We start from the raw sequence: 57671 nt of genomic DNA on the forward strand, positions 1-57671 counted from the left end.
AGGGGTTTATCGCATTTAAGATTAGGGCCTTTTTCACCTTTTCTTGTCCTACTATTGCCGTGAATGGGAAAATCAAATTCTTCACTATACTCACCACAAGGAAAAAGATATCCTACTATACTATTATTATCCTCTTTATAAAATAAGTTATTTCCCCCGGATCATACTCCAGGCTCATTTTTTAGGAATAGAAATAATTAATAAAATGAACATTATAAATATATGGTGAGGTGAGTTAAATTGTGTACTGTAGGGGGGCCGATGGCTGATATAAAAATGAGGAAACTTAAGACCAGACGCTGTAAGTGTCTTGATTGTGGTAACGAGTTCAAGGGCGTTGGGAAAAGGATCATATGCCCATCATGCCAATCAGATAATGTAGAATGCTCAGAATAGGGTGATTTTATGTGTAGTGTAGGAGGGCCCATGGTAGATATCGACCTTAAAAAGGTCACAAGCCGAAAATGTAAGTGTCTTGATTGTGGTAACGAGTTCAAGGGCGTTGGGAAAAAAGTCAAATGTCCATCATGTCAGTCAGAGAACGTAGAATGCTCAGAATAAAAAAAGACGAGATACTGTTCATCAGAGGATACAATGGTGTCATTGGCGTGGCCAAATCCGCAGAACCACGAAGCATATACATGGGCACGCCAGAAGGGGAGATAGTACTATCATTAGATGAGGATGACCTCATAGCCGTCTCAGCATTCGAAACAGGCCCAAGGATAGAAAAGGCCATAAAATGCATGATACACCTCCTAAGAGAAATTGGGGCTCCCCTCATCGTCCTAGAAGAGGGTCACCCGACATCAAAACGCCTTAAGATGGTGGTATCAGCTGGTGAAACCATAAAACTAGACTGCAACATAACCCCTGGAACCCACCCAGAACAGGAACTACTCTGCTCTACCCCAGAATTATCAGGTACAATGATAAAAGCCGCAAAGGATGGTATAATACTCCAAGGAAAAACCGAGAATATGAAAATAGAAAAGGTAAATCTCTAAAGAGGATCCCCCTTTAGCCTGCGCATAGAGCACACCTACAAAATCTTATCGTTTCCAGCCTATCACTTCCGATAATCAAGGTTTTGAATCTTGATCTGGGAGATAACCATTGGGATATCCTATACCCTCCTCTACAAAAATTATTATATACTGGGTTCTCACAATCTAGCCATGTTATGATGATAGACTTTTATCAATTATTTGGGCAACTCATCTCCCTACTGATAGTAGGCATTCTATTACTGTTATTGGTGAGCCTATTCCTTGGGAGGATGCTTCTAAGGAGTGATCGTCTAATATTCCCCAGACTACTCCTTGTAACAGTAAACCTATTCTATGGACCCTTTAAGCAGTTGGCGGGCATCCTAGGACTTGATGAGAGCATAGTGGATCAGATAGGGGTTGAAGTTAGGAACAAGATTAACAGGGAGAAATTTGATAATATAAAAGCAGAGGATAAGCTCCTGATACTCCCACACTGCCTAAGGCACCCAAAGTGTGAAGCGCCACTAGAACCTTCAGGTCTACAATGCAAAAATTGCAAAAAGTGCGTAATCGGCATACTAAAAAAGAAAGCAGAAGAAATAGGCTACCGAGTATTCATAATACCAGGTTCCACATTCCTCAAAAGGATAATTAAAGAGAACAAATTCAAGTCAGTCCTAGGAGTCGCCTGCTATCAGGATCTGAACATGGCCATGATGAAATTATCCAAATTCACACCCCAGGGCGTGCCCCTCCTCAAAGACGGATGCTACAAGACCAAAGTAGACGTCAGCATGGTACTAGAAAAGATGGGGATAAAAAAGCCTAGGAGAATCCGCCTAGAATGTGGAGCTGATCAGAGATGGACATCAAAATAACAGACAACCACATCCACGTAGATCACATAAATGGTGAAGGGCCAGTGAAAGTGGCTGAAAAGTTCCACCGGGCAGGTGGCAGGAGGATGATAATACCCAACAAGCCCACCTGGACCATCCAAAAACCATCACAGTTTAAAGAGGCCATGGACCTCGTTATAGAATATGCTAGGATGATAAACTCCCAGACTAAAGTGGAAGCATATCCCATAGTCGGGGTGCACCCTGCAGAACTTTCAAGGCTCATAGAATCTGGCGAATCCATCAATGAGGCCGAAAAGCTCGTTAAAGAGGGACTTGAGTATGCTCAGTGGCTGGTATTAGAGGGTGAGGCTATAGGTATCGGCGAGATCGGAAGACCACACTATCCAGTAGAGAAAAGTGAATGGGAAGCCCACAACAGGATACTATCCTATGCCCTAGAACTTGCAAAGGAAGCTGATTGTCCAGTGCAACTCCACACAGAAAGTTCAACCCCCAGACAATTCCAGGAATTCTCCAAGATGGCTGAAAAGGCAAGTATGAAAAAGTACAAGGTTATAAAACATTTCTCAGGCCCCTACGTCAGTGAAAGTGAGAATTATGGGCTCACACCATCCCTGATAGCATCACGTGATGTTATAAAAAAAGGCTTGGAAAAGGGTGGCAATTTCCTCATGGAAACAGACTACCTGGATGATCTTAGCAGACCCGGCGCAGTATTGGGTCCTAAGACTGTTCCAAGGCGTACAAGAGAGTTTATCCAGAAAGGTCTTATGAGCCTAGAAGATGCTTATAAAATCCATGAAGAGAACATAGAAAGAGTCTATAGCCTAGTGTGACCCGCCAAGGAATATGCTTATGAAGGTTATTAAAAGACCTATGGCCACGATCTCTATACTAGTTTTGAAAATGTTCTCCCTTGATATTATCCCAAGGTAGACCCCGAGTATGACCAATGCCATCATGGATAGTAGTATTGTGAGTATTGTGGCGGTTATCCTATCCTTTATCAGGAAAAATGGTATTGTGGGTACGAATGTGCCGAGGAAACTTGAGAATCCATGGGTGAACATGCTCATGTATATTCTTCTTTTAGCTTGTTGGTGTATTATCGTGTCGTTGAGGCTGCCCTTTTCCATTATCATCTTCTTTTCAAGTTCTCTCATTGTACGGGTTTCCTCAGCCCTTTCACCGATAAATGAACCAAAGGCGTTTGACAATGCAACGGCTATACCCCCACTTAATCCCGTAAGGCCGATAAGATAATTTTCTATTTCAACTCCACCTATACCTGCAACGCCACTGGCGGTTAGTGTAACACCCATAACCGCTAGTATGCCATCAAGGGTCCCCAGTGCAATGTATCGGCTCATGCTAAGATATTCGTGGATGAATTCCTTCAAGCCCATCTTAGGATCCTCTACCCAATCTTATATGCGCCCTTGCAAGATGTCCCGCTGCTAGGGCGCCCATAAGTGACAGTTCACCTGCTAAGACGGCGCCTGCAACTATCTCAGCGAACTTTTGAACCTTCCCCGATCCCTTAACGCCCATTATCTCAAGGCATTCTGATGCCGTTTCGAGTCTTGTGCCACCGCCCACTGTAGCCAATGGAACGTCTGGTAGTGTGACTGAAAAGTATAGGTCCCCGTTGATTTCTTCGGCTATTGTGATGCCCAGGCTTCCTTCGGTGATGTGCGCTTCGTCCTGTCCCGTGGCTAGGAATATGGCCCCTATTATATTCGCATAATGTGCGTTGAATCCCATGCTCCCGGATATGGCGGATCCTGCGAAGTTTTTCGCGAGGTTGACTTCTTGTATGGCCTTTGGTGTTGTTTTAAGTGTTCTTTCCACTATCTTGGCCGGGATTTTCACCTCAGCTGTTAAGCTTTTCCCTCTGCCTTCTATGAGGTTTAAGGCTGCCGGTTTTTTATCTACACAAGCGTTTCCACTTAGGGCGATTAGGTGGGCTCCTGTTTCTCTTGTTAGGAGTTTCATGGCTTTTTCTGTGGCTATTGTTACCATGTTCATTCCCATGCTGTCTCCTGTTGTGAAAACGAATCTTGGGTAAAGGTATGGGCCTACTATGAGTATTGGGTCTATTTCTATCAGTTTACCGTGGCGTGTTGTTGACTCAGCAGCCTCTTTTAACTTTTTGAAATTTTCCCTGATCCATTCTCTGACTTTTAATGCTTCTTCTATTGACTCTGTTCTGAGTACGGGTGCTCTCGTCATCTTGTCCCCTGTTATCCTTACTGTGGCGCCCCCAGCTTCTGTTATGGCTGAGCATCCCCTGTTTACTGATGCTACTAGGGCTCCTTCTGATGTTGCAAGTGGAATGTAAAATTTGCCCTTTGCATGTTCTCCTCTGATTTTTATGGGCCCTGCAACCCCTAGTGGTATTTGTATTGCGCCGATGGGGTTTTCTATGTTCTTTTTCTGGGCTTCTTCCATGTCTATGGAATATTTGGAGATGTGTTCTAGTTTTTTTCCTGTTATTCTTTCTATGAATAGTCTTCTTATCTCTACTGCTTCTTCTATGCTCGTATATTTTTCGATTTCGTGAAGTTTTATTTTTCCCTCTTTCAGTCCTTGTATTATCTCTTCTTGTATCATATGATCCCTTATAGTTTTTTTAGCATTTCTGGGACGTCCGATGGTTTTTCAGCTACTTGGACGTCCGCCTTTTCAAGGGCTCTTATTTTGCTTTCAGCTGTCCCGGCACCTCTCTCTATGATCGCTCCAGCATGTCCCATCCTTTTCCCAGGGGGTGCTGTTCTACCTGCTATGAATGCCATGACAGGCTTTGATATGTGTTCTTTTATATATTCTGCTGCTCTTTCCTCGGCGTCCCCTCCGATTTCCCCTATCATGAGTATTGCCCTGGTATCCTTGTCCTCTTCAAACTTTTTAAGGACATCGGCAAATGTTAGTCCTATTATCGGGTCGCCCCCTATACCTATACATGTACTCTGTCCCATGCCAGCGTTTGTGATCTGGTGGGCGAATTCATAGGTTAGTGTCCCGCTCCTTGAGACTATCCCAATGTCCCCTTCTCGGAATATGTGCCCTGGCATTATACCTAATTTTCCTATACCAGGTGTGATTATACCTGGCGTATTAGGGCCTATGATTGTTGTTTTCATTCTCTTGGCGTATTCCATGATCTGCATTGAGTCATGGACTGGTATGTGCTCTGTTATTATGACTACGAGGTCTAGGTGTTTTATGGCCTCATATGCCGCGTCCTTTGCGAATGGTGCTGGTACGAATATTATTGATGCGTTTACATCTGTTTCTTCCTTGGCTTCCTCTATCGAATTGTATATTTTAACTCCTAGGAGTTCTTGGCCTCCTTTGCCTGGTGTTACACCTGCCACGATCTTTGTACCATAATCTAGCATTTGGCGGGTGTGGAAGGATCCTTGTTTTCCGGTTATGCCCTGTACGAGGCATCTTGTATTCTCATCTAATATTATCATATTAACCCCTCCCAAAGGGATCTTTTTTTATACTTTTAGTATTCTTGTTCTTTCTTCGAAGGGTGCGGCCAGGTCTATTATGTTACCGTTTAGGAAGGCTGTTGCTGATACTATGACGCTTCCAGGTATTATGTGTGATGGTGCCCCTCTTCTTACGAGGTAGACGTTCTTGTTGCCTAGTGCAGCGCCTAGCATGGCCCCTGCGACGACGCCTATGCTTTCCATGTCTTCTATTGTGGCTGCTACAACCGGGTCGTCTGTCTTCTCTGACACGTAGCCTACCCCTGGTATTTTCCTGGTTCTTGGTTTTATCTCTTCGCTGACGTCTGTAACACCATCCATGCCCCTGGCGGCTTTGATGGTTGAATTGGCAACATCTGATACGAATTCTTCGCCACCGTATGTGTCGAAGGATAGTATGATGGCATCCGGGTATCTGTCCTGTCTTATTTTAGCCTCTGCATAGGATATGCCTTCACCGGCACCCTCCGGGGTGCCTGATATCCCCTTAAGGTCCCCCATATCCTCTGAATTTTCCCTTAGGATGTGGACTATGGCCCTGTTTATCTTCGCGGTTATCCCATCCTCTACAAAGGCGCTTATAACAACATCATCCCCTGTTATATTCGTTAAAGCCGCCTTGTAGGCTCCCAAATCCACCAATATTGGGATGTCAGCCTCTAGTTTCCTTATCAATTCCATGCTACAGCTTGTATCATTCCCTGATATGTCAGCTCCGATAGAAACTATCTTCAACAAGATCACCAAATACAATAATGTTATTGCTAAGGATAATTTTAGATTAAAATATAATATTATCCTTCCGGAGGATTAACATTGACCCTTATATGCGCACCAATAATGGAAAAAAACATAAAAGAAATACCTAAAATAGCCACAGAATATACACAAAGGGGCGCGGACATACTAGAAATTCGAATAGACGCCATAAAAAACCCATCAAAGGCCAAGATCAAGGAACTTGCAGGTAACATCCAATCACCCTTCATAGCCACCAACAGGTCATCAGAAGAAGGAGGATTATTTAAAGGCTCGGAGAAAGAGAGGATAGAACTACTAGCCGCGGCTGCAGAAGAAGCAGAATATGTTGACATAGAATTACGGACAAAAAAAGAAGAACTCAAAAAAATCATAGAACTTCCAGTAAAAAAGATCATATCCTATCACAATTTCCATGAAACCCCCACCCTAGAAAGATTATCAAGGATAGTGAAAGAGGAAAAAAGGATAGGGCACATAGCCAAGGTAGCTGTGATGCCCAACACCATAAAAGACACACTAACCATACTAGAACTATCATCCAAAGAGGATGATCTGATCGCAATATCAATGGGTGAACTCGGAAAATATACCAGGATCATCACACCATTATTCGGGTCACCCATAACATACGCAACAGGTGGAAAACCCTCAGCACCAGGCCAATTAGAGATCGAGAAAACCCGCCTAATACTCAAAGAACTAAAACCCAAGGAGAAAATAGTATGAGAAAATCATACATTCTAATACTATTATTGCTGGTTGTGGCCATTGCAACAGGCTTATACATCCACGAGAACAAAACACTTGACATAATCATAGAAACCGATGGTACTAGCGTCACCGTTAAAAGTTCCACACTATTTTTTAACCCAACACCACCTGGCATGGAAGAAGAGATTGCAGATTACATACAAACGGTCATAGATGATCCTGAAAGCACAGTTGATTCCATAAAAGCTGATGTGAAAAATATAGCCTCAAAGTATGGTTACAATAATGTTAACGTCCAGTTAAAATCACAGTTCGGTGTTGACCAACTCCCCATGCCCGCCATAGTCAAGGGAAACTCAATGTATCCAACCTTAAAGGATGGTCAGCGACTAATAGTCCTAAAGACGAAAAACTTCAAAGTAGGGGATATTGTTGTGGCGAAACATCCAGAATATGGTCTGATCGTGAAAAGGGTGGGGAAAATAGAAGGGGACAAGGTATATCTCATAAGCGACAATAAAAATGTTGAAAAAGTCTATACAGGGACTACCATGGTAATCAGGGTACCATTGAACACATGGGTCCACCGTTCAGATATCATAGGAGTTGTAAAAGAGGTTATGTGAGCTCTGAGAGCCTCTTTATCCTCTTTAACATGTTTGGGTGTGTTGAAAGCAATTCCATTATCCTCGCAGCAGCACCTATCTTCACATCCCTGTATTTTATCTGTTGTAGTTCCCCTTCACTTATGGTCCCATTCATGTCAAGATCCACCTGGCGCAGATCCTCTATCTCAGAGGTTGCACGAGAAACATCATTCACAAAAAAGGCCTTCAAACCTTCAACTTCCCTTATTTCATCCTCCTTTGAGGCTGCTGACCCATACACGAGCTTGTAGAGTGCACTTGCCAGTTTGTGTGGTTGGCCTCCTATCTCAACACTACCATAGTCTGCATAATATTCACGGACCCTTGAAATGAATAGGACTACCAGTTGTCCGATAAGGTAGGCTGCAAGGGCCAGCAATCCTATTAAGCCCATGTCCCTGTCTCTGCTGAATATTGAACTTATGTAAATGTAATAGCATATCAAGGGTATTGCGCTTATGAAGGTCATGACTATCATGTCATTGTGCCTTATATGGGATATCTCATGGCCTAGCACGGCCTTAAGCTCCTCTTCATCTAACAACCGTAATATTCCACTTGTTACGCAGACTCGCCCATCAGATTTCGTTCTCCCGAAGGCGAAGGCATTTGGTATCCCTATATCCGCTATTCCAACCCTTGGCTTGGGTATGCCGGCTTTTATCGCGAGTTCTTCCACCATAGCATGCAATCTTGGGGCTTCCTCGGGTGAAACATACTTTACGCGCATTGTGGCCTCAACTATGCTCGGTGATATAAGATATTGTAATAGTATAATGCCAAGGCCTAGTAACATGTAGAATAGTGGGCCTCCAAATCCCATAACGTGTCCTATCAGCATGAGTATGGCATAGATTATGGCGAATAGGAATATTGTTGCTAGGAACATTCTAATTTTCAGTTTCCAAGTGCCTATTCTTCTCATTTCGGGTTATACCTCCTCGTGGGTATTTATCTTTGATATAATTTATATGATGATTTTTAGTATTTATTACTTTCTGTAACTAAAATGGTTTAGATTTTTATCCCATTCCTTTCGAGTATCCTCCTAGGGTTATCCTCTAGGATTTTTTTAAGTTCCTTTTTTGGGATTCCAGCGCCAAGACCTATCTTGTATGCCATATGATAGTCTATGAGGTCCCCTGGGTGGTGGGTGTCAGTGTTTATCACAAGTGAAGCCCCCACCTCCACTGCGACGGTCGCAACATGACCATTAGAAAGACAATGTCCACTCCTCGAAGTTATCTCTAAGGTTATACCATTATCCTTCGCCATTTCAGCCTCTTCATAGCCTATAAGGCCTGGATGGGCTAATATGTCAACCTCGGGGGATTCCACTGCCGCCTGGTTAGTTCCTTCTATAACGGGTTCGACTAGTGTCTCACCGTGGACTACTATGATCTCGGCCCCCAAACGTCTAGCCTTTGATGCGAGCTTGTCTATTATTTCTATGGGTGCGTGTGTAATCTCGGCCCCTGGGACCACTTTAATATCCCAGTTCTCATTCACATCAGAAACCGCATCTATAAGATACTCTATAGTGTTTATGTTAGATGCGTCTATATGATCTGTTATGGCCACAGCCTCGTGTCCCAGTACGCAAGCGCGCCTTGCAATCTCTGATGGTAGAAGTTCACCATCACTCAGCAGACTATGAGTGTGCAAATCTATCCTCTTCATATTTAGCCCCCCAAAAGCTTATCCCCAGAGAATATGTGGGGTGCCGATACTAACCACTTTTATAGTATAAGACTATTTATAATTTATCAGCTCACGGCCTTGCACGGGGAGAGAATATGAAGACTATGATTTTTGTCCCATCACATATAACAGGCTTTTTTCAGATAGTGGAGCATAAGAATCCCCTTTATACAGGGTCGAGGGGTGCTGGGGTTGCAATAGACAAGGGCGTTATAACCACTGTCAGATCATCAAGAGCTGATAAAATCCAAGTAAAGGTTGATGGTAACTATGATCCCTCCAATATAACATTTAAGATAATAGAATTGCTCAGGGAGAAATCAGAGACCATAGAGGGGCTTAGGATCCATTATAGTCTTGATGTTCCCATGGGTTGCGGGTTCGGCGCATCAGCCGCCTGCGCACTTGGAACAGCCCTTGGCATAGCTAGGATATTAGAACTCCCCATAACCTTCAATGAAGCCGCTTCAATAGCCCACCAAGCAGAGGTGGAGCTTAAAACAGGATTAGGGGATGTTATAGGAGAATCGGTTGGTGGTATAGTCTTAAGGTTGAAGGAGGGTGCTCCAGGTTATGGTTTAACCGATAAGATAATCCATGAACCATTATATGTGATATGCAAAGCCTTCGGCGAACTTGACACAACCACGATACTCAAAGATCCCAAGAAAAAAAGGATGATAAACCTTATAGGTTCTGGGATGCTGCCAAGACTGATCGCGGATCCCCGGCCAGAAAATTTTATGCGACTCTCCCATGAATTCGCAGAGAAGACTAAACTTTTAACCTCAAATGTGAAAGAAAGCCTTGAAATAGTCAAAGACGAGGTTATAGGGGCTTCAATGGCAATGCTTGGGGACACAATATTCGCCCTCTCAGAGTATCCTGACACAAGCTTACCAGATCCCATCATAGCCAAAATAGACTCAAAAGGCGTCAAGTTCCTTAAATAACCAAAGGGTAAATTGGACGCTGCAAAAATGGTGAATATCAATAATGGATTAGAAAAACCCTCCTGTTATATGTGAAGTTCTTCCTCTGGGGAGATGTTAAAAAAATTATATATTGTTAATCAACCCACACTTATAGTATATAAAGGATCAATCCAAACCTTGGATTTTCCCCATTCTGTGGGGGGTCCCCCTAAAATGATAAAGATAGTATATGACATTAGAATTTATAGGAAAACCCTCAAGGATCTTATAAGGGAAGACGATACCGTAGTAGAACTAGGATCACATGTAGGCGGTTCAACGAAGATAATCGCAAGAAAAAACCCAAGGGGGAGGATTATAGCCGTTGACAAGAGCCCTCAAGCATATGAGGCCATGAAGAAGCTTGAAATGGAATACCCACACCTCAAGTTCATCATGGGGGATGTTAGACGCCATGAAACCCTCGAGAAAGTCCACAAGGAAATAAAATCATGTGACGTCCTAGTAGTGGACCTTGGGGGTGGCTATCACCCAGACACAACATTCAAAGTATACTTCATATGGTCCTCAACACTAAAACCAAGAGCATCCATCATAAGGAACAGGGGACTGCTAGATTTTGCAAACTCTTCAAAGATGGATGAGGACCTAGCATCAACCCAAGGTTGGCTCGAATCAAGTAGCCAAGGTGGTGTGCCTCCAAGATTAAAAGAACTCAAGCTCTGGTCTGAAAAATTATAAAGGTAAGATCGGGGAGGTAAATAATATGATAGGTAAAATAATTAGAATGGAAAGAATAATAAACCGTGAAACAGGCAGAACAGTCATAGTACCAATGGACCACGGGGTCTCAATAGGCCCAGTCCCCGGCCTACTGGACATGACACAGATAATAGACCAGGTAGCCACAGGCGGAGCCAACGCAGTCCTAATACATAAAGGGATAGTTGTAACAGGACATAGAGGATACGGGAGAGACATAGGCCTGATAGTCCACCTTTCAGCCAGCACAAGCCTAGGACCAGACCCAAACCATAAAGTCCTCGTAACCTCCGTAGAAAAGGCCCTGAAACTTGGAGCAGACGCGGTATCAGTACACGTCAACGTAGGATCCGAAAGAGAACCTGAAATGTTATTAAAACTTGGAACAGTAGCGGAAACCTGTGACGAGTGGGGGATGCCACTCATAGCAATGATGTACCCAAGAGGCAAAAAAATCAAAGACGAACACGACCCAGAAGTCGTTAAACTCGCAGCAAGAGCAGGGGCAGAACTCGGAGCAGATATCATAAAAACCAACTACACAGGAGACCCTGACACATTCAAAGAAGTTGTTGAAGGATGCCCAGTACCAGTAGTCATAGCAGGAGGACCCAAAGTCGAAACAGAAGAAGAACTACTACAGATGGTTAAAGATTCAGTGGAAGCTGGCGGGGCCGGAGTAGCCATTGGAAGGAACATATTCCAGGCAGAATCCCCAAAAAACATGACAAAGGCCATAGCAGCCATAGTACACGATGAAATAGAAGTCGATGAAGCACTCAAAATGCTATAATATGTAAACAACCCATTTAGGGGGGGCCTACAAGCGACCCTTAAATATTAGGATAACAAAGTATGCCAGTGGGGACACCACCACACAGTTTTCATTTTAGAATCCCACAATCACAACAGGAGGGATGGAGGCCACCAGGAGACCCTACGAGGGAAGGCTTTCATTTTAGAATCCCACAATCACAACCCTATGCTCCTGACACTGAAAATTTAGAACGCCTTCAACGGCAAGTACCCAAACATAGCTTTAAAATCATTTGGAGGTGAAAAGCCCCTCCGGATAAAGTCTCCAGTAGGGGCATGGAAGATGAAATTTGCTTGGATAAAAACGCCAGAAACCGAATGGGAAGAGAAAAAAACCTTCATAACCACCGCTCTCGAATCGGGCATAGACCATGTGCTAGACCGGGAAGACATTGAAAGGATACACAAACTTGGAAACATAAAAGTCATAGCCGATGACGAAGACGCCGACATCATACTAGTAGGGGTTAACGGTGAAGGAGACGGCACATTCCCACTACCCAGCAACCTAGAAGATTCAAAGGATATCATGGCCGCAAAGAGCCTTAAAAGGCAGGGAAAACCCATAGCAGCCTACGTGGAGATAAAGGGTAAAAGGTATGAGGAGCTTGCAAGGCTCCTTGGCAAGACAGTGGACTACCTCATCCTAGTAGGAAAAGACTGGAAGATAATACCCCTTGAAAATATAATAGCAGACCTCCAAGGTGAAGACGTTAAACTAGTAGCCGCGGTAGCGGATGAAAAAGAAGCTAAAACAGCCCTGGAGACACTGGAACATGGAACCGATGGGGTTCTCATAGAACCAGAGGACCCATCACAGATAAAAAAGATCGCGAAATTAATCGAAGATATAAAGATGGGCTACTATGAACTCAAATCAGCCACTATAACAAGGCTAGAACCGGTAGGATCAGGTGACAGAGTCTGCGTAGACACCTGTTCAATAATGGACATTGGAGAGGGAATGCTCATAGGCTCCTACTCCCAGGGACTATTCCTAGTCCACAGCGAATCCCTAGAAAGCGAATACGTAGAATCAAGACCATTCAGGGTTAACGCCGGCCCAGTACATGCGTATGTGATGACACCAGGCCATAAAACCAAATACCTTTCAGAGCTTGAAGCAGGAGATGAGGTTTTAGTTGTTGACAAGGATGGGAAGACAAGACCGGCCATAGTTGGCAGGGTTAAAATCGAAAAGAGGCCCCTACTCCTTGTAGAGGCGGAATATGAGGGCATGAAACTGAGAACATTACTACAGAACGCCGAGACCATACGCCTAGTCACCGAGAAAGGCGAGCCAGTGTCGGTCTCAGAGTTAAAAGAGGGTGATAAGATACTAGTATATGTTGAAGAAGCTGCAAGACACTTTGGAATGGCCATAAAAGAGGCTATAATCGAAAAGTAGGGTGGGGTAATCTACGTATAAGGTGGAGATTATAAGCCCCCAGGAAAAGGATAATAAGCTTGAGGAGCTTGCAGAGAAGGTATACTTCGAGAGGAAAGCTAACATTCATGGTGCCTGTGTCAAACTTTTAACAGATAATAAAAGTTTCAAGGAAGAGTGGGAGGACAATTTCAAGTTCATGAACGAGGATATAAGACCCCACGCTAAAGTATTCACAGTAGAAGATGGGGGACCCTTCAAGGTATTCTATGAGCCCCTCTCTAAGACTAGCATAATCCTCAACTGCGACTATTATGGTTGGGTTAAGAGCATAGCACTCGCCACCATCGCAGACTTCTTCGAAGACTACCATTCAGAGCATAGAAGATACTCTGTCCATGGTTCTGCTGTTGACTGTCGCGGGCAGGCCCTGGCGATCATAGGACCCCCTGGAACCGGGAAGACAACACTCACCTATGGTCTCTTGTTAGATCATAGGTATAGTTATGTTTCTGATGACTGGTTTTTCACCCGCATATTCGAGAATGGTATAATGGTATACTCCTCAGAGAAAAATTCTTATATACGTGATGATATAGCAGATTCCTGGGGGGAATACAAGGATCTTATAGCTGAGGTGAGCTTGGACAAGAAAAAGAGGGGGATAGCTGATGTTAACAGGTTATTCAATGGTAGGATCAGAGAATCATCCAACCTCGAGGCCATAGTACTCCTTAAGAGAGATGCTGAGGATGAACCATTCAATAGGCTTACAAGCAGAGAAGCCCTCAATTATATGAAAGAGAATGACTTCTGCAACCCCCACCAACTTATAAGGGATGAGAGGAAATATAAGCTCAGACTAAAATTTTTCAAGGAAATATTCCAAGAAATAGAAGTCTACCTACTCAACACTATCGAAACACCCCACAAGAGCCTGGAAAGGATAAAAAACATACTATGAGGTCAAAATTATGGGGAAAATAAGAAGTTTCCTTGCAATTGACGTGGACAACCCACTCAAGGACAAGATAATAGAAGTCCAAAGGATCCTAGAAGAGGCTGACGCCCAGCTAAAGTTTGTAGAACCAGAAAACCTACATTTCACCCTAAAATTCTTCGGCCAAATAAACAATAATATGATAGAAAAACTTTCAAGGACAATAAAGAAAAAAATAGGATCATACAAGCCATTTAAGCTTAAAATAGAAGGCGTGGGGGTCTTCCCAAATAAAAATTATATGAGGGTAATATGGCTAGGAGCCAAGAACCCCGAAGAATTCTCAGAAATCCAAAAAACACTCGACGAAGAATTCAAAAGACTAGGATTCAAGAAAGAAAAAAGCTACATACCACACCTTACCATAGCCAGAGTCAAAGGGGGAAAAAACAAAGACAGGCTACTGGAAAAGATAGAAGAACTTGAAAACGTCCAAATAGGGGAAATGCAAATAAAAGAATTAAAACTAAAAAAAAGCGAACTCAAACCAGAAGGACCCACATACACCACCATTAAAACATTCAAACTATGATAAAATGGACTACCAGAAAATACTCTCAAAGATAACACCAACAAGACAAGAAAAAGAAGCTATTAAAAGATTCACCAACAAACTAATCAAAACAATAAACCAGATAGCAGAAAAAAAGAATATAAAAGCCAAGGCCACCCTCGTAGGATCAGTCGCCAAGGGCACCTGGCTCAAAGGGGAAGCAGACATCGACATATTCATAAAATTCCCCCTCGAAACATCAGAGGAAAAACTCAAAAAAGATGGCCTACAACTCGGCTATGAATGCATAAAAGCCATGAATGGTAAAGCAGAGGAAAGATACGCCGCACACCCATACGTCACCGGGCACATAAAAGGATACGAAGTCGATCTTGTACCATGCTACGATATAAAGGACGCCTCACAACTCAAATCAGCAGTAGACCGGACAATACTACACACAAGATACATCAAAAAAAACCTAAAAAAAGAACAGATAAAAGAAGTATTATTACTCAAAAGGTTTATGAAGGCCCTGGGAGCATACGGATCAGAATTCAAAGTAGGGGGATTCGCAGGTTACCTCTGCGAACTACTCATAATAGTATACAGGAACTTCGAAAGAGTGTTGGAAGCCGCTGCACTGAAATGGAGAAAAGGCCAAATAATAGACATCGAAGACCACGGCACCGGCAAATACTTTAACGATCCCCTAATCGTCATAGACCCCATAGACAAGAACAGGAATGTTGCAGCAGCACTCACACAACAAAAACTTTCAGAATTCATAATAGTGGCGCGCAATTTCCTAGAAAACCCAAAAGAAGACTATTTCCAAGAAGTGGAATACTCACATGATAAGGAGAAAATCCAAACCAAATTCAAGGAAAGAAAGAGTAAATGCATCATCCTAGAATTTAACCCCCCCAATGTGCCAGCAGACACCCTATACCCCCAACTGAAAAAAACCATGGACACTCTAGTATCACACCTTTCAATGGAAGGATTCAAGGTGAACAGGAGCTCCTACTGGACTGACGAGGAAAAAAATAGCCTGATTATATTTGAATTTGAAACATGGAAGCTACCAGCCTACAGAAGACATATGGGGCCTAGGATCTGGTCAAGAAAACACACAAAGAGATTCCATAAAAAGTATGGTAACAGGATCTGGGTAGAAGGCGACCGCCTTTTCGTAGAGAGGAAAAGAAAAACAACTAAACCAGAAACATGCCTCAAAAGCCTCCTCAGGGGAGTGGAATACCTGGGAGTTGGGAAACACGTGAAAGAGGAGCTTAAGAAAGGTTACAGGATCCTTGACATAAATGAATACCTCAAGGGCGAACCTTCACAAGAAGTCCTAAGATTCCTAGATGCTTTCCTAGATCCCGGGAAGCACCTGTGGAGATCCTAGACTCTTTCCTTAACAAAATCCGGCACAGCATCCACTAGGGGGTCGAAACTTTCAAGATCCCTCACATAGGTGCAGATCATACTAACTTTAGAATGTAATGAACTGGGAAGCCTCAATATCCTCTTAAGGTCAACTGTCACCCTAGCATCTACCAGTTGAAGATTCAATTTCGCAACACCCCTTACGAGCTTATCATACACCCATTCAGGTCCTACGATACCCTTAAATTCACCCCACTTATCGGATTTTATAAGATCCCTATATTCCAGGATTTTATTCATCGTCTGACGTGTTATACCCTCGATTTTTTCATCTCCACTCAAGTGCAAGATAATATAACGGCTCCTCTCCGTGAAGACACTAGGATAACCCAACGGGACCATGAAATGATCCAGACCATGTATACTACCATCCAAGCCCGTGTATGACAAGTCCGGGACGTCTCCACCTATAACATATCTTAGTATCTGGCTTCGAACCTCAGAATCTAACTTAAGTACAACAGGATCTAGTACACGTATATGATAGCCCCTACCAGAGTATATAATATGGATTTCTTGTAGGCCGAGATCGTCCCTTAGGGTGTCTGTGATCATGGCCACTATCTCCTTAGCCTGGTCAAGACATTTTTCGCATATGTTATCACATTTACATGGCCTTACTGGGATGTCCTTGGCGTCAACATCAAAGACCAGTTCCGATGATATCCAACCTTCACGTTTCCATGGCCTATCATATAATGCTACGGAAGAGTAGGCGGCATATGGAGCCCTATACCTTAGGAATTTTGTGAAGAGTTTTTCGTCACGGAAGAACCTGTACCTGTCACTGGGGCCCTGGCCTGTATGGTCGAATCCGAATTCTCTAAGGTGGATATTTTCCCTTATAAAATCTGGTATCTTTTCTATTCTCCATTCCCTTGTATAATATTTTTTTCTATCTTCGGGTGTTGCCTCTTGGAATATCCCTATCACCCTCTTCTTTTCTTTTTTGCCATCTTCTCTTGTTGTAGTATGTGAGGGGGTTTTGTATTTTTTCGCATAAACTGTCGGGTTTACATAATATTGGTAGGTGTATTTTTATCTTTTCACAGCTCATTGGCGTGTACCATTTAGTCTCCCCCTCATTTTCTAGGCTTGGTGTTTCATGTAATCCGAAGCCTAGTTTTGCTGTGATGTTAAGTTTTTCCTGGGGGTCGTCCTGGAATAGTGGTGGTCTGCAATTATCAGCAGCCTCATATATTATTGGCAGTATTTCATTTAAGGTTATACTAAGGGTTGGGTCGAAGTCTGAAACCTTGTGGGGTTTCCTCTCCTTGAAGACGGCAGGGTATAATCTTGCATAGGATAAAAACCCGGTTAGTAATAATACTATGGCGTCGTTCCTGTTACCGGCTTGGACGCCCTTTATGGTATTCTTTATACATGGTGGGAAGGCGTCAAAGTCTAGTTTGGAGGCTTTTAACGTTCCCGGGCTGGTTTTCCTTGGGATGAAGAATTCTCGACTTATCCTCTCCCTGATTTTCTCGGCTAATTCGGCTAGTATGGGGTGTGGTTCTATCTTCGCGGCCATCTCATGGATTTTATAAATGTATTCTTGGGTTTCTTGCATTATAAGTGCTGGTATGATATTTTCCCTTATGGATTTGACTATTTGTTGGGTTCTCCCAGTAGCTGACTTGTCTAGGATGACTTTACCATCTTTGAGGATTAGCTCGGTTAATTTTATCCTCTTATTTTCTAGAAGTTTTTCTAGTTTGGTCCAGTGTGGTGTTTCACTATCTAACATTTCCCCTAGTATCCCGGATATTACTCTCTCCCTTTCCCGATTTTCCATCCTCGAGAGTCTTTCTTTCACGATCTCGGCCTCTAATTCTATGAATATGCGGCTTTCCCTGGAATTTGGGTTGAATTTCGCCCCTATGGCCTGTGCGAGTATATGGAATGCTATAACATCAAATTCTGCTATTTCGGGGTTGAAAAGGAACCTATAATATCCTGGCTGATACCTTCGACGGCCCCTCTTTTCCAAGTACCATTCAATCCTTTTAAGCGAAAGTTCCCAGAGGCTTCCCGGTATCCTAGAATCATCATCAAGTCTCTGACCACGGGTATATTCTATGATACTAATGAGCCTTGCATCCTCTTCTATGATCTTGTCAAGATCTCCACTATCCCTTACAAGCTCTTTTGCCTCTTGTGAGAATGGGTTTATGAAAAACATCATATTATTAGTCTCCCCTTACCTCATAAATTTAGGTGCATCCCCCATTGTTAAGGGGAGGACCCCAAAAAAATATTCGATGTGGGATTTTTTTTATTGTCTTGATCGGTTGGTCTCCTTGGTCTGGTTGGTCTCATTTTGTATTATCGTCGTATTGTTTGTTACGGGGATTGCACGTTTTTGCAACCATACTGGTTGGAATGTGGGATCTCCTATGATGTTCATTTTCTCTTCTGGTGTTTTTATGATTTGCGGCGCTTCTATCCTTGGAACTTCCGCAAATAATACTATGGCTGATGCTGATCCGTAGGCTATTAGCGCTATCATTAATATGATGAATATTCTCCCAAGTTTTCCCGGGTTCAAATTTATCAAACCCCCAATATCTTCTTTTTTTAATCTATAAAATAAAGATAATGGCCGAGTGGAGATCCCATGGGGTTTTGGATTTAGATGGAAGGGGTTATATGTGAATGATTATAAGATTATTTTTTATGGGTTCTCGGTCTTTGAAGAGGGGATTTTTGAAAAAATGTGAGGAGTTTGGGATTGGCTTTGTGGGTTTCGCGCCAGTTGAAAGGTGGGAGGATCCTCCAAGGGAGCTTCCTCACAAGTTTTCTAGGTGGATGCCTGAGGAGTTCTATCCCCGGTCGATATACCCAGAGGTTGCTACTGTTATTGTGATAGGGTTCCCCATCCAGTTGCCTATATTGGAGACCGCACCATCTATCTATTATCATGAGTTATATAAGACTGTGAATTCTCTTTTGGATCTGCGGGCTTATGAACTTTCGGTTTTTTTAAATGAGGAGGGTTATCCTTCTATTTATCTGCCGAGGGATGGGTATGCTACGGTGGAAGTGTTGCTTGAGAAGCCCTTTGCTTTTTTCTCCCATAAGCATGCTGCTTATCTTGCGGGTTTAGGCTCTTTTGGCTTGAGTAATCTTCTTTTGACTCCGGAGTATGGGCCGAGGGTTAGGTTCACTTCAATATTCACGGGTGCTTCTATAGATCCTGACCCTTTAAAGGTTGATGATTTATGTACAAGGTGTCTTAGGTGTGTGAGGAGTTGTCCTGTGGGCGCCATACAAGTGAAGGGTGAGTTTCCGCCGCCTATAGATAAAAAACTTTGTGCTATGAGGAGTGCGGAGCTTTGGAGTAAACATAAATCGCCTTGTGGCATTTGTATCAAAGTTTGTCCTGTGGGTGAGGATAGGAAATTATTTGATCGAATGGATATGTCAATATATGATGGTGAGGGTCCGGTTGAGTATAGGCGGGCTTGGGATCATGTAAGAAGGTATGGGACACTTTAGATTTTATTTTTTTGGCATGGTCCGTAAGGTTTATATATGGTGTGTTTTCTAAAACAATATTGTCGGAAGAAGGCTTCCGGTTTCCGATAAGTTTTGGAGGGAAAAAATATGAACACACCCATAAACCCCGGCGACACAGCCTGGATACTAATATCAACAGGCCTAGTACTACTCATGACAGTACCAGGAGTAGCCCTATTCTATGGCGGACTAACAAAAAAAGAAAACGTACTAAACACAATGTTCATGTCCATCATAGCATTCGCAATAACAAGCATAATCTGGGTACTCTACGGCTACCCGCTAGCATTCGGCGGAGACATACACGGCATAATAGGCAACCCAACAAACATCCTCATGAACAATATCAACATTAACACCCCCGCAACACTTGCACCAACCATACCAGCCCTAATCTACATAGGATTCCAATTAACCTTCGCAGCCATCACCATAGCCCTAATATCAGGTGCAGTAGTAGAAAGGATGAAATTCTCAGCATGGACAGCATTCGTCATACTCTGGGTAAGTTTAGTATATGTACCAGTGGCACATTGGATATGGGGTGGGGGCTTCCTCGGCCAACTTGGCGCACTCGACTTCGCAGGTGGCACAGTAGTACACATAAACTCTGGTATAGCAGCACTAGCCCTAGTATACCTACTCGGTAAAAGAAAAGACACAAGACTCCTACCACACCATCTTGGATACTCAGTGATAGGCGCATCACTCCTATGGTTCGGCTGGTTCGGCTTTAACGCTGGCTCAGCCCTAGCAGCCAACGGCCTCGCAGCATCAGCATTCCTCGCAACGAACACGGCAACAGCAGCAGCTATGATATCATGGATAATCCTAGATTGCATTAAAACAGGCAAACCCACACTACTAGGCGCAATATCCGGTGCAATAGCAGGTCTAGTGGCCATAACACCAGCAGCAGGTTACGTGACAATACCAGCAGCCATGATAATAGGCCTAATCACAAGCATATTCTCATACCTTGCAATATCCAACCTAAAGCCAAAGCTTGGATATGATGATGCACTGGACGTGTTCGGTATACATGGAGTCTCAGGCCTCTGGGGTTCAATAGCAACAGGCCTATTCGCAGCCCCATTCGTAAATGAACTTGGAAAAGGCCTATTCTATGGCAACCCTGGACAATTACTCGTGCAAGTACTAGCAGTGGTAGTTGTAATGGCCTATTCATTCATAGTGACATTAATCATAGGTAAACTATTGGATGTGACGATTGGATTACGAGTATCAGAAAAAGAAGAAATAGAAGGACTTGACACAAACCTACATGAAGAGACAGGATACAGATTATAAAGGGGGAAGCAAATTGAAAGCTATAACCGCGATAATAAGACCCGAAAAACTTGAAAAAGTTAAAAATAACCTTGTTGAGGTAGGATGTTATGGTATGACCGTGACCGAAGTAAAAGGGCGTGGCAGACAACTTGGCATAAGAGAAAGCTATCGTGGAAAAGAATACCATATCGACCTATTACCTAAAACACGCCTTGACATAATAATAAACGATGATAAAGTCGAAGAAGTCGTGGACACCATAGTGAAAAGCGCCCAAACAGGTGATATCGGTGATGGTAAAATCTTCATATTACCAGTAGATGACGTGATAAGGATAAGAACAGGAGAAAGAGGAGAAAAAGCCGTTTAAATAACCCCCCATGGGGGATTATACTTTTTTAAAATGAAAGGGGGGTTCACCATCCCCTTTCCTGTAATCTTTCAGAATCTGAAAGTTCACTTATTTCTATGCCTGGCATAGCCGCTCCCAGTCCCCTTGAAACCTCCAATAGGATATCTGGTTCATCGTAGTGTGCTGTTGCCTCTACTATAGCCTTTGCATAGGCTTCTGGATTCTCTGATTTGAATATCCCGGATCCTACAAACACGCCATCAGCGCCCAGTTGCATCATGAGAGCCGCATCTGCGGGTGTTGCAACACCACCAGCTGCAAAATTCACAACTGGTAATCTTCCAAGTTTAGCCGTCTCTCTTACTAGCTTGAGTGGGGCTTCTATTTTCCTCGCGAATTCCCAGAGTTCTTCTTCCTCCTTGTTTTTAACCTCCCTTATCTGTCCCATTATTATCCTCATGTGACGGACGGCCTCCACAATGTTACCAGTGCCTGCTTCGCCCTTTGTCCTGATCATAGCAGCCCCCTCGTCTATTCTCCGCAGAGCCTCCCCAAGGTTCCTCGCACCGCAAACAAAGGGTATCTTGAACTTCTTTTTATCAATGTGGAAGCGTTCATCTGCTGGGGTTAAAACTTCGCTTTCGTCTATCATGTCAACTCCAAGGGCCTCAAGTATCTGGGCCTCCACAAAATGGCCTATTCTAACCTTTGCCATAACTGGGATGGTCACCGCATCCATTATCTCCTCTATCTTGTTTGGGTCAGCCATCCTGGCAACCCCACCAGAGGATCTTATATCAGCGGGAACCTTCTCAAGGGCCATTACCGCGACCGCCCCAGCCTCCTCTGCTATAATTGCCTGTTCACTATCCACCACATCCATTATAACGCCGCCCTTGGTCATCTTTGCAAAACCTTTCTTGAGAACTTCAGTACCATGTAACATAAAATCTGACCCTCCCATTTTAGGAACATTCTCTGTGATAATAGGTTGACCTTGAAGGCATATAATATTATTCCCCACCATAGAATAGTATATCATAGAGGGTGAGGGAAACCTATATATAGAATCATCCCCCATAATACCGGGAATAGGAGTGATTATTTTGGTTGCGGAAACACTTACGGGTTCGATATTCTATTCTCATGTTATACCAGCTATCCTCGGATTTCTGAGCATAATCCTTATCTGTGATGGTATGATGGATGAGAACAAAAAACAAGTACTAGTAGGGGTAATCCTATTCTTCGGGGCGGGACTCCTACCCTTTATCATACTCCGCGCCGTATTAGGAGTCTAGGAGTTTGCCTTCTATTTTTTCCGTGGCCACCCATGAGGCGAACTCCCCAGCCTCCCCTGGGGGTCTTTTCTCCCTCATATGAATGTAGGCTGCCATGTATACGTCGCCTAGGCCTGTTGGGTCAAGGATCCTACTTGCAGGGACGGCTTTTATCCTCCATATTCTCCCATTAGAGTATATTATGGAGCCTCTCTCGCCACAAGTGATTATGGTCTCTGATGGTCCCATGGATCCTAAAAACATTGCAGCTTCTACAAGGTCGGGTTTGAAGATCCCGGCCTCTTCTTCGTCAAGGAACACTTTATCAACCATTCCAAGTATTCCCTTAATATTCTCTGGTGGCCTGAGGTATACTCTACCATCCTTTCCCCTTCTCAGATAACCTTGCAGGCCCAGATAGATATTATCCTGTTGGTTCGCTATAAATTCGAGTGTCTGGATTGGTATATCAGTTGGCACCAGAGGGTCTAGGATTATACCATCCCATTCATATTTGATCATGGGTTTTATGTCCTTTGCTGTGATCGGATTTTTTGCGAAATTTGATCTTTGCATCCTCTTTCCATGGTTGAAGTATCTGTTTTCAAATTCTAGCGTATTATCTCCCCAGAGGGGTATTATCATAGTCTCTTGGGGGAACTCATCCAAGAGTTTTTTATCCTCCCTTGAAAGGGTTATGATAGCTGCGTGTTCTATTCCAAGTTTTGAGAAGACCTTTGATTGGTAGTATACTGGCCCCCCTACCTTCAAGATCTCATTACCTTCTATGATGTTTTTGTCCTGGGTTACTGGGCCTATTAGCAGGTATCCCACTGTTGGTTCACCTTATGTATAATGGGATTTTTCCCTGGTGGAGTGCTGTGCCAGCAAGCACCTTTCTTATACCCATAGACAATAGTGTCCTTATATCCTGGACTCGTATACCCCCACCTGGGATTATGTCAAATTTTTCAAATTTTTTTATGAGTCCCCTGTTGATGCCTTGTTGGGTGCCGACCCTTGATAGGTCTAGTAGTATGAGTTCTCCCGGGTCTAATTGGATGAGCACATCCCTGAATTCTTCTAGTGTCATGTTAAGGTTTTTAGAATATAATTGGCCATTTTTTGTATCGACACTCACCACTATCCTTGACCTTGGGAAAACCTCAAAAATTTTTTCTAATTCGTTGATGTCCTTTAGGGTTTCTGTGGCGACTATCACCTGCCATGCTATCTTTAAACCAAATTCAAAACCTTTAAAGTCACGGACTCCGAAGTCTACCATTACAGGTATTAGGTGGTTTATCTCCTGGATAAGTTGGATGTTGGAGCCCTGGCCTGTGATGGCGTCAAGATCGGCTATGTATATTCTCCTTGCCCCGGCCCTTTTTAGGGATAATGCTATCTCCACGGGATTTGGGGATGTTGCGAATATGCTCTCTAGTGGCTTGTATTCTTCTCTTTTCCCGGATTTTCCTGTGACTGCTAATGAGCCCATCAAGTCCAAGACTGGTATGACTTCCATCATCTTAGGCTCCTTGTACCATGATGAGTTTACCTGTCTGGGGGTCCTGGTAGACTGTGCCTAATTGTACCATGCCCGAGCCGGATCCCGAGACAACCTCGGGGGTGGTGTTAAGTTCTTTCCCCTGTTGTATTTCAACTACCTGTTTAATGGCTTGCATGGCCGCTTGGCGTTCTTCCGGTGACATGCTAGAGAATACAACAGTTTGCATGTTCCATGAGATTACTAGGAAGATTAGGAAGCCCACTGAAAGTACTAGCATTGCATCTACTATGTTGGCCGATCCTGCCATGGGGTCCTCCTCATTTTGGCCTCCAAGCAGCCTCCGCCGTCGTCGGCGTAGCATCCTTCATCACCTCTAGTATTGTCTCTGCTAATGCTTCAAGATTGGAGAGGTATTCTTCATACCATCTTCTTCTTATCTTGGATATGACATATGATATTCCCCCTGCTGCGAGGCCCACGACTGTGGTGTCAAAGGCCACGATTATCGCCTGTGCTAGTGTTTGTATGTCTCCTGCTCCGAGGGCTGCTAGTCCCGGGCCCATGGGTATGAGTGTTCCCATCAGTCCTAGTGTGGGTCCGAGTCTTGTTATTATATCAGTTTTTTCTAGGCTTTTGGCGATTTTTAGTTCTTCTGCTTCTATTAGTTTCCTTGCAAGGGCTTCTCTCGTATTTGGGCTCAAGTTCGTTGTTTTCGCGATTTCTGTGAGGATCCTTTTTTGGCTTTCAGGGATCTTTAGGGGTTCTATTATCTCTGTTATCTTTTCTGGGTTGCCCGGGTTTGACATTGAGAATATGGCATTTTTTATTTCATTTACTTCTATTTTTATCCTGTTGGAGTATTCTGAGAGCAGACCGCCCAGTGATATTATAGCATAGCCCATGAATAGTAGCAGTCCAACTATGACTGGTATGAGCAGGCTTTGGGAGACTACGTGGAGGGCTGCGCTTAATATTTCACTGCCTGGTACTGCGACCATGGTATATCACCTCAATTTAATCTATTAGTGTGCTATTTTTCCTGTTTATGAACATTCCAAATCCTATAAGGAGTATGGCGCCTATTATGGCATATGCTAGCGTTTGGGGGTTTGGGATTGTGATAGGGCTCATTTTCGAGGATAGTACAGTGTTTATGTTGGGCAAGACTATGGCTGATGCTAGGAAGTATAAGCCCGCGAATAACATGAAATTACCCAATAGTATCGGATATGGTCTTTTGGATGCCCTTGCTATGATCTTTGACGTGAAGTAGAATATTCCTATGAATATTCCCAGTAGTATCGCGGCGTATTTTCCTATTGTAAGGGCTGTGGCACCTATCAATGGTGCTATTAATATTATGCTGAGGGTTACGGCTCCGAAACAGCATGGGCATGGAGCTATCATCGCCAAGCAAGTGGTTGTGGCTGTGTTCTTTTGATGTTGTTTCCATTCTTTGATAGTGTAGGCTCCAGCCACTATTAGAATAGTTGCCATTACTATTGTCATTATGGACGCATATTCTGTGAAATATTGGTGTAATGTTTCCATGTAGGGGTTTGCCAAGGCTGAGAGTCCTAGTATCCCGGCTGCATAGGCTATTGCTATGGCCGCCGCCTTTTTCTTGGAAAGTCCCGCCAGTCCCATTGCTAGTCCTATTTTGGCGCCGAATAATAATATGACTGATAATATTCCTGCTTCCCATAGGATGTTTGCAAGATCCAATTTCTTCACCCTTTTCTGATTATATAATATTTAATATATAAATTGTATTATTACTATATTGGTTGATCAAGACCCCATAGTAATAACCATTTTTTTGTGCGAAACAAAGGAGATCATGGAGGTGCGAATATTAAAGAATTCATTATAAAAACGCAAAAGGGCCTAGAAGGAATCGCAGCATCCTACCTGCAGGAAAAACTCGAAGACGCGGACATTTGGATAACACCAGAAGGCTACTCGGGTCTAATCATCCTAAAAACATCAGATGACAAGGCTGTGGAAAAACTCAGAAGCATCCCAGAAATAGAAAGAACAATCCCAATACACTACAAAACAAAATCCAGAATAGAGAAAATCCTAGAAAAGGCGGAGAAGATAGCAGAGCATATAAAAGAGGGTGAAACATTCGCAATTAAAACAAAAAGAAGAGGAAAACATAACTTCACAAGCCTCCAAATAAACAAGAAACTCGGAGAAAAAATACTACAACTAACAAACGCCACAGTAAACCTCAACCTCCCAGACAAGATAATAAAAGTCGAAATAATCGGAGAAAACACTTACATATCCATCAAAAAAGGCAAAAAATGGAAAAAATACACACCAGAAAAAGAAAACGCGAGAAAACTATTCCACAAAACAACAATAATACAAATGCCATACTGGGGCAAACCACAAATAGCCAAAAAATTCGGAGAAAAAATAGGAAGAGCAGCCCAAGCCTACGAAGTCAAAGAACTCATAATAGCCCCAAAAGAGAAAATGAACGCCGAAGAATTGGCAGAATTCATAAAAGGCGTGAAAAAAGGGCAAAAATCAAGATATATGATACAAAAGAAAGCATACCCATGGCCCACAAAAGAAGTCCCAATAAGCCTATGGGACCTCTACCAGGCAACAAGAGACAAAAAAAGGAAAAAAAGGACAATAATAATGACAGACCCCACCAGGAAGCCAATAAACACGATAAAAGAAAACCTGAAAAAAGACCTGAGAAAATCAAAAGAAATAATCATACTCATAGGATCAAGAGAAGGAATACCCAGAGGACTATTCAAATTCGCAGACTACATAATAGACCTCACACCATACATAACATTCGCCACAGAACACGCAATACCAGCAACACTCACAACACTCTACCAACTCTACCAAAAAAAAAAGGAAAGAAAAAATAGGATAAAAACTTAGACCCTACCACGGCCACCAAAGAAATATCCCACACCAACAAGAACCACGAGGACTAATACACCCACGATCGCATATACTGGCAAACCAGCGCTTGCACCAGACATTCCACCAACTTTACTCACTTCATAGGCTCTACCAGATGACCTTGGACCTGCACCCCCAGCCGCGGCAACTCCTTGGGCACTTCCAGCTCCTGAACCGGTTTGTCCACCTGCCCGTCCTTGACCACCAGTATAACCGGGACTCACACCAGGCTGTGATGCCGTCCCAGGACTTGGTTGTCCTGGGGTGCCCGGCACACCTGGTTGTCCGGGAATACCTGGGGATCCTGTAGGTGCAAAGGCACTGTTTTGTGTAGCACCATAAATTTTCGCTTTAACCTGACTTAAAAGGTTAGGATTCACATAACCCATAGCCCACTGTATCATAGCAATATTACCGCAGCTACAGTCACAACAAGAAACACCATACTCTGAAATCGTCGAAGCCCACATATTACTTATACTCCTAAGAGTATTCTCATCAACTTTCCAGTAACCCAAATAGATGAGGTTTAGCATGGTACCAGTAGCACTTATCATAGCATATGCTCTGTTACCAGTTGAAAGCCAGGCCGTAGTTCCAATACCATAACTGTCTTTGAGGTATACATTGTAGGTTGTCTGCCATAATGAATTGTAAAACTCCTGTGAGGAACCTACTGGACTAGTGTATGTGGAGCGTGTAATCGTCCATCCCACAAGGTTAGATATAAATTTCCTGCTGATGTATCTGCCAGTGGGGTCGCTTTGCATCATACCCTTGATCCATTCAGGGTTGAAATAACGGCTTGCAGCCTCTTGACTTATGAAATTTTCAATCGTCAAAGCCCGTGGGGTGGCCCTGTTCCCATAACTTAGAACATACATTGCTGGTGCGCGACCGTTCACTCTTTCTATGGCGAGTGAAAGTCCACCCCAGTAATCAAAGAAGTCGTCATTGTCCAGTACGCCGTAGAGGTTGGTGTTTCTGCTCGTGTATACTGCTCCGACACCTGTGAGCGCCCTCTTGAAGACTAGGGGATTGGATGCACCCCAATAATTACTTGAGTATATGTTGCCCATTCTGTTAAGGTAGAAGTCTGCAAGTTGCATTCTGTCCTCCCATGTCCAACTTAACTGTATGCTCTTGGATATTCCTGCCCCGTAATCGTTCTCTGGGGGAGCGAATATTCTTGAGATTGCATACTCTCCAGCGAGCTCTGGTGTCATGTTAAGTGACATGTAATATTCAAAGTCTTCAACCCAATGTTTAGCCACATAATTGTAATCTAATGGCTCGTCACCGATACCATAGAATCCAACTGGCCCCAGTACATAATCCAGTGCCTTTTCTATCTTGTCTCCGTATTTTTGTTTGAGCGTCTGATTATCCAGGATCGTATAGTAGGATCTTGCCAGGGCTATTCTGAACGCCTTATCTAGTAGTCCGGCTTGTCTGCTGTAAAGATCCCTGAATAGGCCTGTTGTTATAACTACCACGTCGATCCTTTTTTTCTCCCAACCCTCTGGACGTATTAGGTCTTTAAGTTCTACATATTTCGGCATCTCCTTGAGTTTAGCGCCTCCTACACCAGCACTTGGAGAATCTGACCAGTCAGGTTCCATTCCAAGCAATACTAGTACCATTGATACTAGCGCGGCGTCATCGCGTGCTGTTTCTGTGCAGAATATCCCAACAGCTATTTTCTCCACAGTATCATTGAGGTTTTGCAATGTTAATAATGCGAGGGTTTTACCATATTCAAATGAGCTCCTCGTGGGTATCTCCGCTGCTTGATCCTGGAAGAAATTCCTACCAGTTGGCAGGGCGTCAGGGTTGCTCACTGGATCGTTACCAGCCCCTGGTGGGATATAACCACAATTTAGAGCATCTAATAGAGCTTCTATTTCAGCATCTATACTCTCATACACCCTCGTCGCATACTCCTGGGCTAACTCTAACGCCCTTTTCAGTCCGGCTGTTGGTGTGCTAGTTAGATTATCGAGTGTAGCATTCAAGCCATTTGTGATAACACTTTTCACAATCTCAATACACTTTTCCTGCACTTGCCCCTTTTGTATGCTGGTAAGGTTCTCATAAGATTTTCTATAGAACAAGAGGGCTACTTCATCATATAATGTTGTCTCTTCTGTGGCAGAAACTTGGAATGGCACTGAAAGTATTGAGGAGACAAGCATCGCCACCTCATCTTCTGTCCAATTCTTGCCAATAGCATGTAAACCATAAGGATACAATGTATCCTGGATTTGTCCCAAGTAATCCTCTATTGTCTCAACCAGCTTATCCCCATCCAATTTGTTGAGTGACACCCCCATTGTCATTTCTATGAGTTGTGTGAGATTATTCTCCTCTATTGTTTTCCTTATATTAGTGATTATCTCCGCCTTTGTTGATTCATCAGCACCATCATATTGGCCTACAAGAGCTGCTAATCTGGCATACCCACCATATAATCCCGTGAATGTTAATGGTGGTGTTAAGTGGTCTATTATCACTGCTGATCCTCTCCTCTTAGCCTGGATACCCTCTGCGAGTCCATCGACTATATAATAATAGATTTGGGGAGTGGCGCCTGTAACAACCTCTGGGAAGTCATAGGATGCTAACAGAACCTCTTTGCCGGGGAGCCACTCATAGGTGGCGTGTCTTCCAAGATGGACCATCGCATCAGTATTCTCTTGTAAATAGGCGTAAACTGCAAGGTACTGGTGTGGCGGGGCAACCACCATACTATGATAGAGCTTGTTAACATCCCCTTCCCATCCACGCTGAGGCTCTGGGCAAATGAAAATGTTACCAAACCATATCCCAGGGATTACGAAATACTTTGTACCATTCTTTTCTACCGTCATTATATCGCCGGGTGGTTGACCCCAACCAGACAAGCCACTAATGTTAAGTGCAAAAAACTGCCTCTTATATTCTAAAAACTCATTATAGTATCTTAGATCACCTGATAGGATATAGTTCTTGAGCGAGGCCACTATCTTATCCAGTAGGGGTATAGCCATACTTGTCTTGTTTTCTGGCAACAATGATACTATCCCATTGTACCATGAGTCTATACGGTCTTCCATACCTGTTGTATAATCTAATTCTATTGCCCTTTTGCATAACTCTCCAATATATCCTACAGGTCCCTCAATGACCTGGATCCTTGTAAGCTCGTCAAGTTTGGAGAACCATTCCATGTACTTGTCCACTGGGTAAAGTATTGCACCGTTCTCTACGAGTTTTTCAAGTTCTCCAGGGGCCCATGGGGCTACATTGATAGCCTTTCCTAATATCATATTATGGAGTATTGTCGTATTAGCGGGTATGCCCTCTACAGTGTACCCCTTTTCTTTTAGGATGTTGAGGAGGTTATAGATGCTCGTTATAACATCAAGGTAACTTGAGCCGATATTGTCCTTCCCTGGCGGATAATTATAGTAGATTAATGCCACTTTCTTTTCATTATTTGGCAGCCTTTTCAGGTTAACCCAGCCCTTTATTGTGTCTGCAAGGTGCTCAATATTCGCCGGTATTATCTTATAGAGGCTATAGGATAATCCAGTGTCCGGGTCTGTGACGGGCTCCGAATTGGTGGCCACAATCGTCGGATCTATGATCCCCTGAGCTTCAGGAACTGCTATGTGCCACCATCTATCGCCTGTAAGCTGCCTTAATCCTAGTGTGCTGAGCTCCCATTGTTCTGCGAATAAATAATCAGAGTGCAAGGCCTTGAATACTGGGACATTTATAAGCTCAAAGAATCGTGTAGTGCCTGAGAAGTAGTCACCGCCCAGACCATAAGCTGGCATACTTATTATAGCATCAACATATACCTTATACTTTGATAGGTTTTCGAAGAAGCTTTCAACATCGGGGGCGTCCGTGAATGACTCCACCATGACCTTCAATTGTTCTGGAGTGGCCCCATATGCCACTACCGGTATTACGTTAAATCCCCTGGCCTCTAGTGCATCGATGAGCGCATAATATGGTTGTAGCTTCTGGCTGTCCACGTACAATTTGCTCTCGAGGAGTCCTATGCAACCCGTGGCGTTTGCCTTGAAATACTTATTAGCGTATTCTGCAAGGTTTTCGTACCATCCATGTCGATATATCCCGTAGGGTTTTTCGCCGCTGACCGCCCATGTTGGCGGCTTCCAGTAGCCAGTGTCCGGTACTCCTATCAGGTTGAGGGCCCAGACGATCTGGTTGACAAATGCGTTCTTATTATTGATGTCCTTGTAGACTACTGCCATATTATACTCTGATGGGAATATGCTGGTAACATTAGAGGATGAGGTGTAATTTAATACCTTCTCGAAGTTGGTGCCCTTTTTCGTGTTATGATAATAGTCGATCAAGAGCTCATCTGGGATGTTAGAGAGGATGTATTCTCCTTTAATGTTTAAATATTTCATCAGGCTTGTATACGCTGGATTATAGACTATTGCAGGTTCTAGTATTAGAAATATGCCACTTGTCTTGTTGGTTATATGCGGGTGTGTGGAGAGCAGCCTTTGTAGGCGCTGAGATGCGCTGTCACTAAGATATTCCCCGATGAATATGTCACAGGCTGATAGGAGTTGCAGTAGTTCGTCGTCTGACATTCGAGATAATTGTTCACAGCTTCTGATTTGTATCTGAACCTTTTCCCTTATAGGAGCATATCCAAGAACGTTGCTATCATGAGCCGCCTGGTTGATGACTATAGCTTGCCCCTCATCGCTTATAATGAAAACTAGGATATTACCGCTCTTTTTAACTGTACAGGATCTGGTGAAATTGTTGTTTGTCTCGTTGATTTCTTGTATTCTGTTTTCTGGGTCTATGATGAGTTGTAGTGTGTGGGCGCCTACCGTCGTCGGAGTCCAATTAAAACTTATAGTAGTTGTCTGCCCACTAGCAAGCACAGGAATAACACAACTATCAACTTTCACACCATTATCAAGGAAATCAACCCTAACCTGACTCGCATTTACTGGGCCGATATTTGATATCCGCGCAGTAAACGTGTATGTCTCATTAACTATAAAATCAGCAACTAAATCAACACCTTTACATATGAGGTCAGGAAATGGCTGATTAACCGTTAAGGACAATGTTATGTTATTGTTTGTCTCGTTGATTTCTTGTATTCTGTTTTCTGGGTCTATGATGAGTTGTAGTGTGTGGGCGCCTACCGTCGTCGGAGTCCAATTAAAACTTATAGTAGTTGTCTGCCCACTAGCAAGCACAGGAATAACACAACTATCAACTTTCACACCATTATCAAGGAAATCAACCCTAACCTGACTCGCATCCTGATTACCCACATTCCCAACAAGGGCGCTGATAGTATATGTTAAGCCTTTATAGAATGTCCCTTGAACCTGCGATTGTATCCAAAGGTCTGGTTTTGTAATGGCCGGTGGCTTATACTTAACTTCAAGTAACGCTAGGATTACCTTATAGTAAGATCCAGTACCGTCATAAGTTAGGATATTATCTCCGTTGGGATTGAATTGTCCAGTTACATTCCATCTGTTCAACCCACTATAAGTACCTGTTAACTGAAAACCTGACAGTCTCCTCCCATTAAATGTGTATTGAGCGTCTTGACTACTCCCATGGACCACAGTGACCATGGCATTCTCTATTTTTTCAGCTGCAATACTCGACCTGAAGATAGTCTCCCCAATATAATTTTCCCCAGTACTCTGCTGGTAGTAATAATTGTCCACATCCTGGCCCATGTTAACCCAGTAAGCGATAGTATCAGTGCTCCCCGGGATATCATAGGCTACTACTAGGGTTATGAGTTTTATACGACCATCTGTGGTGCAATTAAAGGTTGTTACATTAGCCCAGTTTCTAGTCCCGGTAATGTTAGTCACATCATACCATAGTAGATAGTCACTTGTAACCCTCACAATATGATCATTATATTGAAGATACTGAGGAGCTTCTTCATCTAAGAGGGGATAAGTGTACCATGAAGATAGGTGTGTGCTCTCTAGCAGATGACCATTATATGTGACGTTCACATTAAGAGGATAATTATTCTGCATATGACCCTGGTATACGAGTACGTAAAGTTGCGCCCATGAAACACTCGCATTATTGGGCAGATCCCTGAAAGTATATACTACACTAGAATTACCAAGATTATTTATGCTATAGTCTGCCGATCCGTTAGTGCCAAGATAGGTGTCAACATAGAGTCCCCCACTTACGGTTCCATTCTTGGTTGTGTTAAGTTTTAAGCCTCCACAGTATGGATCAGCATAGGATGAAGAAATTAATGCGAATATGGCCACTGTTAGGATGATGACACCCAACAGTTTCTGAAATTTTTCCATATCTCCTCCCCCATCAAATTTCCTTTTTCATATTCCATCATAGGAGCCCAAAATAAAATAAAAAATTTGGGAAATTAGATTCTGACGTAATTGGGTAGTCTGTTGTTTGTTCCGTAGAATGCTATGATCTTGGAGTACATGTAGACCAGGCGCTGGAATGGTATCCTGCCAAGACTTGTACTAGCATAATTGGGTGCTCGACCATACCTTCCAATGAACGTCATGATATTCCCAGCAACTCGCAGATACTCTGACTTGTAAAGCCTGCCATGCCTATAACTTCCACCGGGTGATGGTGGAGGTGCAACACTCCTAGGATTGATTGGAGCCAAATTACCAGCATTTATATTGACCGTGGCACTTGTAAGCAAGTAGAGTAACTGTGCCATAGTATACTTCTGTCCTGCGATTGTCACAGAACTTGGCAGCCTACCATAACGCTCATAATATGATTTTATGGTATTAGCAGCCACTGCAAGATCAACTATCCTAACACCAGCACTTGATACGATTCTGACGTAATTGGGTAGTCTGTTGTTTGTTCCGTAGAATGCTATGATCTTGGAGTACATGTAGACCAGGCGCTGGAATGGTATCCTGCCAAGACTTGTACTAGCATAATTGGGTGCTCGACCATACCTTCCAATGAACGTCATGATATTCCCAGCAACTCGCAGATACTCTGACTTGTAAAGCCTGCCATGCCTATAACTTCCACCGGGTGATGGTGGAGGTGCAACACTCCTAGGATTGATTGGAGCCAAATTACCAGCATTTATATTGACCGTGGCACTTGTAAGCAAGTAGAGTAACTGTGCCATAGTATACTTCTGTCCTGCGATTGTCACAGAACTTGGCAGCCTACCATAACGCTCATAATATGATTTTATGGTATTAGCAGCCACTGCAAGATCAACTATCCTAACACCAGCACTTGATACAGTTACAGTCACTGGTTCAAGATTGTCTATCGTTACATTGTATACTCCGGCTTGTAGTGTCCTTGTGAATGTTACCGGTACTGTTTCTCCTGCCTGGACCGTTACTGTCCTAGTCTCAACCACAGTATCGTTGACCTTCAAGTTTGCAGTGTAGTCCCCTGGAACCTCACCAGTATTAGTGAGGTTAGCAGTGACTGTTATGTTAAGTGGTGCCACTCCACTTGTTGGGGACACTGTAAGGTTACTCACTGTTATATTAGCGGGTTTCAGGACATTTACAGTCACTGGTGGTAGATCGTCTATCGTTACATTGTATACTCCGGCTTGTAGTGTCCTTGTGAATGTTACCGGTACTGTTTCTCCTGCCTGGACCGTTACTGTCCTAGTCTCAACCACAGTATCGTTGACCTTCAAGTTTGCAGTGTAGTCCCCTGGAACCTCACCAGTATTAGTGAGGTTAGCAGTGACTGTTATGTTAAGTGGTGCCACTCCACTTGTTGGGGACACTGTAAGGTTACTCACTGTTATATTAGCGGGTTTCAGGACATTTACAGTCACTGGTGGTAGATCGTCTATCGTTACATTGTATACTCCGGCTTGTAGTGTCCTTGTGAATGTTACCGGTACTGTTTCTCCTGCCTGGACCGTTACTGTCCTAGTCTCAACCACAGTATCGTTGACCTTCAAGTTTGCAGTGTAGTCCCCTGGAACCTCACCAGTATTAGTGAGGTTAGCAGTGACTGTTATGTTAAGTGGTGCGACTCCACTTGTTGGGGACACTGTAAGGTTACTCACTGTTATATTAGCAGCCTTGTATTCTGTGATTAGTATTGCCTGGTATGCTACCATGTTGTCTCCGTTGCTTCCGTTGTTATAGCTCTGGAAGGCTAGTATGTTTGTGCCGTTGGTTAGTGCTTCTGTTACGTTGTATATGCTGAAGCCCATCTGTGTTGTGGCATTGTAGGCTGTCCAGAATCCAGGGTATTCCTGGTTGTTAACGTAAAATTTGCTCTTGTTAGCTTCGTTGGCTGATGCTAGTACTGCTATTATCATGGCATTGCTGGTTTTCTGGACATTATTGAATACAGCGTATGCTGTTGCTTCTGTATCATTTACACCATAATCTGGGCGACTGTATAGCATGTCTGCTTCCTGGTTGATCCATATCCTCTTGTAGGTTTCGTTGCTATCCTCGTAGATTATGATGATGTAGGAGCCATAAAGTGCTAGATTACTGGGTCCCCTTGTAAGGACTAGTGTGTTATCCTGGTTTTTCTGGAATTTGTCGGTTATATTGTAGACAACGAGCCCGGAAGGATAATTACTTGTTCCGTATCCTTTTGTGTCATTGTAGTGTGCGATTGGATTTATTGTTTCCCCATTAAATGTTGCGTTGAAGTCGATTGTACCGTTATTCCAAGTGTATGGCTGGTAGAGGAATGCTGCTTTTATGTTGGCATTTTCCGGCACAGGTAGGTCTGTAGGTGTCCAAGTGACGGTATAGGTTGTCCATCCACTACTCTGGTAGGTGGCATTGCCATGGGAGTAAATCAGGTTTATGTTTCCTTCGAATTCTAGCACTGTGATGATGTCACTACCATTGGTGTACCTTTTACCCTTGTATCCGTTGTAGTAGACCGTAGCTGTTGTCTCGTGACTGTTGTTGGTTTCATCGCTTTCTTCAACTTCATTGTCGCTATCCACTATGACTGTGATGTTCACGGGTTCTGCTATTGTTGGTGTGAAATCATCGAATGTCACATTGGTAGTTGAGTTTGCAGGTAAGCCCGTTATGGTCTTTGTCCTGGTGTAATCGCCTATTGTAAGTTTCACTTTGAATTGGCCTGCGTCTAGGTTTCCTTCGTTACTTATGGTTATGTTGATCATGTTGGGTTCGTTGGCGAATAATTCACGGTGCCCGGCCGCATTACCTGGATTATATGTAATGTTAGTGATTTTAAGGTCTCGTAGGAATGTTAGGGTCATGTTTTGGATATTGTTGGTGATGTTAGCATCTCTTATACTTGTATCTCCAAGGTGGTGTGTTGTATCATTGTATAGGATGGTTATGTTAAGCTGGTGGCTTCCCAGTGTGATGGTGATTTCCTGTGTTATTGTTTGTGATCCTCCAGGTGCTAATGGTCCTATCAGGTGCGTGGATTCCTGGGTATCATAGAATATTTTGACTGGGAAGCTTGCATTGGGGCTTATACGTGTGAGGTCTGCCTTTCCATTATTCTTAACCCTCACTTGTATAGTGTTAGTTGTTATTGTGACATTTTCGATCATGAGGTCAACAATTAATGGTTTCTGGTCCTGCTGGTATGGTATGTCTCCTATACCATCCCCGTTGTTGTCGTCTCCTGTGTAATCTGACCAGTAATTACCAGCCTCTGTCGTGTTCCAATTGTTATTACTTGGATCTCCTTCGGTCTGGTTTGTATTATTGATGAAGTAGTTATTGTATAGGAGGTTCCCTGTACTGGCCCCTATACCAGAGCCTGTCAATCGAATACCTTTCGTGTTTTCTCTGATGATGTTGTCATGGATTGTATGATTACCTCCACCTACTATGTAGATTCCATAGTTGCATCCTGTGACGTTGTTCCATGTTATTGTACAGTTCCTGGCATTGTATGGCCATATTCCATAATTGCAGTCTGTTACTATGTTGTTTTGTACTGTGTCACTGTTTAGTGGCACGATTCCATATCCCTGTTTGTTTGTCCCTATCAGGGTGTTGTTTATTATTGTATTGTTTCCTCCAGTTTCGGTGCGGATACCGCTTTTATCTGCAACATAGACTGTGTTATTGGCTATGAGATTGTTGCTACCCCCGATATATATAACTGACCTGGCTGAGCCCGGGTTTATTATATTATCTGTTACGATGTTGTTGCTACCTATTTGTAGCCCGCCACTTGTGATGTTATTGTACGCTATTGTGTTGTTACCATCCCCATATGCTATTATACCATAAAGACTGGCTTGCACGTTATTGTATCTTATTATACTATTGGTTATCCCATCATTGCAGTATATGCCAGAATGGCCGCAGTTTCCTATAGTATTATTTTCTATCGTATTCTCAGTGGTTGGCTGTCGGAAGATGATAGCTACACTGTCAATATCTGTTATCGTGCTATCCTTGATCGTTATCATGCTAGAATTGAAGATGTCTACTCCGAACCTGTTCTGGGTTAGAGTTACGTTTTCAATAATCGAGTTGGTTGTATTGACCAGTAGTATCCCCTGCTGTGAATTTGAGATGCTAATATCCTTTATTGTGATGTTCGTAGCGTTCACTAGTCCAATGAATCCCACATCACCTGTGAAGGTCATATCCTGGACGTTCATCAGGTAGTATATTGGTTTCCCATTGACGCTGTTGCTTGTGTCAATGTCATGAACAAATTTAGTGAATACCCCCAGGTTGCGCGTATTATTTATGATACTATTGTTACGGAGCATGCAAGCCTCTGAATTCACGAGTCTAATTCCATAATAGTTGTTGATAACAGTGTTGTTGATTAATGTGCAGCGGTCATATCCATCGACTAGTATCCCTGCAGCGCCAGAACCTGTGGCTCCTTGTATAATGAAGCCCTCGACGCATGTGTCATTCGCATTTACTTTGATAACGTTACTGCCTGTATTGCTTGCAATGAGGTTAACGACCCCATTGGCTTTTAATGTTAAAGATTTCGTCAGGCCTATGTTTTCTGTGTAGTTGCCCTCGCCTACGAGTATAATGTGACCATTCTGTGTTTCATTGTCATTTATAGCATCCTGGATCCTATCAAATGTCCTATTAGTTTGCAGGTTCAGGACCCTTGCAACTGTTATGTAGCTTGTTAGTGTGTCCTCTCCTCCAGGACCCTTCACCGTGAGAGTTACAGTATACTCCCCGGGTTGTGTGTAAATGTGGGTTGGGTTCTGCTCGGTACTGTTAGTTCCGTCACCAAAATCCCAAAGCCATTCAGTGGCCCCAGTTGACAAGTCCTGGAATTGAACAGTTAATGGTACAACTCCAATCGTTGGACTGGCCGTGAAATTAGCCTTTATCTCCATTTCATATTCTACCAGTAGTATCTGGAGGATTGCCCCCATGCCACCGGAATCTGTTCCTTGTATAGCTGCTGTGTTGTTTTCTGGTCGGAGTCTTCCCGTAACATTGAAAACCTCTGGATATGATGTCTGGGAGTTCCCTTGCCATACCCCTGATGCTAGTAGTTGGTCATTAAAGTATACGTTTCCCTCGTTTGGACCCGCGTGGGTTGCCCAGGCATAATAGGTGGCATTCTTAACCTTGTTGGTGTCGATGGTGCCGTTGAAGTTGATGTATGCTATTGTTTCATCAGGACTTGTCCCATATGTTGAACCTAACAGTAGGATGTCGTATTCTTCTGCTAGGAATATTTGTCTCCTTGATCCCGTGTCATTGTAGATTACTAGGAGTGTGAACGGGTACATGCTGAGTGTGTGGGTCTGCATTGATGCCGGGACTGATAATGTTACGTTCACCACATTCTCCTGGTTTGGTTTGTAATATTCTGTGACATCATAGACTAACAGACCATATTTGTAATTAGCGTAGCCTCCGAAGTTTGACTGGTCCCAGTACCATCTTGTGTAGTTTCCTGGTTGGAATATGGCGTCGTTAAATTGTATTGTGAGGTATGTTGTCGCGGCACCCTCCCATGGTAGTGTGCCCTTGTTATCCCAGTTATATGGTGCATACAAGTATGCTTTAACTGGAATGGCACCGTCTGGTATGCTTGGTTGCGTGCCATTAAAGATTACCGTGTAATTTGACCATCCACTTGTTCCACTTGCATAGGTTGTGGCCGGCTGCGCATAATATGCCATGCCATACTGACCATCATAGACCTCCACTGTGTTAATGTCTGAGCCATTATAGGCCCACCTTTTCCCTTTGTATCCATTGTATAATATTAGGGCGTTTATTGTTCGTTCATTGTTCGCCTCATTAGTCTCTGGGATTTCATTGTATGGGTCTATGACAACCCTGTAAGTCAAGTTCTGATTATTGTTACCATAGAGCGTCTCTGGAGTGGCGGGTCTAATCGTAGGATCCGTTATATTACAATTTACTTGGCCATTGGGTCCTATGGATGGTATGGTTGCAGTTGCAACTAACACGTCATTGGCATAAAGGGCTAGTGTTGCTGGTGGTGATGTTCCCGTGCCATTGTTTCTGATTGTGCATTGTATTGTATTGTTCTCTAATACAAATGCTGCTCCACCTTGGAGACTTGCTATTTGGAACCTTAAATCTATGTTTGGTGTGTAGGTTACTTTCTGGATTGCTAGGATGATTTTGTAGTAGCCTGATAGTCCTGTGCCTGGACTTTTATGATATGTGAAAGTGTTTGTCTGGTTAACATTGTAGTATCCTGTGATGTTCCATATTTCATATCCACTGTAGCTTCCCCGTCTTTCGTATGTGCCATTTGGCAGATTATTGCCATTGTAGGTGTAGATTCCATCAACGCTTGCTGCATGGACTATCATCAGGGTTGCATCTTTGACTGTGCCTGGTACGGTTCCTGTGAAGTTTGTCTCTCCAGTGTAATCTTCGTCATTGTAGCTGCTTACGTCGTGTCCAAAGTTGACCCAGTATCTTGTCCCTGTTGTGCTGTCTGGTAGGTTGTAGGCTACTACTAGGGTTATGAGTTTTATGCGGCCGTCGTAGGATCCTGTGGTGCACACGTTAGCCCAGTTATCCCCCTTTTGTGTCTGGTTCGTCACATCATACCATAGGAGGTAGTCGCTTGTCACGCGCATCGTATGATCATTAACCATCAGATAAGGGTCGTTTTCATGTCCGGGGCCTAGGATAGCTGTGTTATTATTCCCGCCTTCGGTGGGGTAGTTGTATCTGGTGTATAGTGATTGGTTGTCTAGTAGTTGTCCGTTGTAGGTTACGTTGATGTATGTTTGTCTTGGTTCCTGCATGTGTCCTGAATAGACTAGTACGTATAGTGTCGCGTTTTTGATGGTGGCCTGGTCTGGTATTGTATAGTTGAATGTGTATGTGACATTTTTGGGGTCGGTTGCATTGAAGCCGTAGTAGGAGTCTACTGCAACGTCTCCGGTTACGTTGCCTTCTTGGACGGTTTCTAGGGGTTTGCCACCCACGTAATTGTCCGCATAAGCAGATCCCGTGAGTGTGACTGTTAGCACTACCATGAGGGCTATGAATAATATTTGTTCATTTTTCAGTTTTTTCACCCCCTTCATTTTTTCACGTTTTAATGTCTATAGAGGTTTTATATATACCTTACCAAAATAGTATTACTAGTTTTGGGATGATATAAAAATAGCGTATTAAATAAAGTGTGGATATTACTAATATTTGGTGAAAATAAAAGGGGGGTATTAAATAGTTTGTGGGGAACCCCCAACACATTCTCAAAAAAAACCCGATATCAAAATAAGGGACGCCCAGGACAACTAAACCCAAAAAAATAGAAGGTAGGGGGATCAAATAGAATCTTTGGGGATGTAACTACCATATATTCTAATTTTTTCCTTGCACCATGGACATTTACTATCCTCAATCCCATAATCAAGGATCCTATAAGAAAACCGTCTTATTAAAAGCCTCCCACACCCTGGACAATAAGTATTCTCATATTTATGACCCGGCACATTACCAATATAAACATACTTCACACCCTCCCTTTTAGCCTTCTCCACAAACTTTTCAAGTATTTCTATACTAGTTGCCGGGTTTGTGAACTTATATCTCGGATAATACCTTGTAAAGTGTAACGGCGTGTCTTCACCCGCAAACTTCAAATGATTTTCTATTATCCAATCCACATCGTCTTCATTCACCCCAGTGACGACAAGATTAACAACCTCAACATGAACCCCACTATCCAAGGCTATTTTAATGTTTCTCCAAATCTTGTATACGTCTATCCCGTCACAGTATCTTTTATAGGTGGCCTCCCCACCCTTTATGTCTATGTTTAATCCTGTGAGGCCAGCCTCTATCAAAGCATATAACGCCTCCTTTGTCATATAACCATTGGAGACATAACATCCATAGAGTCCATATTCCCTTCCAAGTTTGAAAAGGTCAATGGCATACTCCGTTAATAGTGTCGGTTCCTGGAAGCTAAGGCACAAACCATTATCAAGATTCTTTAGGGTCCTTTCTATAACAGCCTCTGGGGGCGTGTATGGGACTCCTAGTGGCAGGTTCCTTGAAAGTTGATAATTTTGGCACCATGGACATGAAAAATTGCAAGAATAAGTTGCTATTGTAAGGGAAGTTGACCCTGGCCAGTAATGGTAGAATGGTTTTATTTCTATTGGCCTGCTTTCCATTGCACTTAGCCTTCCATAGGTTAGTGTGTATAATTTGCCGTTTTTGTTAAATCTTACCCTGCAAATTCCTTGTTCTCCATTTGAGAGTTTGCATCTTCTTTCACAGAGTGTGCATTGGATCTTCTCGTTGATATTCTTGTAGAATGGACTGGTCTTCATCCAAGATTATTATATCTTGTCCTCCCCTTTTATAATGTGTGGGGGGGCGACGCCCCACACATTGGAGGGGGGGTGGTACATGTTAGGAGGGAAAAAATGGCAATTTTCTCAATTTTATCATAATATTTTATCAGTTCATATTACAAATAGTGGCTTATCTGATATTATATTTAAGATTTTCTATTTTAGTTTTATTAATTAGTTTGGGGGAGGGAGTGAGGGGACTATTGGGGGGATATCATCGAGCGAAAGGGATTGTTATACCACCATTTTTTTGGAGTGTCCCCTCAGATTGTATTGGCCCTAGTAGGGGAGGGAGTCCTCACCCTACTATAGTATCTCTTCATATAAATACATTACTACTAGAAAGTATTATTTTATGTATTAGTCCCAATGTTAATGGGATTCATCCATAACCCTGTGGGATGGGTAGGGTTTGGGACAACCCGAATTCACCCCCTGGAGATAAAACCTCTACTCAGCATCCCTGCTTTAGCTGGGCAAGTCTCGTCGTTGAAGCAGGAAGCCCCCCCATCATGGGGGTAATCCACAAACTTGAAGGAGGTGAAAAAGTCCACCTCTTCCAATTCCTGTGGATAAGATCCAAAAAAAAAGGTGATGAAGTTTTTCTATTGATAAGAGCTTTATCAGACCCTTTTTTCAAGCCCATAATCCTTTAGGTTGCCCCTCCTGTTCCAGGTTTGAGGCCGGCGCTTTTCATGGCCTCTTGTAGGTTGACTTGCATTTCCTGCAATTTTTTCATAACCCTCTCTTCTTGTCTTTGTATGGTTTTTTCCCGCAATTTTAGGGTTTCAAGTTTGTCTGATAATTCTTCTTCTATTTCATCCTTTTTTGCCTTTATAAGGAGGTTGCCGGCTGACTTGTACACGTCGGCGTCTTCTTCAGCCTTTGAAAGTTCTTCTAGTGCTCTTTGGGTTTCCTGGATTTGTCTTTCTACTGTCTGTTTTTGTAGTGATATTGCCTGTGCTTGTTGCTGTAATTGTTGGAATTGGGCTAGTTGGTGTTGGATGTTTTTTGGAAGTTCCATAACCTATCACCTTTTTCGAGTTTTATTATATCATATGCAAGTTTTATCCATCTAAGGGTTGAGTTCATAGCAGCTCTAAATGCTGTTGAATCCCTTGATTCTATCTTTAAGAGTATCGTCTTATCTTCTAGTTTTATTTTCATTTTTGACCTGGTTGATGGTGAATTTTCTATTTCTGGTTTTATAGCCTCCCATATTATATGGGCGGTTTTCTCATCTTCTAGTTGTATCTGGAATTCTCCTTGGATTTGTTGGAGTTTCACTTTTCATCCTCTAGATGGATTTTCTTTATGAATATTTTAAATCCTGTTGGTTTTTTTCCATGGTATAATTCTAATATCATAGTATATTTGCCATGGGCGGGCTTCAAAAGCCAGAAATCACCCCCAGCACCCTCCTCAAATGGTATCAAATCCTTTAATAGTCTTATATCCCCTATTCTGCCTTTTATTTTCTTTGTTGGTCTTGTTTCAAGGCTTTTGGGGATTGCGGTGCTTATTGTTATGTATCCTATCTGTTGTCCCATTGTATTGTAGAATGTTATTCTGCTGGGGTTTCCATGTTTTTCGAAGACGATAGCAATTGTGGATTCATCGTATTCTCTCGCCTTTTCTAGGATTTCTCGGATGTTCATTTTCCCCCTGTTTATATAGGGGCATCCCATGGCCTTCTTGAGTTTTTGGCAGAATGATCTTGTCCGCTGTGAGGGTTTCCTGGAGGTTGTCAGTAACATTTATCTTGCTTTTATTGTCCTTTTAACTGGTGGCACTTCTTTGAATAGTATCCTGTAACGGCATTTTGAGCATTTGTTTTCCATATATTTTTTCAGGTCGATTTGGGCTCCGCATTTTGCGCATCTGTACAAGTTTATTGGCCTCCTGTTATCCTTTTTATGTGGCGTGTTGCGGTTTTGCCCATGGCGTGGAGGGTAAGTATGCTCCTCCTGTGAATGTTGCCCCGCATTTTCTACATTTCCATATGCCTGTGCTTATTCTTTTGACTCCGGGCCTGTCGCAGTAGGGGCAGTTGTGTTTCTTTTTCATTTGTTCTTCTATTTTCTTCACAACTCTTTTGGCTTTTCTACCGTAGCGTGGTCCGAATCTTCCTGTGATACCTACTTTTTTGGTTCTTGCCATCTTGGATCACCTTGTTTGTGGTATGTTTTTGTCTAGTTCTTCTATGAGTTGGGGTATTTTCTCCTTTGTAATGTTTATGGCTTTTAGGATGTCCTCTTTGGTTAGGGGTCCTTCTCCCCCTTTTTGCATGGCGCAGATTGTCCCGTCTGATCGCATTCCTATTGATAGTCTTGCTGTGAGTATTTCCTCCTCATCTAGTGATGGGTCGAGTATCATCTGGTCTCCTATTTTTGCGAATGTGCACATTAGCGTCGTGTCCTCGAGGGGTAGTGGTTGTGGGTTATCATAGTCTAATATTATCTCCTCTTCTTCTATTTTTGCTGTGGGGAGTTTCGTGTCTCTTAGGGCTGCTACTGTTGCTAGTACTGCTGCGTCGAATAGGTTTCCGTCATAGTCTATGATGTGCAGGTCTATGAATAGTAGCCATACGCTGCTGCCTTCTACTAGGCATAGTTTTTCCAGGTTGAGCATGTTGCTTTCTCTTATGCAACGGTCCACGACCCTTGAGAGTTCGATTGATCTTTCGTCTGGTGGTCCTGGTTCGAATGTTGGTGATGCCATTGGCAGTAGCTCAGAATTTGTTATGATGATACCCGTTCCTGGGGTGTCTGGGAATGGTTCTCCGATTTGGGGTTTTATGCCTACGATTAACTGGGTGTTGCCGAGTTTTACTCTCGCCGAACCTTCCGCTTTTCTTATCACTCCCGTTTCTATGAATATTTCCCTGAATTCGTCTAATGCTCTCCCATCAGCTCTTTCTTTTTTGTTTATGAGGTTGATTATATTCTCGCGGATGATCTCGGGTACTATGTCCATTTTATTCACCATATTTCCTTTTTAGGGCTTCTTTTTGTATCTTGTTTATTTTTAGGCATCCTTTTATGGCCAGGTCCAGTGCTTCTTCGAATTCTTCCTGTGTGAGGTTGCCGTCGCTTTGTAGTAGTGTTATTTCCTTGTTGCGTGGTAGGATGGCGACTGGTATGTCTGCTTCTCCACGCTTATCCTCTTCCTCTGATAGGTCCAGGACTATTCTACCGTTCACTTTACCCGCTGCACAGGCGACCACCATGTCCTTCATTGGCATCCCAGCGTCTGCGAGGGCTACTGATGCTGCTGTTATACCCGCGCATCTTGTACCCCCCTCTGCTTCCAGCACTTCTATGAAAACGTCTATAACTGATCTTGGGAATTTTTCCAGGATTAGGGCTGGTCTTAGGGCTTCTGCTGTTATCTTGGATATCTCAACTGATCTTCTGTCTGGTCCTGGTCTTTTTCTTTCCTCTACTGAGAATGGTGCCATGTTGTATCTGCATCTTATAACCGCCCTGTCTGGTCTTTGTAATCTTTTTATCTGAGCCTCCCTGGGACCGTATACTGCTACCAGTATCTTGTTACCACCCAATTCCAGGTATGATGATCCGTCAGCTCTCTCAAGTATTCCTGCTTCGATTTTTAATGGTCGGATCTCGTCTGGTGCCCTTCCATCTTCTCTCGCGGCCTCTGAGACCCTTTTGAATTCATCTGGTGTGATGATAATAATCACCCCTTAACCTTCTCATTTTTTATAAGTTCTATGAGGGTGTCTCTTACCCTATCAGTGAGCCCGGAAGTGTGGGCTTCCCTGTCAATCATTAATATGACCTTACGGGCCACTTTCTCCATTTCAGGGTCTCCTTTCACCCATACGACCCCGTTTTGTCCCACTACGATATCGCAGCGTGTTTTCTCCTTTATCATGTTTATCATGGACCCTCTTTTACCGATTAGACGGGGGACCTTGCTAGGTGTTATATAGACGAGGACTCCTCCCTTGAATTTTCCAAGTCCTCTTCCCTTCAAGCCTAGTTTAACCTTTTTAACCTCGTCAACATCAACCACCTTTAAGAGGAGAACATCGCCAATATTGAATATGTTCTCAAGGCCCCTTTTCTCTTTTCCAAAAACTTCTGAGGCTGGTAGGAAACCTGAATATGGGGAGTTTATGTCTAATCCCCACATTGAGAATCTTATATCTGTTATTTCACCTATTACAACATCTCCCCTCTTTGGAATATATTTACTTACTAGGGGTATGACGCTTATCTGTTTGTTCCTTATGGATACCAGGCCCACATGGGATGAACATATCTTATTATTCTCCTTGAATGTTCCTCTGCCAGGATAATAGTCGTTCTCTGCCAGCACTTCACCTGGCACTACTATGTCTTTATCCTTTACTAGTATCAAATAGTCATGCCTCCATTCCAGCTTGTATAGGAGGGAAAAAGAAGACTTATTTGAGGAGTTTTGTTTCGACTTGGCCGCCTGTCATTTCACTCATTTTCTGGTAGAAACTGTCCTGGAGTCCCCCAGGTATTTCCACGATAGCTATCCATGAGCCGTCCTTCTGCCATTCCTCTTCGATTATTTTACCAAAATTTGAGATAATACCATAAACTGGGCCGGCGGTTTCGCCGGGGATCTTAATGGCCACTTTAACCTTCTCAAATTTTATCGGTATCTTGGTGCGAATAGCCTTTAAGACGATGTTAACTTGCTCATCCACCGTCTTGAAGGGGTCAACATGAACTTTAGCCTCTTTCATGGCCTTTTCTATCCTCTTGGGTGGGTGTGGTAGGCCTGTCTGTGGGTTTATAGCCTCCCTGGCTATCTTGTTAACGATCTTCTTGTACTTTTCTTTTATCATCTGTCTTCGTTGTTCGGCTGTGAGTTGTATGCTCCCCTTTTTGAGTATTATCTTGGCGACTTCAAGTGGATCGTCAGTTTGGAATAGTTTGCGCATGGTCTCCTCGGATGCCTTATCACCCTTCCTGGCGTCCTTGAAAACTTCCTGGACTGCTAGTATATCCTCTATATCAGCCCCTGATTCGTCCTTTCTGAATTCAGCGGCTAGGTCAGGGTCCACGAGTATCTCGAATCTTTCACCGTGGGACTCCAAGCGGGCTATAACAGCATCTTCGAGGCTTACCATCCTAATTTACTCCTCTTCCTCCTTTTCCTTCCTTATTAGGAGTTCTTCAACATGGTCTCTTATCTCATCATCTGGTAGTTTCCTATACTTTTTATCCTTTGCATGGATTATTGCAATTTCAACACTCTCTGGTGTGGTTTTACCCTCTGTGGCCTCGTATATCGCATCCAATGCTAGGTTGATGGCCTCCTCTAATGTTAGGTCGTCACGGTATTTCTTCTCGAATTCTTCCATTGCGATGGGTCTTCCAGCGCCTATCGCGGTTGCCTTGTATTCTATTAGGGCTCCGCTTGGGTCTGTTTCGAATAGTCTGCATCCTTTTCCATTGACTCCTCCTATGATCAGGGCTGTTCCGAAGGGTCTTACACCACCATGTTGTGTGTAGAGTTGCTTCATATCACATATCTTTTTAGCCAGGCTCTCCACTCTTATGGGCTCATTATATGTTATCCTATTTATTTGAGCCTCTAGTCTGGCCTTTTCTATTATGGCTCTTGCATCAGCCACTAAACCTGAGGTAGCCGCGCCTATGTGCTCGTCGATTTGGAATATCTTCTCTATGGACTTCGGTTCTACCAGTTTACTTGTGGGTCTTTTATCAACCGCTAACACTATACCATCCTTTGATTTAACACCCAATGACGTCGTGCCTCTCTTAACAGCCTCTCTCGCATATTCCACTTGGAATAGTCTACCATCGGGGCTGAAAACTGTTATGGCCCGATCATATCCTGCGCTTTGAAGTGGTTGCATTTATATAACCTCTCATACATTTTTTCATGAACATAGTAAAAGTGAAATTTTTTTTGTATCATTTTTTTCTTATTTAGGTTTAATAAACTTTTGTGTTGCTGAGCGTATTGTACCTGAGATTCCGATGGTGTGAAGAGCAACCCTCCTATTATCATATTGGGATATGGAGGATAGTGCAGCCCTCACCTTCTCTTCTTCTCCACGCTTACATCGTATTATACATTTCTGTTTATAATTTTCACCATCTTTTATGGGCTCCCAGGCTCTTATAAGCCATGGTTTGAATTTGCTTGTTTCGCATTCTCCATGTAATCTGAGGCATGTGGTCCATATTATGGAGACTATATCATTTTTTTCTAGTGGTTCTTCGCTTATGATTTCAACTGCAAGGTATCTGTGGGGTTCCCTTAGACTCGGAGGGAGCATCTTCAATTTCATTAGACCCCCCCATTGACTATTTTCGCTCCGAGGACTATCATAGAATCCCTTTGCCTGTTGAATTCTATGATTGACCTTGGAATTGTTGATAGGGCGTCTATGATCTCGTCTTCTTGCATGTTAATGCATTTAAAAAGGGCTATTATGTCCCTTGGTGTTCTAAGGTCATAAGTTGATGTGGCGTTGCTGGTTATCACAATTGGGAAGTGGAATTTCCTGTGGAGTTTGATTATATCCCTGTAATATTCGAACAGTCTGGTGCGCACTTTCAAATATGATCTTATAATGTCACTGGTGTTTAATTCGATGGCTACATTGTTTTCTGCCGCGATCCTCGCATGTACGTGGTTTATCCCAGGGTCTCTCCTGTTCTGGTAGGGTCTTGTGAGGATGTCGACTCTGATGTTTTCGCAGGCTGCTCTGTTGATCTTTGGGTCTCCCCCTTCTACTATGATGATATCTGCTCTTTTCCTGAACTTGTCCACCTTCTTTCTTAACTGTTTTTGGGTTTCTGAGCTTATACTAACAGCCTTTATAATCTCAAAATCTTGGAACTCCTCTTCTAATCCTTTGAACGTCTCTCTCGCTTCTTTGTAGGATCCGTCAGGGTATGTGATGGCGGCTCCACTATAACCTAGTCTCTTGGCTTCTTTGAGTATTTTCTGGTCTTCTTGGAAGCTCTTACCTTGGATGTGCAGGTCATAAAATTTCATGTGATTAGTTTCTTGATGTTTTTTATCGCCACTTCTCGACGGGCTGGATAAGCTTCTATTTTAAGTTTTAAATGGATTGAATCTCCATGTTCTACCAGTTCCCATTCCCCATTGTATGCCCTTTGTTTATCCAATCTTAGGAACAGGTTGCCTGCCTCATCAACATGCCTTTCAATGTCCAAATCTCCTAAGAGTGGGATTATCCTCTCTGTGAACTTTTTTATTGTACCTTTGTCCGCGATCTTCCCTTTGAGGAGGGTGAGCGGGTTTCCATGGTGTCCTTCTAGTTCTTCCCTCCTTGGAGATGCTGTGGGTAGTATGTTCTTCAGTGCTTTGATGACCTTTTCTTCGTCTTCTGTCCCATGGACCATTACCCTATAGGATATGTTATGTATCATCTTACCTTTTCAGCACCCTTTCCCTTGTTTCTGAGGCCTCGGTTCTTTTTACCCTCGCTTGTAAGGCCTCTGAATACTCTTCCCTTCTGATTGCGGATCCAGTTTATCATGGGATCGTTTTTTATGTTGGGGTGGTGTGGGTCGACCAATATTACCTCATAGTATTTGTATTTCCCGTCTTCCCATACCCAGTATGAATTTAGAACCTCCAGATTCGGGTATTTACGGGCTACCCTTTCTTCGGCTATCCTCTTGAGGCTTTTTTTGGTGGTTATCTTCCTAACACCCATCCTTTTAGGTCGCCTACCGCCCTTGAATCGGCTTTTTCTCATGCTCCCGCGTCTTACCCGCGTCCTCACGAGTACGAATCCCTTTTTTGCCTTGTAACCTAAGGATCTTGCACGGTCGAGTCTGGTTGGCTTTTCTATCCTGTGGATCGCCTTCTGTCTCCTCCATATGGGGGCTCTCTCCCACATGAGCTCTCTTACATATGATTCCTTTGGGGTTTTCCATGCTTTCCTAATATACTTGTACATTGACCTTCCACCTTCCCAATTCTCTCTCTTTTGTTCAGCCCCCCGGGCCACATCCAATGTGGTGAAATCCTTGGGGGGGTGAATACTCTAATAGAATAATCCATATTAGTTGTTAAAATAAAAAGTAATAGGGTGGATTTTATAAGCTGCTCTTATAAATACTTATCGCCTACTGGATGATTATTCTTCGAGGACCTCATAGAGTATTTTCATCGCCTTTGTGAATGGTGGGTTTCCTGATGTTAGTAGCACCACCCTTAACACGTCTACTATTTCATCCCTTGTAACTCCAAATTCTTTTATGGCACTTTCTATCTGTTTTTTCACTGCCCTGTCATCCGATTTCGCGGCGGTTATACCCAAGGCTATCAGTTTCTGCGTCTTATAATCTAAGACTTTCCCTGTGTATACTGCTTCGTTTAATTCGACTAGGGCCTTGTAGATTTCCGGGTAATCCCTTTTAGCATAGGTTACTCCTTTACCATAGAATATATCTTCTTTCATTTTTCTTGCCACCTCAACTATAATATGTTGTTTTTTGTATTATTTATTCTTTTTCCTCTGGGGTGGGGGTTTTCTCGGTTCTTTCTTTGAACAATTCTGATATCCCGGCTATCGAGCCTAGGATCCCTGCTGTTTCGACTGGTAGGAGTATCTTAGTTGCTTGTCCATCCGCGATCTTTTCAAGTGCTTCTAGGTATTTTAGGGCTATTATGTCATTGGTTGGGTTTCCCTCGTGCATGGATTTGAATATTGTGAGTATGGCCTTTGCCTGTCCTTCTGCCAGGGCCACTTCCTTGTATTTTTCCGCATCCGCAACCTTTTTTATGGCCTCTGCTTTACCCTCTGCTTCTAGTATGGCTGCTTGTTTGTCTCCTTCGGCTTTTTTGATCTCTGATTGTTTGTATCCTTCTGCTTCTAGTATGGCTGCTCTTTTCATCCTTTCTGCTTTCATCTGCTTTGACATGGCCTCTACGATATCCTTGGGCGGTTCTATGCGTTGTATTTCCACGCGGACAACCCTTGTACCCCATCTGTCAGTTGCCTCGTCCAATACTTTCCTTAGTTGGGCGTTTATCATTTCCCTTGATGTCAATGTTTCATCTAATTCCAGGTCGCCTATTATGTTTCTAAGGTTTGTCTGGGCGAGTTTTGTAACTGCCTGGTAAAAGTCAACTACATTGTATACTGCATTGAATGGGTCGACAACCTCGTAGAATATTACGCAGTCAACCACCACAACAGTGTTGTCCTTTGTTATGACTTCCTGGGGTGGTACGTCAACTACCTGCTCCCGCATGTCAACCTTTTTTATGGTTTCAATAAAGGGTATTATCATGACGAGTCCGCTTTCAACTGTCCTCTGATATTTACCGAGTCTTTCAACCACGCCCTTTTCATAGGGTCTTAAGATTTTTATGCTCTTATATGCGAGTACTAGGAGCACTAATACTATTATTATGCTTAGAATATCCATTGTGGATCACCTCAAACTATCCCCTTTTTTTCTCTACGATGAGTTTAACACCATCTACAGCTTTTATAATGACCTTATCACCCTTTTTAATCTTATCATGGGATTTAGCGCGCCATATTTCACCATCAAACTTAACAAGGCCATCTTCTATTACAATCGCTGTTTGTCCTATCAGCCTATCTGTCACAGCCCTCCTCTCTGGTTCCCCCGAAATCCGAGAAGCAAATGGCCTCGATATTCCAATCAAAACCACCGAAACCAAAAGGAATGCTATAAACTGGATCGTGAAATTAAAACCCAAATAACTGAGCGCTGCCGCCACAAACGCGCCAACACCAAACCATAAAAGAAAAAATCCACTTGTAACCATCTCACCAATAAGACACACAGCCCCAATAACAATCCAACTACCATAATCCATAATACTCCACCAACCAATAATTATGACCCACATCCCATATTAACCATTCACCATATATATTTTACTCTACCACGAGGGGGGCATGAAATTGGATGAAATCCTAGAAAAAATCGAAGAATTTTTTGGCTTCATACCAGAAATATTCAAGATCCTAGAATATGAACCCCAAATCCTAAAAGTGTACTACGATAAAATGGAAAATATACTATCTAATGACACGCTCCCACTAGTTACAAAGGAACTTATAGGGGTGGGGGCCGCGGCAGCCCTTGGCTCAGAACATTGCCTCAAAACCCACATCAAAGTTGCAAAGCGCCTTGGAGCATCCGATGATGAAATACTACTAGCAATCCTTATAGGGGCGAGCATGGCCGAGTCAACAGCACTTTCAAAATCCCTGAGAACATTCAAAGAGGAAATACTATGAAATTCATCCACCTGATATTGAAGAATCCATTCAGGAACAAGATAAGAAGTATCCTTGCCATCATCGGGATAGCTATTGGGATCGCGACTATCGTCGCCCTTGGTATAATAACAGAGGGGCTTAAAGAGTCTACACAGGAAACACTCAAGGCTGGTGGGGCTGATTTCACAATCGTGGAATCAAACGTATCAGACATGTTTCTAAGCACAATAGACGAAGACTACATCAACAAGATAAGGGATGTGAATGGGGTTAAAGAGGCTGTGGGCGTCTTAACATCAGTACAACCCGTGGAGGATACTCCATATTTCGTGGTTATAGGGATAGACCCATCAAAGATAACCCTAAGCCAAGTGAAAATAGCAGTGGGAAGAAGCATCAAAGAAGAAGATGAAATCATAATAGGAAAAGTAGCATCAGAGAAACTGAACAAGACAGTGGGGGATAAAATCAGCATAAAAGGGGAAAACTACAGGATAGTGGGCATATTCGAATCAGGGAACATACAAGAGGATGGTGGGGCGTTCATATCACTCAAAAAACTACAAGAGATAGAAGACAAGGAAGATAAAGTGACCATGATCTATGTTAAAGCAGAAAAAAATGCAAACATCGAAAAAATCAGAGACCAAATAGAAGAGAAATATGGTGAAAACCTCACAACCATAGCATCACTCGAAGACCTGCAAAGCGTAGACCAGGGCCTTAAGACAGTTGACGCTGCAAGCTGGGCCATATCACTCCTAGCAGTGATCATAGGGAGTATTGGTGTGGTTAACACGATGATAATGTCCGTGTTCGAACGTACAAGGGAGATAGGGGTTCTAAAGGCTGTTGGATGGAAGAACAAGAGGATCCTCACAATGATACTAGGTGAATCCCTGATCCTAACATTAATCGCGGCTATAATAGGATCTGTAATGGGCGTGACAGCCATACAAATACTCACACACCTCAACATGGGAGGATTCATAAAACCAGTTTACAGTCTAAATATTTTCCTCAAAGCATTTATCGTCGCAATCTTCGTAGGACTCCTTGGAGGATTCTACCCAGCATATAGGGCTACAAGACTAGAAGCCACAGAAGCCCTAAGATACGAATAAACGTGAGAAAAAATGATAATCGATATAAAAAACCTTAAAAAGACCTTCGATGATGGTAAAATAGTCGCACTTGATGGTATAAACCTCCAAGTAGAAGAGGGAGAATTCATCTCCATCATGGGCCCTTCAGGTTCCGGTAAATCAACACTACTCAATATGATAGGAGCCCTAGACCGGCCAGACTCTGGGATGATAAAAGTCGCCGGGCGAAATTTGATGAAAGAAAAGGATCTGAGCAGTTTCAGGGCCCGGGAGATAGGGTTCATCTTTCAGTTGCACAACCTCATACCCAACCTCACAGTCCTTGAAAATGTTGAAATACCAATGTTTGAAGGCCCATACGAGGATAGGATGGATGAAAGGGCTATGGAGTTGCTCGAGTACCTTGGACTCGCCGACAAAGCTGACAGGCTACCATCAGAGCTCTCCGGGGGTGAGAGGCAGAGGGTGGCTATTGCAAGGGCCCTTGCTAATGATCCGACCATAATACTGGCTGATGAGCCGACAGGATCCCTCGATTCAAAGACGGAAAAGAAGATATTAGAGAAACTTAAAGAGTTAAATAGGGAGCATAAAGTCACCATAGTGTTAGTGACTCATGATCCTCGGGTTGCCTCAATGGCCTCAAGGATCATAGAAATACTTGATGGAAAAATAGTAGGAGGATAAAAAACTGTGAAATTGAATGTTGCCTGGTGTATAACAGGAGCAGGAGACAAGATCATAGAAACCTACGAGGTTATGAAGGATATCAAGGACACCTACAATGGCAAGGCCGTGATAAAAGTTTTCATTTCCAAGGCGGGAGACCAGGTAGTTAAGTATTATGGGATCTATCAGGATCTTGAAGCAAATTTTGACCAGAAATGGGTTGAAATCAGTGCTAATTCGCCATTTCTCGCAGGTCAGGTGCAGTTAGGTAAATATGATTTTCTCCTTATAGCACCCTGCACGTCGAATAGTGTTGCTAAGATATCACTTAGGATAGCTGATACTCTCATCACGAACGCGGCTATAATGGCGCAAAAGGCTGGTGTACCAGTATATATCATGCCCACAGATTTTGAAGAGGGTACCACAGAGACCAGGTTACCGAATGGGAAGATATTAACACTTGAAATAAGAAGAGAGGATGTTGAACACGTTAAAAGATTATCTAGGATGAAGAACACCCATGTATTCAAGGATCCTGAGTACATCTATAAGATATTTGAAAGGTTAACCAGGGAATAGATTATCCGATAAGTTCTTGTATGGTGGCCTCGTAGGTGTAGATGGTCTTATCATCCTCCTTTATAATATCAAGTGAACCCGTGCCCCTGAAGTAGGCCTTTCTTTCTCCCGTGCCTGCGATGTTCATTGTCAAGGGTTCCATGTCCGCAAGTGACTCGAAGAATCCTACTATCTCCTCTATTTCACCTTTATCTGGGCTTTTGAATTTTATGGATAATGTGCCCTTCTGTCTTTCCTCCATCCTAATTATATCCTGGTTGACTTCAAGTTTCTTGGTGTTCACGGTAAAAACTACCTTTTCCATATCATCCTCCCCCCATCCTTGATATTATCTTCTTTAGCAGATTTAATCCTTGTGGTAAGACTATTATTAAAAGTAGGATTCCATTCATTAAAGTTGAATAGAAGAGTTGATCCATGGGATTTGATGGGGTTGAAAAGTTGGTGAAAAGTGATGGTAAAGGTTCATAGAATGATGAGGTCCCATCATTTACTATGAGTGCGCAGAACATGTTATTAGCGGTGTGGATGCCAATGGCTGTTTCAACACCATCTTCTAATACTGTGATAACCGCCACCACTAGGGCGAAGATGAACGTATCAATGAAAATGTTAAGATTACCCATAAGTGTTAGCTGGTTTCCCCAATGTCCAATGGCAAATATTACAGAGGATATTAAAATCGCTAACCAAGGTCTCCTCACAGACAAGTTCAAAGCTTGTAGTAGGTATCCCCTAAAGAAGATCTCCTCAAAACCAGCCTGAAAGAAGATAGTTAGACTTATAATAAAAAGGAATGGATAAGCCGCCGCATCAAAAGTGAACTTAATGTTAGGATCCGGTAAACTGAAACTCAAGGATAATAAGAGCATAGCAAACCATACAAAAAAACCCTTAAAGATCCTATACCATTGTAGGCGCTCATGAGCAGTTAAAACACTCCTAAAATCCCTCCCATGGATGAGGACCATGCAAAAAAATAGTAGTAATATTAAGAATGCGCTTACAATATTATAGGAGAGGATATCCAAAAACCCTCGGAAGAATCTTCCTATTGGAAAATGCGAACCTGTGAGATCGAATATTAAGCCAGCAAACCCAAATAGGACGTAGACCGCCACTATCCCTATGATCGTGCCTATTGAGATCCCAGGATTTGTTAATATGATGGTGAACAGGTATCTCCACCAATCATTTTTTCCCTCTCTTGCAAGTTGCAAAAATTTCATAAACTCATATCTCGGGGATGTTAACCAATAAAAATTTTGTTATTACACCCCCCAGGTTATGAGGGGTCTAGAATTTGTAGCCGATTTTCCTCAGGAACTGTTTTCTCTGGATTATGTCCTCTTCTTCTTCTATTCTACGTGGACTTTCACCATCTATTACTCCTATTATCCCCCTGCCCTGTTGTGTTTCAACTAGGAGGACTTGCACTGGGTTGGCTGTCGCGCAGAAGATGTTAACAACTTCTGGAACATCCTTTATACGTTGTAGCACATTTATTGGGAACGCATTCCTTAGGAGTATGAGGAATGAGTGTCCAGCCGCTATATCAAGCATTTTATCGGCTGCAAGTTCTTCCAGTTCTTCGTCATTGCCAACATGTCTTACGAGACAATCTCCTGAAGCCTCGGCGAATGCGATCCCAAATTTTGCATGTGGCACTGTATTCACTATAGCCTCATAGAGGTCCTCAACGGTCTTTATAAAATGGCTTTGGCCAAGGATGAAATTTATATCCTCTTCAAATTCTATCTCTACTATTTTTATCTCCATCAGAGTATCCCCCCAGGAACTTCCTTATTGGTAGGTTATGTGCAGATGGCCAAAATAATATTATTGGTTTTAAAACCCCATCATATCAAATTAACTTTAACTTATATAAAGTAAACTTTAAATATTGGGTGGGGGTGAATATAACCAATACGGGAGGAAAAAACCATGAAAAAAATAATACTAACTGCCACAATCTTCATTGCCATTGCAATGATAAACGCAGCATCAGCCGCTGAAGTTAACGGCCAAATCAAAGAAATATACAATGAAACAAGCGGAACCTACACCAGCCTAGATAATGCCATACCAGTCGAAAACGCGACCATAAAATTAAAATACAACGGGACAATCATAAATGAGACAAAAACAGACAAAAACGGCTACTACACCATAGGATTCACCCCCATGACCAACCCCCTCCAACTAGAGATATCCTATCTCACCTACAAAAAGGCCACCTACACCATCAATGGAACCTGCACAATAAACCATACATTCATGCCAGATATCGCCATCATAAGCTCAGCACCCGAGAAAGCAAAAATACTCACATCATTAGGCAACAGACGCATAATATACCATGACATGTGGAATCCCGCATCAGCAGCTAATGACTGGATACTAGAATATGTGAACTTCGCATACCTTGACATGGCAATGCCAGGCACAGGCTGGGGCGACTCATGGTACCCCTACCTACTAAGGAGCCCTGCAAACAGAAACTTCAAAATAGCAGCCGCCTTCGGGTACCCCACAGACACGGACAGCGACCCCTGGGGCGGCACCGGACTCCACCTCCTCGGGGGAACGCCAGAAGCGCCAGAAAACGACACACCAGACACCATTGAAAACACTTACATTGCAAGTTACTGGGCCCTTGCATCCGGATCAGCAACCAAGGAAAACCTTGAAAACATGATCAAATACATCTACTACCTCCTCGGTGAAACATCATACAATCCTGTTGAACATGGCGAGGGGCCAATAATGGCAGCGCCTGACTGGGGATTATATCATCCAGATCATGGCGTGGCAGGGATCATCCCCACACGAGACCAGATAAAAAATTGGATAGAAATAAACCCCGGACTACTACCACCATATGACAGCCTAAAATGGATAGATGAAGACTATACAACCTGGGCAAGTGAACAACGCTGGAACCTATACAATAGATTCGGGGAATGGTACAATCAAACGCAGAATATCACCGGACCATTCATTGTCGTGGTAAGCTATTCACCATCCCCAGTAGTTGATGCAATAATCAGAGAAGCCGAAAAAAATGGCAGAGCCGCCTTCTGCCTATATCAGGGTGCAACCAATCCACCCGTAACCTCATTCCTAGGAGAACTTGTAACTGGCAAACCACTTGGCAGAGACATAAACGCCATAATATCACTATACTCATGGTCCCTGAATTATGCCAACCTCCCTAATGGGGGCGCCCTCCAAGAACTCACAATGATGAACATTCCAGTGATCAAGGGCGTGCAACTATATGA

At 43.0% G+C, this 57671-nt stretch carries 63 protein-coding genes (2 of these 63 running past the window's edge); 24 read left to right on the plus strand and 39 right to left on the minus strand.

Going from position 1 to position 57671, the window contains the following annotated elements:
• Positions 1–85, minus strand: partial view of a VWA domain-containing protein gene (locus MTTB_RS05075; RefSeq protein ID WP_248563955.1) — the 5' end (the start) only. Its footprint begins 1886 nt before the window's first position; the window shows 85 of its 1971 coding nt (coding positions 1–85); it begins with the start codon at positions 83–85; its stop codon lies off the left edge, out of view.
• Between the two features lie 155 nt (positions 86–240).
• On the opposite strand from MTTB_RS05075, the gene MTTB_RS05080 reads away from it, so the two are divergent.
• From MTTB_RS05080 to MTTB_RS05100, 5 genes are all read left to right on the plus strand, one after another.
• Positions 241–396 carry a hydrogenase maturation nickel metallochaperone HypA gene (locus tag MTTB_RS05080; RefSeq protein WP_248563956.1) on the plus strand — a complete coding sequence of 52 codons (156 nt, stop codon included), beginning with the start codon at positions 241–243 and terminating at the stop codon, positions 394–396.
• 9 nt (positions 397–405) lie between these two features.
• Positions 406–561 carry a hydrogenase maturation nickel metallochaperone HypA gene (locus tag MTTB_RS05085; protein ID WP_248563957.1) on the plus strand — a complete coding sequence of 52 codons (156 nt, stop codon included), beginning with the start codon at positions 406–408 and terminating at the stop codon, positions 559–561.
• Positions 519–1007, plus strand: a complete 489-nt coding sequence (locus MTTB_RS05090) for a hypothetical protein (RefSeq protein WP_248563958.1) — start codon at positions 519–521, stop codon at positions 1005–1007. Before MTTB_RS05085 ends, MTTB_RS05090 begins: the two co-directional genes overlap by 43 nt.
• Positions 1008–1279: 272 nt before the next feature.
• Positions 1280–1870, plus strand: a complete 591-nt coding sequence (locus MTTB_RS05095) for a DUF116 domain-containing protein (protein ID WP_345893993.1) — start codon at positions 1280–1282, stop codon at positions 1868–1870.
• Positions 1855–2691 (plus strand): TatD family hydrolase, encoded by an 837-nt coding sequence (locus tag MTTB_RS05100; RefSeq protein ID WP_248563960.1) that lies wholly within the window; start codon positions 1855–1857, stop codon positions 2689–2691. The genes MTTB_RS05095 and MTTB_RS05100 overlap by 16 nt, the downstream gene beginning before the upstream one ends.
• Here the strand turns inward: MTTB_RS05100 and MTTB_RS05105 are convergent.
• The 4 genes from MTTB_RS05105 to MTTB_RS05120 are packed head-to-tail and all read right to left on the minus strand — an operon-like array spanning position 2683 to position 6090.
• The gene (locus MTTB_RS05105) at positions 2683–3261 is read right to left on the minus strand and encodes a TIGR00267 family protein (protein WP_248563961.1); all 579 of its coding nucleotides are present in this window, start codon (positions 3259–3261) and stop codon (positions 2683–2685) included. The genes MTTB_RS05100 and MTTB_RS05105 overlap by 9 nt on opposite strands.
• Before the next feature lies 1 nt (position 3262).
• Entirely contained in the window at positions 3263–4468 is a 1206-nt protein-coding gene (gene hmgA / locus MTTB_RS05110) for a hydroxymethylglutaryl-CoA reductase (NADPH) (RefSeq protein WP_248563962.1), read from the minus strand.
• A gap of 8 nt (positions 4469–4476) precedes the next feature.
• Positions 4477–5334 (minus strand): succinate--CoA ligase subunit alpha, encoded by an 858-nt coding sequence (gene sucD, locus MTTB_RS05115; protein ID WP_248563963.1) that lies wholly within the window; start codon positions 5332–5334, stop codon positions 4477–4479.
• A gap of 27 nt (positions 5335–5361) precedes the next feature.
• The gene (locus MTTB_RS05120) at positions 5362–6090 is read right to left on the minus strand and encodes a hypothetical protein (RefSeq protein ID WP_248563964.1); all 729 of its coding nucleotides are present in this window, start codon (positions 6088–6090) and stop codon (positions 5362–5364) included.
• A gap of 81 nt (positions 6091–6171) precedes the next feature.
• On the opposite strand from MTTB_RS05120, the gene aroD reads away from it, so the two are divergent.
• Together aroD and MTTB_RS05130 are read left to right on the plus strand one after the other, a co-directional pair.
• On the plus strand, positions 6172–6843 hold the full coding sequence (gene aroD / locus MTTB_RS05125) for a type I 3-dehydroquinate dehydratase (RefSeq protein ID WP_248563965.1): 672 nt from the start codon (positions 6172–6174) through the stop codon (positions 6841–6843).
• Positions 6840–7454 (plus strand): S24/S26 family peptidase, encoded by a 615-nt coding sequence (locus MTTB_RS05130; protein ID WP_248563966.1) that lies wholly within the window; start codon positions 6840–6842, stop codon positions 7452–7454. Before aroD ends, MTTB_RS05130 begins: the two co-directional genes overlap by 4 nt.
• On the opposite strand, the gene MTTB_RS05135 is transcribed toward MTTB_RS05130, so the two are convergent.
• Both MTTB_RS05135 and MTTB_RS05140 read right to left on the minus strand, forming a co-directional pair.
• Positions 7447–8400: a zinc metalloprotease HtpX gene (locus tag MTTB_RS05135; RefSeq protein ID WP_248563967.1), complete on the minus strand. Its 954-nt coding sequence runs from the start codon at positions 8398–8400 to the stop codon at positions 7447–7449. The two genes, MTTB_RS05130 and MTTB_RS05135, sit on opposite strands and share 8 nt — an antisense overlap.
• Positions 8401–8489: 89 nt before the next feature.
• The gene (locus MTTB_RS05140) at positions 8490–9155 is read right to left on the minus strand and encodes a histidinol phosphate phosphatase domain-containing protein (RefSeq protein WP_248563968.1); all 666 of its coding nucleotides are present in this window, start codon (positions 9153–9155) and stop codon (positions 8490–8492) included.
• Positions 9156–9271: 116 nt separating this feature from the next.
• Between MTTB_RS05140 and MTTB_RS05145 the strand changes: the two genes are divergently transcribed.
• The 7 genes from MTTB_RS05145 (at position 9272) to cca (ending at position 15983) form a co-directional block, all read left to right on the plus strand.
• Entirely contained in the window at positions 9272–10129 is an 858-nt protein-coding gene (locus MTTB_RS05145; protein WP_248563969.1) for a pantoate kinase, read from the plus strand.
• 195 nt (positions 10130–10324) lie between these two features.
• Positions 10325–10852 carry a class I SAM-dependent methyltransferase gene (locus MTTB_RS05150; protein ID WP_248563970.1) on the plus strand — a complete coding sequence of 176 codons (528 nt, stop codon included), beginning with the start codon at positions 10325–10327 and terminating at the stop codon, positions 10850–10852.
• A gap of 25 nt (positions 10853–10877) precedes the next feature.
• Positions 10878–11666 (plus strand): 2-amino-3,7-dideoxy-D-threo-hept-6-ulosonate synthase, encoded by a 789-nt coding sequence (locus MTTB_RS05155; protein WP_248563971.1) that lies wholly within the window; start codon positions 10878–10880, stop codon positions 11664–11666.
• Positions 11667–11972: 306 nt separating this feature from the next.
• Positions 11973–13097, plus strand: a complete 1125-nt coding sequence (locus MTTB_RS05160; protein ID WP_248563972.1) for a 3-dehydroquinate synthase II — start codon at positions 11973–11975, stop codon at positions 13095–13097.
• A gap of 22 nt (positions 13098–13119) precedes the next feature.
• Complete coding sequence (locus MTTB_RS05165; protein ID WP_248563973.1) at positions 13120–14040, plus strand: HPr kinase/phosphorylase; 921 nt, start codon at positions 13120–13122, stop codon at positions 14038–14040.
• Positions 14041–14050: 10 nt separating this feature from the next.
• Entirely contained in the window at positions 14051–14608 is a 558-nt protein-coding gene (thpR, locus tag MTTB_RS05170) for an RNA 2',3'-cyclic phosphodiesterase (RefSeq protein ID WP_248563974.1), read from the plus strand.
• Positions 14609–14612: 4 nt separating this feature from the next.
• Positions 14613–15983 carry a CCA tRNA nucleotidyltransferase gene (gene cca / locus MTTB_RS05175; protein ID WP_248563975.1) on the plus strand — a complete coding sequence of 457 codons (1371 nt, stop codon included), beginning with the start codon at positions 14613–14615 and terminating at the stop codon, positions 15981–15983.
• On the opposite strand, the gene priS is transcribed toward cca, so the two are convergent.
• The 3 genes from priS to MTTB_RS05190 form a co-directional block, all read right to left on the minus strand.
• A complete protein-coding gene (gene priS, locus MTTB_RS05180) occupies positions 15980–16948 on the minus strand; it encodes a DNA primase catalytic subunit PriS (protein ID WP_248565280.1) in 969 nt (322 codons plus the stop codon). The two genes, cca and priS, sit on opposite strands and share 4 nt — an antisense overlap.
• Positions 16920–18209, minus strand: a complete 1290-nt coding sequence (locus tag MTTB_RS05185; protein WP_248563976.1) for a DNA primase — start codon at positions 18207–18209, stop codon at positions 16920–16922. Before MTTB_RS05185 ends, priS begins: the two co-directional genes overlap by 29 nt.
• 90 nt (positions 18210–18299) lie before the next feature.
• The gene (locus MTTB_RS05190) at positions 18300–18572 is read right to left on the minus strand and encodes a hypothetical protein (protein WP_248563977.1); all 273 of its coding nucleotides are present in this window, start codon (positions 18570–18572) and stop codon (positions 18300–18302) included.
• A gap of 107 nt (positions 18573–18679) precedes the next feature.
• Here MTTB_RS05190 and MTTB_RS05195 point away from each other — a divergent pair, with 107 nt between their 5' ends.
• The 3 genes from MTTB_RS05195 to MTTB_RS05205 all read left to right on the plus strand — a co-directional run bounded on the left by MTTB_RS05195 (position 18680) and on the right by MTTB_RS05205 (position 21206).
• Positions 18680–19522, plus strand: a complete 843-nt coding sequence (locus tag MTTB_RS05195; protein WP_248563978.1) for a 4Fe-4S binding protein — start codon at positions 18680–18682, stop codon at positions 19520–19522.
• A gap of 108 nt (positions 19523–19630) precedes the next feature.
• Entirely contained in the window at positions 19631–20854 is a 1224-nt protein-coding gene (locus MTTB_RS05200; protein WP_248563979.1) for an ammonium transporter, read from the plus strand.
• 13 nt (positions 20855–20867) lie between these two features.
• Entirely contained in the window at positions 20868–21206 is a 339-nt protein-coding gene (locus MTTB_RS05205) for a P-II family nitrogen regulator (RefSeq protein WP_248563980.1), read from the plus strand.
• 46 nt (positions 21207–21252) lie between these two features.
• Here MTTB_RS05205 and pdxS read toward each other — a convergent pair whose 3' ends face one another.
• Complete coding sequence (gene pdxS / locus MTTB_RS05210; RefSeq protein ID WP_248563981.1) at positions 21253–22134, minus strand: pyridoxal 5'-phosphate synthase lyase subunit PdxS; 882 nt, start codon at positions 22132–22134, stop codon at positions 21253–21255.
• A gap of 151 nt (positions 22135–22285) precedes the next feature.
• On the opposite strand from pdxS, the gene MTTB_RS05215 reads away from it, so the two are divergent.
• Positions 22286–22489 (plus strand): hypothetical protein, encoded by a 204-nt coding sequence (locus tag MTTB_RS05215; protein ID WP_248563982.1) that lies wholly within the window; start codon positions 22286–22288, stop codon positions 22487–22489.
• On the opposite strand, the gene MTTB_RS05220 is transcribed toward MTTB_RS05215, so the two are convergent.
• From MTTB_RS05220 to MTTB_RS05240, 5 genes are read right to left on the minus strand one after another with little or no spacing between them, the layout of a single operon-like run.
• Positions 22478–23302, minus strand: coding sequence for a PfkB family carbohydrate kinase (locus MTTB_RS05220; protein WP_248563983.1), 825 nt, complete (start codon positions 23300–23302; stop codon positions 22478–22480). The genes MTTB_RS05215 and MTTB_RS05220 overlap by 12 nt on opposite strands.
• Before the next feature lie 7 nt (positions 23303–23309).
• A complete protein-coding gene (locus MTTB_RS05225) occupies positions 23310–23996 on the minus strand; it encodes a HisA/HisF family protein (protein WP_248563984.1) in 687 nt (228 codons plus the stop codon).
• A gap of 1 nt (position 23997) precedes the next feature.
• Positions 23998–24339, minus strand: a complete 342-nt coding sequence (locus MTTB_RS05230) for a DUF2149 domain-containing protein (RefSeq protein ID WP_248563985.1) — start codon at positions 24337–24339, stop codon at positions 23998–24000.
• Positions 24296–24976, minus strand: coding sequence for a MotA/TolQ/ExbB proton channel family protein (locus MTTB_RS05235; protein ID WP_248563986.1), 681 nt, complete (start codon positions 24974–24976; stop codon positions 24296–24298). The genes MTTB_RS05230 and MTTB_RS05235 overlap by 44 nt, the downstream gene beginning before the upstream one ends.
• 16 nt (positions 24977–24992) lie before the next feature.
• On the minus strand, positions 24993–25703 hold the full coding sequence (locus MTTB_RS05240) for a DUF2162 domain-containing protein (RefSeq protein WP_428343358.1): 711 nt from the start codon (positions 25701–25703) through the stop codon (positions 24993–24995).
• 96 nt (positions 25704–25799) lie between these two features.
• Here MTTB_RS05240 and MTTB_RS05245 point away from each other — a divergent pair, with 96 nt between their 5' ends.
• Positions 25800–26894, plus strand: coding sequence for an SPOUT family RNA methylase (locus tag MTTB_RS05245; RefSeq protein ID WP_248563988.1), 1095 nt, complete (start codon positions 25800–25802; stop codon positions 26892–26894).
• Here MTTB_RS05245 and MTTB_RS05250 read toward each other — a convergent pair.
• From MTTB_RS05250 to MTTB_RS08470, 20 genes are all read right to left on the minus strand, one after another.
• Entirely contained in the window at positions 26891–33268 is a 6378-nt protein-coding gene (locus tag MTTB_RS05250) for a cobaltochelatase subunit CobN (protein ID WP_248563989.1), read from the minus strand. The genes MTTB_RS05245 and MTTB_RS05250 overlap by 4 nt on opposite strands.
• Before the next feature lie 74 nt (positions 33269–33342).
• A complete protein-coding gene (locus tag MTTB_RS05255) occupies positions 33343–40473 on the minus strand; it encodes a DUF3344 domain-containing protein (RefSeq protein ID WP_282570342.1) in 7131 nt (2376 codons plus the stop codon).
• Between the two features lie 243 nt (positions 40474–40716).
• Positions 40717–41730 carry a radical SAM protein gene (locus tag MTTB_RS05270; protein ID WP_248563990.1) on the minus strand — a complete coding sequence of 338 codons (1014 nt, stop codon included), beginning with the start codon at positions 41728–41730 and terminating at the stop codon, positions 40717–40719.
• 676 nt (positions 41731–42406) lie between these two features.
• Entirely contained in the window at positions 42407–42778 is a 372-nt protein-coding gene (locus MTTB_RS05275; protein WP_248563991.1) for a prefoldin subunit beta, read from the minus strand.
• The gene (locus MTTB_RS05280) at positions 42745–43041 is read right to left on the minus strand and encodes a KEOPS complex subunit Pcc1 (RefSeq protein ID WP_248563992.1); all 297 of its coding nucleotides are present in this window, start codon (positions 43039–43041) and stop codon (positions 42745–42747) included. The genes MTTB_RS05275 and MTTB_RS05280 overlap by 34 nt, the downstream gene beginning before the upstream one ends.
• A complete protein-coding gene (locus tag MTTB_RS05285) occupies positions 43038–43511 on the minus strand; it encodes a ribosomal biosynthesis protein (protein ID WP_248563993.1) in 474 nt (157 codons plus the stop codon). The genes MTTB_RS05280 and MTTB_RS05285 overlap by 4 nt, the downstream gene beginning before the upstream one ends.
• Positions 43512–43643: an Rpo12/RPC10 RNA polymerase subunit family protein gene (locus tag MTTB_RS05290; protein WP_248563994.1), complete on the minus strand. Its 132-nt coding sequence runs from the start codon at positions 43641–43643 to the stop codon at positions 43512–43514.
• Positions 43644–43668: 25 nt separating this feature from the next.
• On the minus strand, positions 43669–43914 hold the full coding sequence (gene rpl37A / locus MTTB_RS05295) for a 50S ribosomal protein L37Ae (RefSeq protein WP_248563995.1): 246 nt from the start codon (positions 43912–43914) through the stop codon (positions 43669–43671).
• Positions 43915–43920: 6 nt separating this feature from the next.
• Positions 43921–44730: an exosome complex protein Rrp42 gene (gene rrp42, locus MTTB_RS05300; RefSeq protein ID WP_248563996.1), complete on the minus strand. Its 810-nt coding sequence runs from the start codon at positions 44728–44730 to the stop codon at positions 43921–43923.
• A gap of 1 nt (position 44731) precedes the next feature.
• On the minus strand, positions 44732–45457 hold the full coding sequence (gene rrp41 / locus MTTB_RS05305) for an exosome complex exonuclease Rrp41 (RefSeq protein WP_248563997.1): 726 nt from the start codon (positions 45455–45457) through the stop codon (positions 44732–44734).
• Positions 45454–46140 (minus strand): exosome complex RNA-binding protein Rrp4, encoded by a 687-nt coding sequence (gene rrp4 / locus MTTB_RS05310; protein ID WP_248563998.1) that lies wholly within the window; start codon positions 46138–46140, stop codon positions 45454–45456. Before rrp4 ends, rrp41 begins: the two co-directional genes overlap by 4 nt.
• A gap of 46 nt (positions 46141–46186) precedes the next feature.
• Positions 46187–46885 carry a ribosome assembly factor SBDS gene (locus MTTB_RS05315; protein WP_248563999.1) on the minus strand — a complete coding sequence of 233 codons (699 nt, stop codon included), beginning with the start codon at positions 46883–46885 and terminating at the stop codon, positions 46187–46189.
• A 6-nt stretch (positions 46886–46891) separates the two neighbouring features.
• A complete protein-coding gene (gene psmA / locus MTTB_RS05320; RefSeq protein ID WP_248564000.1) occupies positions 46892–47638 on the minus strand; it encodes an archaeal proteasome endopeptidase complex subunit alpha in 747 nt (248 codons plus the stop codon).
• 69 nt (positions 47639–47707) lie between these two features.
• The gene (locus tag MTTB_RS05325) at positions 47708–48076 is read right to left on the minus strand and encodes an Rpp14/Pop5 family protein (protein ID WP_248564001.1); all 369 of its coding nucleotides are present in this window, start codon (positions 48074–48076) and stop codon (positions 47708–47710) included.
• Positions 48076–48789 (minus strand): ribonuclease P protein component 3, encoded by a 714-nt coding sequence (rnp3, locus tag MTTB_RS05330; RefSeq protein ID WP_248564002.1) that lies wholly within the window; start codon positions 48787–48789, stop codon positions 48076–48078. The genes MTTB_RS05325 and rnp3 overlap by 1 nt, the downstream gene beginning before the upstream one ends.
• The gene (locus MTTB_RS05335; protein WP_248564003.1) at positions 48786–49187 is read right to left on the minus strand and encodes an RNA-binding domain-containing protein; all 402 of its coding nucleotides are present in this window, start codon (positions 49185–49187) and stop codon (positions 48786–48788) included. Before MTTB_RS05335 ends, rnp3 begins: the two co-directional genes overlap by 4 nt.
• The gene (locus MTTB_RS05340) at positions 49184–49723 is read right to left on the minus strand and encodes a 50S ribosomal protein L15e (RefSeq protein WP_248564004.1); all 540 of its coding nucleotides are present in this window, start codon (positions 49721–49723) and stop codon (positions 49184–49186) included. Before MTTB_RS05340 ends, MTTB_RS05335 begins: the two co-directional genes overlap by 4 nt.
• Positions 49724–49903: 180 nt before the next feature.
• A complete protein-coding gene (locus MTTB_RS05345; RefSeq protein ID WP_248564005.1) occupies positions 49904–50227 on the minus strand; it encodes a carboxymuconolactone decarboxylase family protein in 324 nt (107 codons plus the stop codon).
• Positions 50228–50270: 43 nt separating this feature from the next.
• Positions 50271–51200: an SPFH domain-containing protein gene (locus MTTB_RS05350; protein WP_248564006.1), complete on the minus strand. Its 930-nt coding sequence runs from the start codon at positions 51198–51200 to the stop codon at positions 50271–50273.
• A gap of 16 nt (positions 51201–51216) precedes the next feature.
• Entirely contained in the window at positions 51217–51387 is a 171-nt protein-coding gene (locus MTTB_RS08470) for an NfeD family protein (RefSeq protein WP_486867671.1), read from the minus strand.
• 316 nt (positions 51388–51703) lie between these two features.
• Here MTTB_RS08470 and MTTB_RS05360 point away from each other — a divergent pair, with 316 nt between their 5' ends.
• Genes MTTB_RS05360 through afpA form a run of 4 tightly spaced genes read left to right on the plus strand, consistent with a single transcriptional unit; the run spans position 51704 to position 54387 of the window.
• Positions 51704–52048 (plus strand): carboxymuconolactone decarboxylase family protein, encoded by a 345-nt coding sequence (locus MTTB_RS05360; RefSeq protein ID WP_248564007.1) that lies wholly within the window; start codon positions 51704–51706, stop codon positions 52046–52048.
• On the plus strand, positions 52045–53154 hold the full coding sequence (locus MTTB_RS05365; RefSeq protein WP_248564008.1) for an ABC transporter permease: 1110 nt from the start codon (positions 52045–52047) through the stop codon (positions 53152–53154). The genes MTTB_RS05360 and MTTB_RS05365 overlap by 4 nt, the downstream gene beginning before the upstream one ends.
• 12 nt (positions 53155–53166) lie before the next feature.
• Complete coding sequence (locus MTTB_RS05370) at positions 53167–53823, plus strand: ABC transporter ATP-binding protein (RefSeq protein ID WP_282570344.1); 657 nt, start codon at positions 53167–53169, stop codon at positions 53821–53823.
• A 12-nt stretch (positions 53824–53835) separates the two neighbouring features.
• The gene (afpA, locus tag MTTB_RS05375) at positions 53836–54387 is read left to right on the plus strand and encodes an archaeoflavoprotein AfpA (RefSeq protein ID WP_248565284.1); all 552 of its coding nucleotides are present in this window, start codon (positions 53836–53838) and stop codon (positions 54385–54387) included.
• Between the two features lies 1 nt (position 54388).
• On the opposite strand, the gene MTTB_RS05380 is transcribed toward afpA, so the two are convergent.
• The 3 genes from MTTB_RS05380 to MTTB_RS05390 form a co-directional block, all read right to left on the minus strand.
• A complete protein-coding gene (locus MTTB_RS05380; RefSeq protein ID WP_248564009.1) occupies positions 54389–54691 on the minus strand; it encodes a hypothetical protein in 303 nt (100 codons plus the stop codon).
• 1 nt (position 54692) lies between these two features.
• Complete coding sequence (locus MTTB_RS05385; protein ID WP_248564010.1) at positions 54693–55616, minus strand: CPBP family intramembrane glutamic endopeptidase; 924 nt, start codon at positions 55614–55616, stop codon at positions 54693–54695.
• 67 nt (positions 55617–55683) lie between these two features.
• Positions 55684–56166, minus strand: coding sequence for an adenosine-specific kinase (locus MTTB_RS05390; protein WP_248564011.1), 483 nt, complete (start codon positions 56164–56166; stop codon positions 55684–55686).
• A 165-nt stretch (positions 56167–56331) separates the two neighbouring features.
• Between MTTB_RS05390 and MTTB_RS05395 the strand changes: the two genes are divergently transcribed.
• Positions 56332–57671, plus strand: the 5' portion of a protein-coding gene (locus tag MTTB_RS05395) for a cobaltochelatase subunit CobN (RefSeq protein ID WP_248564012.1). It continues 3175 nt past the right edge of the window; 1340 of the gene's 4515 nt are visible here — the first part of the coding sequence; the start codon lies at positions 56332–56334; its stop codon lies off the right edge, out of view.

This window comes from Methanothermobacter tenebrarum, assembly GCF_023167465.1.
In the GTDB taxonomy this organism is placed as follows: domain Archaea; phylum Methanobacteriota; class Methanobacteria; order Methanobacteriales; family DSM-23052; genus Methanothermobacter_A; species Methanothermobacter_A tenebrarum.

What these genes read in the sequence shown, in the direction of transcription:
- MTTB_RS05085 (WP_248563957.1), top strand. Translation starts at nt 406, where the DNA reads ATGTGTAGTGTAGGAGGGCCCATGGTAGATATCGACCTTAAAAAGGTC.
- MTTB_RS05270 (WP_248563990.1), bottom strand. Translation starts at nt 41,730, where the DNA reads ATGAAGACCAGTCCATTCTACAAGAATATCAACGAGAAGATCCAATGC.
- MTTB_RS05385 (WP_248564010.1), bottom strand. Translation starts at nt 55,616, where the DNA reads ATGAAATTTTTGCAACTTGCAAGAGAGGGAAAAAATGATTGGTGGAGA.
- rnp3 (WP_248564002.1), bottom strand. Translation starts at nt 48,789, where the DNA reads ATGAAATTTTATGACCTGCACATCCAAGGTAAGAGCTTCCAAGAAGAC.
- cca (WP_248563975.1), top strand. Translation starts at nt 14,613, where the DNA reads ATGGACTACCAGAAAATACTCTCAAAGATAACACCAACAAGACAAGAA.
- MTTB_RS05275 (WP_248563991.1), bottom strand. Translation starts at nt 42,778, where the DNA reads ATGGAACTTCCAAAAAACATCCAACACCAACTAGCCCAATTCCAACAA.
- MTTB_RS05250 (WP_248563989.1), bottom strand. Translation starts at nt 33,268, where the DNA reads ATGGAAAAATTTCAGAAACTGTTGGGTGTCATCATCCTAACAGTGGCC.
- rrp42 (WP_248563996.1), bottom strand. Translation starts at nt 44,730, where the DNA reads ATGGACATAGTACCCGAGATCATCCGCGAGAATATAATCAACCTCATA.
- MTTB_RS05145 (WP_248563969.1), top strand. Translation starts at nt 9,272, where the DNA reads ATGAAGACTATGATTTTTGTCCCATCACATATAACAGGCTTTTTTCAG.
- MTTB_RS05135 (WP_248563967.1), bottom strand. Translation starts at nt 8,400, where the DNA reads ATGAGAAGAATAGGCACTTGGAAACTGAAAATTAGAATGTTCCTAGCA.
- MTTB_RS05390 (WP_248564011.1), bottom strand. Translation starts at nt 56,166, where the DNA reads ATGGAGATAAAAATAGTAGAGATAGAATTTGAAGAGGATATAAATTTC.
- MTTB_RS05105 (WP_248563961.1), bottom strand. Translation starts at nt 3,261, where the DNA reads ATGGGCTTGAAGGAATTCATCCACGAATATCTTAGCATGAGCCGATAC.
- MTTB_RS05100 (WP_248563960.1), top strand. Translation starts at nt 1,855, where the DNA reads ATGGACATCAAAATAACAGACAACCACATCCACGTAGATCACATAAAT.
- pdxS (WP_248563981.1), bottom strand. Translation starts at nt 22,134, where the DNA reads ATGTTACATGGTACTGAAGTTCTCAAGAAAGGTTTTGCAAAGATGACC.
- MTTB_RS05340 (WP_248564004.1), bottom strand. Translation starts at nt 49,723, where the DNA reads ATGTACAAGTATATTAGGAAAGCATGGAAAACCCCAAAGGAATCATAT.
- psmA (WP_248564000.1), bottom strand. Translation starts at nt 47,638, where the DNA reads ATGCAACCACTTCAAAGCGCAGGATATGATCGGGCCATAACAGTTTTC.
- MTTB_RS05090 (WP_248563958.1), top strand. Translation starts at nt 519, where the DNA reads ATGTCCATCATGTCAGTCAGAGAACGTAGAATGCTCAGAATAAAAAAA.
- rpl37A (WP_248563995.1), bottom strand. Translation starts at nt 43,914, where the DNA reads ATGGCAAGAACCAAAAAAGTAGGTATCACAGGAAGATTCGGACCACGC.
- MTTB_RS05200 (WP_248563979.1), top strand. Translation starts at nt 19,631, where the DNA reads ATGAACACACCCATAAACCCCGGCGACACAGCCTGGATACTAATATCA.
- MTTB_RS05155 (WP_248563971.1), top strand. Translation starts at nt 10,878, where the DNA reads ATGATAGGTAAAATAATTAGAATGGAAAGAATAATAAACCGTGAAACA.
- MTTB_RS05195 (WP_248563978.1), top strand. Translation starts at nt 18,680, where the DNA reads ATGATTATAAGATTATTTTTTATGGGTTCTCGGTCTTTGAAGAGGGGA.
- MTTB_RS05185 (WP_248563976.1), bottom strand. Translation starts at nt 18,209, where the DNA reads ATGATGTTTTTCATAAACCCATTCTCACAAGAGGCAAAAGAGCTTGTA.
- MTTB_RS05230 (WP_248563985.1), bottom strand. Translation starts at nt 24,339, where the DNA reads ATGCTACGCCGACGACGGCGGAGGCTGCTTGGAGGCCAAAATGAGGAG.
- MTTB_RS05140 (WP_248563968.1), bottom strand. Translation starts at nt 9,155, where the DNA reads ATGAAGAGGATAGATTTGCACACTCATAGTCTGCTGAGTGATGGTGAA.
- MTTB_RS05380 (WP_248564009.1), bottom strand. Translation starts at nt 54,691, where the DNA reads ATGGAAAAGGTAGTTTTTACCGTGAACACCAAGAAACTTGAAGTCAAC.
- MTTB_RS05325 (WP_248564001.1), bottom strand. Translation starts at nt 48,076, where the DNA reads ATGAAATTGAAGATGCTCCCTCCGAGTCTAAGGGAACCCCACAGATAC.
- MTTB_RS05365 (WP_248564008.1), top strand. Translation starts at nt 52,045, where the DNA reads ATGAAATTCATCCACCTGATATTGAAGAATCCATTCAGGAACAAGATA.
- MTTB_RS05095 (WP_345893993.1), top strand. Translation starts at nt 1,280, where the DNA reads ATGCTTCTAAGGAGTGATCGTCTAATATTCCCCAGACTACTCCTTGTA.
- MTTB_RS05335 (WP_248564003.1), bottom strand. Translation starts at nt 49,187, where the DNA reads ATGATACATAACATATCCTATAGGGTAATGGTCCATGGGACAGAAGAC.
- MTTB_RS05150 (WP_248563970.1), top strand. Translation starts at nt 10,325, where the DNA reads ATGATAAAGATAGTATATGACATTAGAATTTATAGGAAAACCCTCAAG.
- MTTB_RS05345 (WP_248564005.1), bottom strand. Translation starts at nt 50,227, where the DNA reads ATGAAAGAAGATATATTCTATGGTAAAGGAGTAACCTATGCTAAAAGG.
- sucD (WP_248563963.1), bottom strand. Translation starts at nt 5,334, where the DNA reads ATGATAATATTAGATGAGAATACAAGATGCCTCGTACAGGGCATAACC.
- MTTB_RS05370 (WP_282570344.1), top strand. Translation starts at nt 53,167, where the DNA reads ATGATAATCGATATAAAAAACCTTAAAAAGACCTTCGATGATGGTAAA.
- hmgA (WP_248563962.1), bottom strand. Translation starts at nt 4,468, where the DNA reads ATGATACAAGAAGAGATAATACAAGGACTGAAAGAGGGAAAAATAAAA.
- MTTB_RS05350 (WP_248564006.1), bottom strand. Translation starts at nt 51,200, where the DNA reads ATGGATATTCTAAGCATAATAATAGTATTAGTGCTCCTAGTACTCGCA.
- MTTB_RS05235 (WP_248563986.1), bottom strand. Translation starts at nt 24,976, where the DNA reads ATGGTCGCAGTACCAGGCAGTGAAATATTAAGCGCAGCCCTCCACGTA.
- MTTB_RS05255 (WP_282570342.1), bottom strand. Translation starts at nt 40,473, where the DNA reads ATGAAGGGGGTGAAAAAACTGAAAAATGAACAAATATTATTCATAGCC.
- MTTB_RS05360 (WP_248564007.1), top strand. Translation starts at nt 51,704, where the DNA reads ATGAAATTGGATGAAATCCTAGAAAAAATCGAAGAATTTTTTGGCTTC.
- thpR (WP_248563974.1), top strand. Translation starts at nt 14,051, where the DNA reads ATGGGGAAAATAAGAAGTTTCCTTGCAATTGACGTGGACAACCCACTC.
- MTTB_RS05225 (WP_248563984.1), bottom strand. Translation starts at nt 23,996, where the DNA reads ATGATGGAAGTCATACCAGTCTTGGACTTGATGGGCTCATTAGCAGTC.
- MTTB_RS05160 (WP_248563972.1), top strand. Translation starts at nt 11,973, where the DNA reads ATGAAATTTGCTTGGATAAAAACGCCAGAAACCGAATGGGAAGAGAAA.
- MTTB_RS05285 (WP_248563993.1), bottom strand. Translation starts at nt 43,511, where the DNA reads ATGTTACTGACAACCTCCAGGAAACCCTCACAGCGGACAAGATCATTC.
- MTTB_RS05130 (WP_248563966.1), top strand. Translation starts at nt 6,840, where the DNA reads ATGAGAAAATCATACATTCTAATACTATTATTGCTGGTTGTGGCCATT.
- MTTB_RS05315 (WP_248563999.1), bottom strand. Translation starts at nt 46,885, where the DNA reads ATGGTAAGCCTCGAAGATGCTGTTATAGCCCGCTTGGAGTCCCACGGT.